This window comes from Planctomycetota bacterium, from assembly GCA_039819165.1.
Lineage (GTDB): Bacteria > Planctomycetota > Phycisphaerae > Phycisphaerales > UBA1924 > JAHCJI01.
Genome location: JBCBSM010000001.1, coordinates 1,152,668 through 1,209,731 on the forward strand (window position 1 = coordinate 1,152,668; position 57,064 = coordinate 1,209,731).

Sequence of the window (57,064 nt, forward strand, 5' to 3'; positions counted from 1 at the left end):
GGCCTAAGCCGCGGCATGACCCAGCGGCTGGGCGTCGCCCGCGTGCTCATCCACGATCCCAAGGTGCTGCTGCTCGACGAGCCCGCCAGCGGCCTGGATCCGCGGGCCCGCATCGAGATGCGAACGCTGCTCGCCGAGCTGGGCCGCATGGGCAAGGCGCTGATGATCAGCTCGCACATCCTCAGCGAGCTGGCCGAGCTGTGCAGCACCATCGGCATCATCGAGAAGGGCGCGCTGCTGTACGCCGGCTCCATCGAGGAGGCCTACCGTCGCGCCGGCGGGGGCGAGCGGATCCGCATCGCGCTCGAGGACGGCCTGCCGCCCGAGGCCGCCGTCGGCGTGCTCCGCGACGACCCCCGCGTCGCCCGCGTGCGCGAGGCCGACGGCGAGCTAGTCGTCGAACTGGCGGCCGACACCTCGGGCCGCCACTTCCTCATCGAGCGGCTGAGCGGCGCCGGCGGCCGCATCGCCGCCATGCGGCCCGAGGAGGTCAAGCTCGAGGATGCCTTCCTACGGCTGACCAAGGGCACCGTGCAGTGAGCGAGCGTGCCGACGCCCCCGATCGGAGCACCCCCGCCGCCGGCGGCTTCGCGCCCGCGCGGTGGGCGTACCTCGCGTGCCGGCTGTTCGTGGGCCCGATCTTCCAGCGCGAGGTGCAGGCGATCGGCCGCCGCCGCGCACCCTACCTGGTCCGCGGCCTGTACGCGCTCGCCCTGCTGGGCCTCACGACGCTGATCTTCCTGGCGACGTGGGACGGCGCAGGCGGCAGCGCCGCCAGCCGGCAGGACCAGCTCGAGGACATCGCCCCCGCGATGCTCGCCGCCGTCGCCATCGGCCAGATGGCGATGCTGGCGTTCATCGCGCCGGTACTCACCGCCGGCGCCATTGCCGACGAAAAACGCACCCGCACCCTCGCCACGCTGCTGACCACCCCGCTGGGCAGCGGCGGGCTGGTCGTCGGAAAGCTCGGCGCCCGCACCGTGCAGCTCGTCATCCTCGTGCTGCTGCCCACCCCCATGCTGCTGGCGCTGCGGGTCTTCGGCGGCATCGAGGCCGAGGCGGTGCTGGCCTCCACCGCGCTGGCGCTGTCCCTGGGCATCCTGGCGGCGTCGGTGTCGCTGCTGTTCTCGATCTGGAACACGCGGACGCCCACCGTCGTCTTCTTCGCCCTGTGCTCCACGGTGCTCATCGTCGCCGGGCCCATCGGCTGGCACATGCTCATCAACCTGACCGGCCTCGACCCGAGGTGGCTGCCCGAGCTTCGCGCCGTCACGCCGCTCACGCAGATGCTGCTTGTGATCCCCGAGCTGGCCCAGGACCTGGGCTACACCAGCGTGGCCCAGCTCCGCGACCGCTGGCTGCTAGGCATCGCGTACAACCTCGCGTGGTCGCTGGCGCTGGTCCTGCTGGCGATCTACATCCTGCGGGGCACGCTCCGCCGCGAGATGGGCGAAGAGGCCGGCTGGTCGATGAGGCGACGGACCCGCGAGCAACCGGACGACGCGAAACGCCGCCAACGCAGTCGGCCCCGGGCCGCCCCGTCCCGCGATCGCGACGCGAGGACCATCGGCGACCGCCCCGTGCTGTGGCGCGAGCTGCGGCAATCGGCGCTGGGCGGCCCCAACCAGACCTTCGCCGCCGGCGCCATCGGCGTGTCGATCCTGCTGATCGTGTACGTCACCGCGGGCATAAGCCACACTGGCATCACGCCCACGGCCCTGATCATCCTGCTGCTGACCGTGACCGCCCAGACGGCGCTCTCGGCCCCCGCCGGCCTCGCCGCCGAGCGGGACGGATCGAACTGGGACGTGCTGCTTGCCACGCCGGTGACGCCAAGCCAGATCGTGCTGGGCAAGGCCCTGGGCGCCATCCGCCGCATGTGGCTGCTGCCCGCCGTCGTCGGCATGCACCTGGTCCTCGTGATGGCGACGGGCTGGTTCCACCCCATCGGCGCGCTGCACGCGCTCTTGGTGGTCGGCGGCGCGATCGTCATGCTCAGCGGCACCGGCGCCATGCTGGGCTTGCTGTGCCGCCGCGGCACGACCGCGTCGGTGCTCAACCTGGGCCTGCCGCTGGTCCTGTGGGTCGCGCTGCCCATCTGCGTAGGCCTGTGCGTGCAGCTCATCGGCATGGACTACGACACGACGCAGGCGCTCGGCGGCGTCATCCAGATCAGCAACCCGTTCTACGTCCTCGCCGAGGCCGCCATGACCGGCGTCGCCGAGAACGACGCCTATCGCTACTTCCTGCGGTACGACCTAGCCTGGTCCGAACGCGACGTCCGGCCGCTGGAGTTCACGGCGTTCGCGCTGGCCAACGCCGCGATCATGGCGAGCCTGGGCGTGGCGGCCACGCTCGTGGCGATCTGGCGGTTCAACCGCTGGGCGGGACGCTCGAGCTAGGGCGAGCCGGGCCGGCGACGCGGCTCACGCCACGACCATGATCTCGTCGAGGCCCTTGCGCTGCAGCTTCGGCACGACGCAGTCGTCCGCCGGATAGCCCACGGGGATCAGCAGGAAGGGCCGCTCGTGGTCGGGCCGCTGCAACACGTCCTTGAGGAAGCCCATCGGGCTGGGCGTGTGCGTCAGCGTCGCGAGCCCCGCATGGTGCAGCGCCGCCAGCAGCATGCCGGTCGCGATGCCGACCGACTCATTGAGGTAGTACACCTGGCCGCCATCATCGGTCTTGGCGAGCTTGAACACCACGATCAGCCACGGCGCGATCTCGAGGAAGGGCTTGCGCTCGTCCGTGCCGAAGGGCCGCAGGTCCTCGAGCCACTCCTCGCTCGCGCGCCGCTGGTAGAACTCCCGCTCCTCGGCCTCGGCAGCGGCACGGATCTTGGCCTTGACCTCGAGATCGCCCACGGCCACGAACCGCCAGGGCTGCTTGTGCGCTCCGCTGGGCGCGGTGCCCGCCGCCCGGATGCACTGCTCGATGACCGCCCGGTCTACCGGCCGATCGCTGAACATCCGCACCGTCCGCCGGCGATCCATCACGTCGGCGAAGCGCCGAGCCGCCTCGAGCGATGGTTCCTCGGGGGTGTAGGGGTCGAGGGGGATGAACGTCTCGGGGTCGGATGCCATGCGTGATTATGACCCGGACGAACCGCCGCCGGCGACAGGATGCCCGGCATCTCCGGCGGTTGCCGCGCCAAACCCGAGGACGAACCCCCGCATCGATCACCGCCCGATCGCTACCCTCCCCGCATGGCGGACATCAAGCCCACCACCATCGCCCAGTACCTTGCCACGCTGCCGCCGGAGCGCAAGAAGCTCATCCAGGCGGTCCGCAAGACGATTAAGGCCAACCTGGATCCCAAGCTCAGGGAGGGCATCCAGTACGGCATGATCGGCTACTTCGTGCCCCACTCGGTGTACCCGCCGGGCTACCACTGCGACCCCAAGCAGCCGCTGCCGTTCGCGGGCATCGGCAACCAGAAGAACCACGTCGGCTTCTACTTCTTCTGCGTGTACCAGAGTGAGGACGTCAAGAACTGGTTCGTCGATGCGTGGAAGAAGACCGGCACCAAGCTGGACATGGGCAAGGCCTGCATCCGCGTCAAGACCCTCGACGACGTGCCGCTGGGGGTCGTGGGCGAACTCGTCAGGCGCGTGACGGCCGATGAGTTCATCGAGACCTACGAAGGCCACTTCGGCGGCACGCACCCCGGCAAGAAGGCGGCGGCGAAGAAGACGGCAGGTCGAACAACCAAGACGACGGCCAAGAAGGCAACCAAGAAGACCAGCAAGTCGGCATCGAAGCGCACATCCAAGAAGACGGCCAAGACGAGCCGGAAGAAGGCGCCCGCCCGCCGGTCTCGCGGCTAGCGGTCCCGCGGGCCTAGCCGCGGAGCCCCAGGCCGCACTCGGGGCAGAGGCCCTCGGCCGTCGACTCGCCCGTGTAGCGGCACCGCGGGCAGCCGACGTCCGGCACCGCGACGATCCATCGGCTCAGGATGCCGGCCGTCGCGGCCAGCGCCGCGCCCACGGCGAGCATCGCCACGCCGTGGCTCATGGAGTGGCCCTCGCCGACGCCGACGTAGATGTTCCACCCGAGGCTCAGCTTGCCCAGCATCAGGCCGAAGGCCAGCCGCGCGAGCACGAGGTACCCCCCCGCGACCAGCAAGAGCACCGCCAGCAGCCGCAGACCCCACAGCACGGCCGCTCGCGTCGTGCGTACCCGCTGGATGTGCCGCGCCTCGTCCAAAACCATGTCCCACCATACCCGCCGGCGGGACCTGCGGCTGCATTACAATCGGCGTCCACGACGGCCACGAGGCGATCGAGGGGAGGCGTGATGCTCGGAGACATCTTCGACGGCGGCGACGGTCCACGGAGCGGCGGCGGCTCGGGAGCGGCGGCAACCAAGATCCGCCGCCTCGAGGACCGCATCGACCAGCTCGTGCTCATCAACATGGCCATGTGGTCCATCCTCAGCGAAAAGGCCAGGGTTGGAGAGGACGAGCTGATCGCCCGCGTCGAGGCCCTCGACCTTGCCGACGGCCAGGCGGACGGCAAGATGCGAGTCGCCATCATGGACTGCCAGGCCTGCGGACGCCGGCTGAACATCCGCCACCAGAAGTGCCTCTACTGCGGCGCCGAGATGCAGGGCAAGAGCGCTTTCGACAAGGTGCTGTAGGTCCTACGCCTATCCCGGAGAGTCCGGCGGCTTCCCCGCCATCGCGGGGCTCGTTGGGACGGCCGCCCCCGCCGAACTACCCTGCTGCATGCCGCGGCGCGTGCTGCACGACGAGTACTTCAAGAAGGCCAAGGCCGACGGCTACGCGGCACGCTCGGCCTACAAGCTCCGCGAGATCCAGGAGAAGCGCCGCCTGCTGCGGCCGGGCGACGCCGTGCTCGACCTGGGCTGCGCCCCGGGCTCCTGGCTGCAGGTCGCCGCCGAGATCGTGGGGCCCCGCGGTCTGGTCGTGGGCGTCGACCTCCAGGCCGTCCGCGCGGGCCTGCCGCCCGGCGTCGAAACCCTCCGCGGCGACGTGACCCGCATGCCAGCCGCCGACATGCTTGCGCCGGTCGTCCGGCATCGGGGCAAGGGCGCCCTCTTCGACGCCGTGCTCAGTGACATGGCCCCGAGCACGAGCGGCGCGGGTGACCACTACAAGTCCGTCCGGCTGTGCGAGGCCGTGCTCGATCGGCTGCGCGAGCTGCTCCGCCCCGGCGGCGCCCTCTGCTACAAGGTGTTCGAGGGGGAGACCTATCCCGACCTCGTCGCGCGCACCGCACGCGCGTTCTCGTACTGCCGGGGCATCAAGCCCAGGGCCACCCGCGAGGTCTCCAGCGAGATGTACGTCGTCGCGCGGGGCTTCGAGCCCGCGGCGCAGCAGGTCGTGCGGCCCCGCGGCGTCGCCACCCCGCCACCCGAGCCGCGCGAGGGCTGGCAGGCGTGACCTTCCTCGCCCCGCTGGCCGGCATCATCGCCGGCGCCATCACGGTGCCGACGCTGGTGGCCTTCTACCTGCTCAAGCTCCGCCGCCGGCCCGTGCGGATCAGCAGCACGCTGTTCTGGGACGCCGCCGTCCGCGACGCCCAGGGCAACATCCCCTGGCGGCTCGTGCGGCCGCACGCGCAGTTCTTCCTGCAGCTGCTCGCGCTGCTGCTGCTGCTGCTCGCGTTTGCCCGGCCCGCGATCCCCGGCACCATCGGCTCGCGGCTGATGATCGTGCTGGACGCCTCGGCATCGATGGGCTCGAGCGACGCCGAGGACGACGGCGAGCCCCGCACCCGATTCGATGCCGCCCGCGACCGCATCCGCGACCGCCTCGGTGAGCTGCTCGCCGGCGGCTCGGCGCGGCAGGTCATGCTCGTGTCGCTCGCGCAGGAGGCCACGCCGCTGACGCCCTGGACGGCCAACCGCGGCGTGCTGCGGGCGGCCCTCGACGCCGCCGAGCCCACCGACCAGCCGGCGTCGATGGACGCCCTCGCCGAGCTGATCGAGGCCGCCACGGGCGGCGACCAGCTGCCGCTCGATGCCGAAGAGACCGAGGCCGGCCCCCGCCGCCTCGACGTCCTGCTGGTCACCGACGGCGACCTGCCCACGACGAGCGATCCGCTGCCGGCGAACATCGTGGTGCAGCGCGAGCGTGTGCCACTGGGCGATGCGTTCGCGGGCGTCGGCAACGCCGCGATCGTCGCCGCCAGCGCCCGGCGGGACTACGACGACCCCGCGAGCCTCCGCGTGTTCGCGCGGGTGCAGGCCGTGGGCGGCGCGATGCGGCCCACGCTCGTGCGTGCGGCCCTGGACGGCGAGGTGGTGGCCGAGCGATCGGTCGATCTCTCGCCGCCCGCCGAGGGCGACGCCCGCGACGCGACCGCGACGGTCAACCTCACCATCGATGCACCCTCCGAGGGCGTGCTGTCGCTGCTGCTGCCCGGCGGCGACCTGCTGCCCGCCGACGACGCCGCCTCGCTCTGGCTCCGCACCGCCGGCCGCCCCCGCGTCGTGCTCGTGATCCCCGACGGCGGCATCATCGATCCGCAGCGGCCCGGGCCCGCGTGGCTCATCGCCGCCGTACTCGAGGAGATGGACCTCGGCGCGCTCCGCGTCGTCCGCGCCTCGACCTGGGCACAGCTCGCCGCCGGTCGCGAAACCCCGCCCTTCGACGTCGTCGTATTCGATCGCGTGGCGCCCGATCGCCCGCCACGGATCCCCTCGATGCACTTCGGTCCCCCGCCACCGGTACCGGGTCTGGCGATCGGGGCGGCCACGCCCGGTGCGCTTCCGCTGACGCGCGTGGTCTCGTGGCGCCGCACGCATCCGCTGATGCGGGACCTCGCCCTCGACCAGCTCGTCGTCGCCGAGCCGCTGATGATCGAGAACGAGCCGGATGGGGACTCAGAGCCGGGACCGAGCGCTGGCGTGACCACGCTCGCGACGGGTGAGCGCGGCCCGCTGATCGTCCTCGTCGAGGATCGCGGCCTCCGCCGCATCTGGGTGGGCTTCGAGCTCGCCCAGTCGTCCTGGCCCCGGCTCGTCAGCTTCCCGCTGTTCCTCGCCGAGGCGGTCGACTTCCTGGCCCTCCGCGGCATGCGTGACGCCGCGGTGGCCTTCCGCACGAGCGAGGCCGCCTCCATCCGCCTCTCGTCACCAAGGGACCGCGTGGAGTTCGCCGGCGGCGGTAGCGGCGACACGCGGCTTGTTCGGCAGTTCCGCTCGCCCGTGTCGACGCCCCGCCTCGGCGCGATACCGCGCGCCGGGGTCTACACGCTCGTCGACCCCGTGCCGGGAGACCAGCGGGCCCTGGCCGTGAATCTGCTCGATCCGCGCGAGAGCGCGCTCGCGGCGGGGGTTGCGTTCGAGAGCGAGGATGCCGCCAGCGGCATCGGTCCGCAGGCGGGCGACGGCGGTGAGCGGGACGTATGGCACTGGTTCGTGCTGGCCGCCCTGGCCATCCTCGCGATCGAGTGGTTCCTCTCGGCCCGGGCACTCTCGAGCTGAGTTCGTGTCGAGCGAGTTCTCGCGCCAGCGGTGCCCCTGTCGCACTAATTCCCGCCGACGGCGACGCCGAGCCCGCCGCCCCAGCCCGACGGATCCAGCCGCACCCGCCCAACCGCATCCACGCCGGGCAGCTGCGGCCGGGGCCAGGACAGCCGGGGCCCGTCGTGCGGCAGCGACTCGATGCCCAGCAGCATGGTGCCGTCGTCCTCGAGCCACGCCGGATCGATCGGCAGCGAGAGCGACCACTGCCCATCGCCCCGCACCACGGCGGCCTGCTGCCGGACCGCACCGAGCGACGCGGTCGTCACGCCCGTGCACCAGACGCTGACGACGCCGCGGGGCGCCCCGGCCGGCCCGAAGGAGATCCGGACGCGGTCGAAGCCGCCGCGCGTTTCGCGGGAGAGCGCGCAGCCCGGGCGATCCACCTGCACGTGCACCACCCAGCCGCTCGCCCCCGCGGGCAGCACGGGCCTCGGATCGCGATGCACCAGCCCGCCGACCCAGCCGGGATCGCCCGCCCTCGGCGCCCGCGCCCGCTGCGCCCGCAGGCTCGGCCACGTCCAATCGAACCAGAACGGGCCGACGGCAAACCCCGGCGGCTCGATCGGCGCCGCGCCGGCACCCGCGGCGAGCCGGCGCACCTCGCCGGCGAAGCGGACCCGCCACACGCCCGCCGCGGCACCCTCGACCGGCGGGGGGGGCAGCGCCACACGGGCCACCTCGCCCGGCCGCACCATGCCGTGCGCCACCCAGTCGCCGCCCGGCGCCCGAAGCGACAGCAGCGCCGGAGCCCCGCCCGTATTGGCCACACGCACGGTGCCCGCAACCGGCCCGCCCGCGTCATCATCGATCCACGCGACCCAGGCCTCCGCCGCCGACAGGTACCGCCGCGCGGCACGCACCACCGACGCGTCGTCCGCGCCGCGGCGCAGGATGTCGTCGAGCAGGTCGTCGATCGCCCCCACGTCCTGGGGCCACGCCGGCAGCGGGCCGCCCTCGGTTGAGACCACGCCGGTGAGCGCCGCGACGAGCCGGCGAGCGACCGCGGGGTCGGCGCGCCGCAGCCGCGCGTGCGCCGACCGCCACCGGGAAGCCCACTGCTCGGCCCACGCCGCGGCGAGCGGATCGGCCAGGGGGAGCGACGCCTCGTCGGCGGTCCACGGATCGAGCCGCGCAATCGCGAGCCGCGCCCGCCACCGCAGCCGCGGATCCAGCAACTCGGGCATCGCGCGCGACGCCAGCAATCGCGCACGGGCCGCATCCGGCCCCGGCCCCCGCACGGGTACAGCGCTCGCTCTCGCGGCGTCTGACGGCAGCAACCAGCGGATCGGCAGCCGCCGGCCCTCGAACCAGACCGCCTGGCCGAGCGCGTCCCCCGGTAGTTCAGCGACCAGCATCGGCACGCCTGCGCCCGGCGTCGAGCCGCCCCACCGGTACGCCGGCCCCAGCCAGCCCGACGACGCATCGTCGCGCGTCGCGGCGATCGTCGCGATGCGGGCGGGGATCTGCCGCCCATCGGCCAGCCGCAGGCTCGCAGTCGATGCGTCTTCGGCGGCCGCCGACGAATCTGGCGTCAGCTCCAGTTCCGCCACCAGCACTTCGCCTGGCTCGACGGCGAGCATCGGCCGCACCGGCCGGGGTCCGACGCCGGGTGAGGCCTGGCACGCCGCCAGCACCAGCGGCAGAATCGCGACCAGCCAGGCTTGCCACGGCCCGCCGAACCCGCGATGCTTGGCCATGGCCAATCCCCTCCCGGTCGCCCGGCTCCGACGCGTCGCGCCGGCCCTGCTCGCCGAGTTCCTGGGCACGTTCGCCCTGTGCTTCTTCGGCTGCGGCTCGGTCGTCGTCGCGTCGATGCCCGAGACCGACGGGTACGCGTACGGCAAGCTGCTGACCATCGCTCTCGCCCACGCCCTGGTCCTCGTGGTCTTCGTGACCGCGATGCTGCCGGTCTCGGGTGCGCAGTTCAACCCGGCGGTCTCGCTCGCGCTCTTCGCGCTCAACAAGCAGAATCTCATAAAGGCCGCCAGCTTCATCGCGACGCAATTGTTCGCCGCCGCCTGCGGCGTGGGCATGCTGGTGTTGCTCATCGGCGAGGAGCCCGTCCGCGCCGCCACCGCCGGCGCCACCATCGGCACGCGGACCGAGGCCGGCGACGTGCTGGCCGTGCTCGGGCTGGAGTTCTTCGCCACCTTCGCCCTCATGTACGCCATCCTCATGGTCATCGTCGATGGACGCGGCAAGGGCTGGCACAATCCCATCGTCGGCGGCCTCGTCGTCGGCGGCATCGTTGCCGTCTGCATCCTCTCCATCGGCCCGCTCACCGGCGCCTCGATGAACCCCGCACGCAGCTTCGGCCCGGCCCTCTACGGGTACTGGGCCATGCACTGGGCCTACTGGGTCGGCCCCATCACCGGATCGCTTGCCGCCGCCCTCGTGTACGGCGTGCTGGGCAGGGTCGATCCCAACCGCTCAATCTAGCCGCCCAATCTACAATCGCGGCATGAACCGACACGCCATCCGACCCGTCGCCCTCGCCGTCCTGGCCTCCGTCGCCACCGCCTGCGCCCAGCAGCCCATCGAGGGCCCGGTGCCGATCACCGGCGAGACCCCAAACGCCACGGGCTACGCCATCGAGGTCGTGCTCGACGGCCTCGACCACCCATGGGCCATCGCCTGGCTGCCCGACGGCCGCCAGATCATCACCGAACGCCCCGGCAACGTGCTGCTCGTGGACGGCTCGGACATCGAGTACGTCGAGGGCGCGCCCCCCGCCGCCCCGCTGGGCCAGGGCGGCCTGATGGACGTCGCGCTGCACCCCAACTTCGCGACCAACAACGTCGTCTACTTCACCTACGCCAGCGGCACGGCCCGGGCCAACCGCACGATCATGGCTCGCGGCACGCTCGCGCTCGACGCCGACGGCGGCCCGCGGATCGACGGCCTCGAGGAGATCTTCCGCGTCGCCCACGACAAGCGCGGCGGCCAGCACTTCGGCAGCCGAATCCTCTGGCTGCCCGATGGCACCATGCTCGTCTCCATCGGCGACGGCGGCAACCCGCCCGTGCGGCTCGGCGACGACTGGATCCGCAACACCGCCCAGTCCCTCGACCACCACTTCGGCAAGACCCTCCGCCTCAACGATGACGGCACGCCGGCCGATGGCAACCCCTTTGCGGTCGGCGACGGCGCCACGGGCATCGCCGCCACCGTCTACACCTACGGCCACCGCAACATCCAGGGCATGGCCCGCAACCCCGAGACCGGCACCATCTGGGCCACCGAGCACGGCGCCCGCGGCGGCGACGAGCTCAACCGCATCACGCCGGGCTCCAACTACGGCTGGCCGCTCGCGACCTACTCCCGCGAGTACCGCGGCCCCCGCATCAGCGACACCACCACCCTCGAGGGCGGCGTCCAGCCCGATGTCGTCTGGACGCCCTGCATCGCTCCCAGCGGCCTGGCGTTCTACACGGGCGACCAATTCGAGGACTGGCAAGGCGACCTCTTCGCCGGCGGGCTCATCCTCGAGCAGATCCGCCGAGTCGACCTCGACGGCGACGACGTCGTCAAGATCGAGACCATCCCCATCGGCAAGCGCGTCCGCGACGTCCGCCAGGGACCCGACGGCTTCCTCTACGTCCTCACCGATGAGCAGCAAGGCCAGCTGCTGCGGCTGGTGCCGTCGGAGGAGTAAGGGTGCGCCTTGCCGGTCCGCGAGCGCGATGGTTCGGCTCTCCGGCCCTGGTGGCTGCGCTGGCAGCCTTGCTCGTCGTCGACTTCCTCACGATCCCGGTCAATGGCAAGTCGCGATCGCACGTCAAGTCGGTCGTCCTCGGTGCAACACACGAGGATGCCGCAACGAGTACTCGCTTTCGAAATGCGCTTGCGGGGCACTTCGAGCGCCGGGATGGCGATCTTGGCTTCTACTGGATGCCGCCCTTTCCCCACAACGCCGTGTTCGCTGACACTGAGTTCTATCAAACGCAAGCTTACGTCGATGGGCCAAGGACGACCGGGCTGTACCATCCGACCAGATACAACTGCGAGCTGTCATTTCGCAATCCGTTCGCGGACGAGAAAGATCCACCGACCAACGAAATGGAGATGGCCTTGCTCGCCGCTTCAAGGAATGCGCCAGAGTGGGCTAATTGGAGCCGCCGCGATCTCGATCTACACCTACTCATAGAGATGCTCGAGTCGGGCGAGTACTCAAGAGAACACGCTCTTCCAGCTGGCTACATACGAAGCCTGCTCGCCGCACTCACACTCACACTCTTGGTGTACTGCACGATTCGAGGCCGTCCCGATCTGTGGGTGGCCCGCTGGCTCGATGCGTTCCGCACGCGACGACTCCCCCCCAACCACTGCCCCACCTGCCACTACGACGCCACCGGCCTTTCCCGCTGCCCGGAATGCGGCTCGGACGTCGCACCTACAACCCCCGTGTGAGAGCCGCCTTCACCCTCATCGAGCTGCTGGTCGTCGTGGCGATCATCGCGCTGCTGCTGGGCATCCTGCTGCCCGTGCTCGCCGGCGCCCGAGAGGCCGGCCGCACCACGCTCTGCCTGAGCAACCTCCGCCAGAGCTACCTCATCTGTGCGCAGTACGCCGACGCCTACGGCGGCCGCGGCCCCGCCATCGGCCAGCCCTACGGCAGCACGCCCAACTGGGCCCTGGTCGTCCAGTTCGAGGCCAACGGCGGGCAGGGGACCAATCCCGGCGAGATCTACAACGAGGAGAGCGTCCTCGTCTGCCCCGCCTGCCAGGCGCAGACCGCCGAACGCATGACCCGCACCTACGCGATGAACGCGACCGGGCACGCGGGCGCCCCCGGCGACCGCGACGACTACGACGCCGGCGTCACCTCGATCAACTTCGACCTCGTCGCCGAACCGTCGACCACGCCACTCATCGTGGACGCCGCGCAGCTCGAGCCCGCCCCCGGGCTGCCGCCGCCGACTCGGACCGCCAGCGTCCTCGACTTCCGCAACCAGGCGCACGTCGAGCAGCGGCTGGGCTTCTGGCACGCCGACGGCCGCGCCTTCCACGCCGTCCGATTCGACGGCTCGGCGCGCCCAGCCACCGAGGTCGATCCCCGCTGGCTCGAGCCGCTGCCCTAGCCGACGTCCACCTCTCGGATCGCTCAGCCGCAGCCCGACTCGAACGCGTTGAAGAACGCCAGGAAGTCGTACAGCGTCAGCGATCCGTCGGTGTCGATGTCCGCCCGTGCGTCGCCGCCGTCGAAGGCCGCCTGGAACTCCAAGAAATCGAACGCGTCCAGCGCACCATCGCCGTTGAAGTCCGCCGCGCAGAGGCCGGCGAGCAGGGCGTCGATCGCCGCCGCCATGTCGGGCAGCGGGCCGATGTGCCCGCCCGCGCCCTGCGGCACGCCGGTCGAGACGAGCAGGTCCCGCATCTCTTCGGGCGAGAGCAGCGCGCCCCGGGCCTTGGCGATGCCCTGGAGCGACGCCGCCGCCGACGCCACGATGGGCGAGGCCGAGCTCGTGCCGCCGAAGAAGCCGGTGTAGCCCTGGTCGGGATCGCCGCCCGGGCGGGCGAAGTCGCCGTAGCCGGTCGTGAACACGTTGCTGCCCCAGCCCTGCACGTTCACGCGGCTGCCGAAGGTGCTGAAGAAGAGCGCGTCGTGCCGGCGGTCCGGGCTGCCGGCGCCGACGATGATCGCCCCACTGTCGCCGCGGTCGCGGTACCCGGCGTACGCGGGCGAATCCAGGTCCTGGGCGCCGTTGCCCGCCGCCGCCACCATGATCACGCCCCGGTCGGCACCCACGCGGGTCACGACCCAGACGGTCGGGTCGAGTTCGGCGGGCGCAAAGTCGCCGCCGGGGCCGACGGTCTGCATCTCGAGCAGCACGACGTCGCCGGCGTCCACCGCGCCGATGGCGCTCGAGATCGCGCCGATCCGGCGGCTGCCGCCCTCGATGGTCCACTCGGGAAAGAACAACGCCTGGGCGTCGGGCACCAGCCCCGTGACGCCGTATCCGTTGTCGCCGCCGGTGATCTGCCCGAGCACCGCGGTGCCGTGCTCCTCCCAGCCCAGCACGAAGATCTCCGGGTCCGGCGTGTGCCCCGGCTCGGGAATCACGCCGCAGAGGTCCTCGTGACCCTCGCGGAACCAGTACTCGCAATCCGCGACGCGCACGCCCTCGCCCCGGCCGCCCGGGTGCGCCCACGCCGACACCATGTCGATCCCCGGATCGGCCTCGTGGTATCCCTGGAAGCCGCGGAAGTCCGGAGTCAGCGGCATGAGATCCGAGCAGCCGTCGCCCGAACCCGGCGAACCGCCGGCCGCGAAGCCAGCACCCGCAACCGGCCCCAACGCTGCCGTCCCCGGCGGCGGCATGCCCAGACGCTCGTAGTACACGTACTCGACGAGCGGAGAGGCCTGCAGCGTCCGGGCCACATCCGCAATGGCCGCGTCGTCGACTTCGACCACCATGATTCCCGCCAGATCGGGCTGGGCTCGGCCGCTGCGATCCGCCGCCTCTGTTTCCAGCCTTGCCAACTCGGCAATGGGTAGATCAATCAGCGGTTCGAAGCGAATGACGGCATCGCCGGCGCCCGCCGCGACACCAAGGGCCGCGCGGAAGCCTCCAAGGTTCGCGCCTGCGAGGCTCGCGAGCGCGCCGCCCCGGGACCGCATAAGTACGCCATCACGGAATTTCACGGTGAGTCGGTGGGGCTCCGCCGGTCGATCTGCGGCGAGCGACACGCGGATCGGCTCGCGCGGCTGGAGCGCCGCCTGTCCGAGAACCTGCCCGGCGGATCCGCCCAGGCCCACGCCCAATGCGAGCGCGCACGCACAACGCCAATCGATCGCCACCATGTTGCCTCCTCGAGCCCCGCGGCCACCAGAACGGCCGCCGCGCACTCTGCCCACGGTGTGTATGCGCCTGCTGGGTCAGACGGTTACGTGGCGGCTACGAGTTCGGCCGTGCCGCTACCATCCGGGCTCACCTCTCGCCGAGCAGGATGCCCCTTGATGCCGACGGATCGACCACGCCGAGCAAGCCACGCCGGCCGCCTCGCCCGCCTGAGCGCGGCCCTGGATTGGCGCAACGCCGTCGGCATCGTCGACATCCTCCGCCAGCCCGCCGACGACGCCCGGGGCCTGGACGAGCAGGGCCGCCTCCGCTCGGGCCGGCTCAAGGGCCTCTCGATGGCCGCCGCCATCTGGGTGCTCAGCTGGCCCATCTTGGTCGAGAGCGCCCTCAACGCCCTGGTCGGCCTGACCGATACGCTGCTGACCAGCGAGATGGACAGCGTCGAGGGCGCCGCCAGCGCGGTGCAGGCCGTCGACGCCATCAGCGCCGCCAGCTTCATCATGTGGTTCATCGGGCTGGCGATCATGGCGCTGGGCACCGGCGCCACCGCCATCATCAGCCGCAGCATCGGCAAGGGCCGCACCGGCGTCGCCAATGCCGCCCTGGGCCAGTGCCTGCTGCTGTGCGTCATCATCGGGGCGCTCGTCGGCGGCATCGTGGCGCTGTCCACCCTCTTCCTGCCCGACCTCATGGGCCTCGAGGGCGAGGGGGCCGAGGCCTTCCGCGCCTACATGTTGATCATCGCCGCCTTCGTGCCCACCGCCGGCATCCTCTTCGGCGGCATCGCCTGCGCACGCGGCGCGGGCGACTCGGTCCGCCCCCTGTGGGCCATGATCGCCCGCAACATCGTCAACATCATCGCGAGCTGGGCCCTCAGCGGCGTCGACATCTCCATCGCCGCGACGGCCACCGACGGCGAGATCATGCGGACGGTGCTGCTCGAGAACCCCTTCGGCTTCGACATGGGCATCGTCGGCATCGCGCTCGGCACCGTGCTGGGCGACTGCGTTGGCGCCGCGATCATCCTGTGGATGGCCTTCAGCGGCACCTGGGGCATCCGCCTCAAGCTCCGCCGCCTCCGCCCCCACTGGCACACCGCGAGGCGGCTGATCCGCCTGGGCCTGCCCAACTACGCCGAGACCATGGGCATGTGGGCCGGCAACTTCATGGTCGTCTTCATGGTGGGCCACATCGCGATCCGTGACGCCGCGGGCGAGGTCCTCAGCAACGCCGGCACGCTCGGTTCGCACATGTGGGCCATCCGCATCGAGGCGCTCAGCTTCCTGCCGGGCTTCTCGATGGGCATCGCCGCCGCCACCCTCGCCGGCCAGTACCTGGGTGCGGGCAGCCCGCGGCACGCGATCCGCGCGGTCATCATCTGCGCCGCGATCGCCTCGACCATCATGGGCCTCATCGGTGTGGCGCTCATCCTCTTCCCCCACGAGATCACCCGGGCCCTCACGCCCGTGCCCGAGCATCTCCGGCAAGTCCCGCCGCTGCTCTACGTCTGCGGCTTCATCCAGGTGCCCTTCGCGCTGGCCATCGTCTTCCGCCAAGCACTCCGCGGCGTCGGCGACGTTCGAGTGGTCATGGGCCTGACCTGGTTCACCACCTACGGCGTCCGGCTGCCGGCGGCCTACCTCGTCTCGGGCGTCCGCATCCCGCTGCCCGACGGCACCGAGCTGCCCAACCCCCTTGGCGAGCTCATGGGCTGGGACCCGAGCCTCACACGCATGTGGATCGCCATGTGCGGCGAGCTGATCATCCGCGGCATCGTCTTCACCGTCCGCTTCGGCCAGGGCACCTGGACCAAGCTCGAGGTCTAGCGGCCGCGACGCCCGGCCCGGACGCACACGACCCGCGTTGCATTAGGAACGCCCCTAATGGACGCGCTGCCGATCAGCCGCCGCGCTTCCATCCTCTGCTCGTCCGCGTGGCCGGACGTTCGCACCGAGTCGATCGCACCCAAGGAGACGATCCATGCTTACCAAGACCTGGACCGCCGCCCTCGCCCTGCCCCTCGTCGCGCTCGCGGGCCTGCCGATGGCAAGCTGCACCACTTCCGGAGAGCTCGACGAGGTCATGACCGCCGACCGGCAGGCCGAGTTGACCCCCGACGAGGTGCTCACCGAGCTCAAGGAGGGCAACGAGCGGTTCCTCCGCGGCGACGGCCACACCTACGACTGGCTGGGCCAGGCCGAGGCCACCTCCACCGGCCAGTTCCCCAAGGCCATCGTGCTGGGCTGCCTCGACAGCCGCGTGCCGCCCGAGGTCGTCTTCGACAAGGGCATCGGCGACATCTTCGTCGGCCGCGTCGCCGGCAACTTCGAGAACCAGGACATGCTCGGCAGCTTCGAGTTCGGCACCAAGGTCGCCGGCGCCAAGCTCATCGTCGTGCTGGGCCACACCGGCTGCGGCGCCGTCAAGGGCACCATCGACCAAGCCGAGCTGGGCAACCTCACCGCGACGCTGGCCAACATCGAGCCCGCCGTCCGCGAGTCGGTCCGCACGGGCGAGCAGCGCAGCTCCGCCAACGCACCCCTCGTCGACCGCGTGATCGAGGCCAACGTCCGCCGCACCGTCGCCGACATCCAGCGCGACAGCGACGTCATCGCCGGCCTGGTCCGCGACGGCGACCTCAAGGTCGTCGGCGCCGTCTACGACATCCGCACCGGCCGCGTCCGATGGCTCGACAGCTAGGGCCGACTGCATCCGAGCCGCGTGCGCAGGCACGCGGGCCCATTCCAAGCTAGCTAGTTCGCCCGGCCTCGCGCACCAGCACGAGTCCGGGCGTTCTGGTGTATCATGTCGCGATGTTCGGCCTCCCGGGACATGCCAAGGGCCCCACTCCTCCATCGACAATCGCGGCCAGCCCTGCGACCTGCCGCGAACGCGGAGCCACCCGGCGGGCCGAATGAATAGCACCGGGCGCATGAGCACGCACCTGATCAAGCTTCGCGGCCGAGATGACCGCGGCCAGCGCATTCCTCTTCATCCGCCGGCCACAGCGCCCGACGTCGAGCCAACGCGGCTCAGCTCGCGGGGGGGAATCGCCATCCTCGGAGGATCGCTGCTGCTCGTGGCAGCGGTCGTGCTGTTACCCGTCATGGTCACCCTTGTCCTGGTCGGCGTGCTCTTCGTGGCGCTCATCATCAAGGCGATGCTCGATCGCTGCACGGGGTACGCGCGAGCCGCGCTCAAGACGCTCGATCGCGCCCAGTGCCCATCGTGCCGCTACGACCTCGGCGGTCTCGCATCCCATCCCGACGGTTGCATCCTCTGCCCCGAATGCGGCGCCGCCTGGAGGGCCGACCACATCGGCCGAGTTGGGGATGCCGCCCGCACCACCCCCGCGTGATGCCCCGCGAACTACCGTGCGGCATGGCCGCGTGTCCTCACCATCTCGCCATGCTCACGACCCTCGCCGGAGGGGCGTGCTGCGCAATCGCGTCCGCACAGGCGGCCGCCGGCAATGGTGACCAGGCCGCCGACGCAGCCCCCGTTGCCCCCGTCGACATCCCGCCCCTCGTCGTGGACGAGCCCGCCCGGCCCTGGCGGGTGCAATCCGCCCTCGGACTCCCCGCCTGGATCGCCATCGAGGGCGACCACCGCACCCGCTACGAATACCTCGAGGGTCGATTCCGCGCAGGCCGCAGCGGCAGCGACCAGGGCTTCTTCTTCCGCACCCGCGTCAAGCTCACCGTTAGCGCCGCCGAGGGCGGCGTGGGCGGCTTCGGCCCCGAGGCCGTCGTCGAATTCGTCGATACCCGCCAGGCCCTGGCCGACGAGGGTTCGGCCATCAGCAGCACCGCCGTCAACCCCGCCGAGATCGTCCAGGCCTTCGGCCGCCTCCGCTTCGGCGACGACGCAAGCCCGTTCGGCATCGAGTCGTTCGTGCAGGCCGGCCGCTTCACGCTCGACCTGGGCAGCGGTCGCCTCATCGCCCGCCACAACTTCCGCAACGCCTTCCAGACCTACACCGGCGTGCTGGCGGGCGTCGACGGTGCGCGGGGCGAACGACTCCGCGCCTTCTGGACGCTGCCAAGCCTCCGACGCCCCGGCAACCTCGACGCGCTGCTCGACAACAGCGTCGCCCTCGACGAAGAGGACATCGACGTGCAGCTCTTCGGCGTGTACGCCCGGCTGCCGGTGCTCGGCGAGCCGCAGGCCCGCGAGCCCGGCCGGCTCATCGCCGCCGCCGCGGCCGAGGCCTTCGCCTACGGCCTGCTCGAGGACGATTCGACCGGCCGGCCCACCCGCAACCGCAACCTCGCGACCCTCGGCGGCCGCATCGTGACCCGGCCCACGCCGGGCTACGCCGACGCCGAACTCGAAGCCGCCGTGCAGTTCGGCTCCTCGCGGCTCTCGACGTCATCCACCGACGACCTCAACCACCTGGCCTTCTACACGCACGCCGAGGTCGGCTACACGCTCGCCACCGCCGGCCCGGATACCGATCGCGGCACCCGCCTCGCCCTCGAGTTCGACTTCGCCACCGGCGACGGCGACCCCGACGATGGCGACAACGGCCGTTTCGACCAGCTCTTCGGCTCCCGCCGCGGCGACTTCGGACCCACCGGCACCTTCGGCCCCTTCGGCGCCAGCAACGTCATAGCCGTCGGCTACCGCGTCGAGACCGACCCCACCGAGCGGCTCTCTATCGACATCGGCCAGCGCTGGTATTGGTTGGCCGACTCGAGCGACGCCTGGCCCTTCGCCGGCCTGCAGGACCCCACCGGCGCTTCGGGCCGCACCCTCGGCACCCTGCCCGAGGTCCGCGTCCGCTACGAACTCGTGCCGGGCAGCGTTCAACTCGAAGCCGGCGCCGCCATCCTCTTCAAGGGCGACTTCGCCCGCAATGCCCCGGCTGCCCCCGACGATGACACGTCGGTGTTCGCCTACGCGTCCACGACCGTGCGCTTCTGAGCGGCGTCGGGCCCACTGCACGCATGAATACCCCTATTCCTACAACATGAGATCGCATCGGCCTCGTTTCTTGCATGTTGCGGGCGACACATGCCCAGAGAATCGGCTTCGGCCGAACCGTATCACGATTCTGGACCGAGTCGACCACGCACAACGACACCGGACCGCCACGCAGGTGTCGCTCTGGAAAGGACGCCGCAGATGCTCAAGCTGCTCGTACTGGGCCTGACCGCGCTCGCCACACAGAACACCGCCACGGATCGACCGCACGCGGATACGCGGGACAACACGATCACGGTCGCGCGCCTGCCGCTCTCGATGTATGCGATCAACGCGGCGTTCGTAGAAGTGATCGCGGAGGAGGTCCGCTTCGAGGTCGAGTACCTCGACGGCATCCACACCGACCTCTTCCCCGCGCTCGCCGAGGGCAAGGCCGACCTGCTCACGTCCATCTGGCTGCCCTACGGCCACAAGACAGGTCGACATATCCATCGGACTAGCGACAGCCCGCCGCGAACGCGTTGCCAAACGCCAGGAAATCGAAGATCGTCAGCTCGCCGTCGCCGTCCAGATCGGCGGCGGCATCGCCCGCATCGAAGGCGGCGGAGAAATCGGCAAAGTCCGCCGCCGACAGCGCGCCATCCCCATCAACGTCGGCCACCGACGCGCACACGAGCACGAACTCGAGCGCCTGCCCGCTCAGCCCCGGGAACGCGATGAACTTGTCCACCAGTTCGCCCGTCGCCGGATCGAACCGCACGATCGTGTCGGCTCCCGTGCTCGAGACGTAGAGCAGGCCATCGGGTCCGAAGCCCATCCCCCGCGGCGCGAGCAGGAAGCGCTCGCCCGTATCCGGATCGATGCCCGGGTCGAACACCGCAAGCAGTTCGCCGGTGTCGGGGTCGTAGGTCCGCACGGAGGTCACGGCATCGGGATCGCCGAACGGCGCCTCGCTGGATAGCACGATCTGCGTCGCGTCCGGACTCAGGATCACGTCCAGCGGGCTGAGATCCGCGTCGATCACGGCACCCGGCGCAGGGTCGGTCGTGTTGTCGACCAGCGTCGTGATCGCGCCCGTGTCACCATCGATCCGCAGCAGCGTGCCGCCGCCCGTGCCGCCGGCGCTCGGCGCGAGGGCCCCGTTGCCGATCACCAGGTCGCCGTCGGGCAGGAACACGAATCCCCGCGGGAACTCGATGTCGGCCGCCACGGGGTCGAACACCGGCCCGATCTGCATGCCGTCGGCCCCGTCGATCTCGATCACCGTGCCGTCGTCCCGCGACCCTATGAAGAAGTTGCCCCCGGGCCCCCACACGCCGCCGCCCGGCCCCTGGCTCGGCGGCAGGGGCGTGCCGCCCGTGCCCGCCGACGTCGTCAGCACGCTGAAGACACCCACGAATCCACCCGACGGCGTGTACTCGAACACCTCGTTCGTGCCCGTGTTCACGAAGATGTTGGCGTCCGCGTCGCCGAACGGACCCCGCATCACCACGTCCCGCGGGTCGAACAGCGTGCTGCTGTCGAAATCGGCGAACACCTCGATGAACGAGCCGTCCACGCCGCTGAAGCGCAGCACCGCGTCGTTGCCGTCGCCGAAGCCCGGACTCGAGGAAATGACGTCGAACGCCGGCACCTGACCGGGCGCCGCCATCGCGACCGTGAGCACCACGCCGCCGGCGACCGTACGCCGCCATCCCCCGACACCCCGCCGCGCTCCGACCAGATCCGATTCCACGCACTCGTTCATCATCGTCGCTCCCGCCCCGCCGGGCACTCCTGGCCGCTGGTGCCACCCACCAACACGGAAAGCGTGCAAATCCCGGTCGCAACAGCAGTGTTCCGATGAACGCGGCAAAAAAAGACCGCGTGCAACACGCGGCCCCGATCGCGATCCGATCCCGGAGCATCGCCCGGGTCAAAGCCCCATGAGTCTAGTATCGGTAGTGCTCGGGCTTGTACGGCCCCTCCACCGGCACACCGATGTACTCGGCCTGCTCCTGGCTGAGCTTGGTCAGCTTGACGCCCAGCTTGTCGAGGTGCAGCCGAGCAACCATCTCGTCGAGGTGCTTGGGCAGCACGTACACCTTATTCTTGTAGTCCTCGTTGTTCTCGTGCAGCTCGATCTGCGCGATCACCTGGTTGGTGAAGCTGGCGCTCATCACGAAACTCGGGTGGCCCGTCGCGCAGCCGAGATTGAGCAGCCGGCCCTCGGCCAGCACCAGGATGCTCTTGTCCATGCTCTTGAAGTAGAACTCGTCGTACTGCGGCTTGATGTTCCGACGCTCGACGTCCGGATCCCGGGCGAGCTTCTCCATCTGGATCTCGTTGTCGAAGTGGCCGATGTTGCCCACCACCGCCTTGTCCTTCATCCGCTTCATGTGCTCGAGCGTGATGATGTCCTTGTTGCCCGTGCTCGTGATGAAGATGTCGGCCGTCTCGACGACATCCTCCATCGTCAGCACCTCGAGGCCCTCCATCGCCGCCTGCAGCGCGCAGATGGGGTCGACCTCGGTCACGATCACCCGGCAGCCCTGGCCCTTGAGGCTCTGCACGCAACCCTTGCCCACGTCGCCGTAGCCGAACACCACGGCCACCTTGCCGCTCAGCATGACGTCCGTGGCGCGGTTCAGCCCGTCGATCAGGCTGTGCCGGCAGCCGTAGACGTTGTCGAACTTGCTCTTGGTCACGCTGTCGTTGACGTTGATCGCGGGGAACGGCAGCGTGCCGCTCTCGGCGAACTGGTACAGCCGATGCACACCCGTCGTCGTCTCCTCGCTGACGCCCTTGATGCCCGGCACCACCTTCTGGAACCAGCCCGGCGTCTCGGCGATCGTGCTGCGGATCGTCTCGAGGATGTGCTTGTACTCCTCGGGCTCGACGCCCTCGTTGAAGTCCGGCACGCTGCCCGCATCCTCGAACTCCTTGCCCTTGAGCAGCAGCAGCGTGGCATCGCCGCCATCATCCACGATCTGGTCCGGGCCGCTGCCGTCGGGCCACGTCAGCATCTGCCTGGTGCACCACCAATATTCGGCCAGCGACTCGCCCTTCCAGGCGAACACCGGGATGCCCTTGGGGCTCTCCGGCGTGCCGCCCGTCTCGGGGCGACCGACCACGACCGCCGCGGCGGCGTTGTCCTGCGTGCTGAAGATGTTGCACGAGCACCACCGCACGTCGGCACCCAGCTCGGCCAGCGTCTCGATCAGCACCGCCGTCTGCACCGTCATGTGCAGGCTGCCGGCGACCTTCAGACCCGCTAGCGGCTTGCTCGTGCCGTACTTCTCCTTCAGCGCCCCGAGCCCGGGCATCTCCTGCTCGGCAAGGCGGATCTCGTTGCGGCCGCTCTCGGCCAGCGCAAGATCGGCCACCTTGTACTGCAGCTGGCCCCGCTCGGTCGTCGCGATATCCGTCGTCAGCGTCGTCATGCTGTCCCTTCCTGAGAACTGAAGTGAAATCGAGCCGCCGGGCTGCTCGCCCACGCGCTCACGATGTCGAATCCTGCGTGTCCTTCTCGTACCCGTCTTCACCGTTCACGCGCGAACCCTCCGACGCAGGCTTCACCGCGATCGCCGCGAACACGTCCGGCCCCTTTGCCTCCGGCGTGCTCGGCAGCGGCCGGTGCGACCGCAGCCACAGTCCGGCGTCCTCGCACCACGCCGCAAGCTGCGATCGCTCGAAGCCCGCCCACGCGTGCCCCATCTCGCGGAGCAGCTCCTCGCGCGTGTGCGCGAGCATGTCCACGAGCACCAGCCGCCCGCCCGGCCTCAGGATCCGCGCAACCTCGGCGAGCACCCGCGTCGGCTCGTCGGCATGATGCAGCACCAGGCTCAGCACGGCCAGGTCCACCGACGCATCGCCGAGCGGCAGAGCCTCGGCCGATCCCAGCTCAAACCGCACGTTGGAGCGAGCACCGACGCGCTCCCGCGCGGCCTCCAGCATCGCCGGCTCGCGATCGATGGCGATGACCTCGCCGCTCACCGGCGCGAGCACCGCCGCGAATGCCCCCGTGCCGCACCCGATGTCGGCCACGACCTGCCCCTCGGGCAGCAGCGCAACCAGCGCCTCGCTGGCGTAGCGATCGCCGAACAGCTCGCGGCTGACGTCGTCCCAGCCCGCGCCGAGCCGCCCGAAGAAGGCGGCCGAGCTGGGCTTCCGCTCCGCGACGACCGCACGCAGGCGGCGGGCGTCTCCCTCGACGTCCGCCGCCCGCTCGGTCGCGGCTCGCACGCGGAGCCACAGCCCGCGGAGTTCCTCGGGCAGGTCATCGGGCACGCAGCGGTACAGCGTGGCGGTGCCCGCCGCCCGCCGCTGTACCCAGCCGTGGTCCGCCAGGCCCTTGAGCCGGCGGCTCACCGTCGACTGCGGCATCTGCAGCACTTGGGCGATCTCGCCTACCGCGAGTTCCTCGGACTCCAGCACGCGGAGCATCCTCAGCCGCACCGAGTCGGCGATCGCCGATAACGCGCCTGCAAGGTCGCGCAGATCGGTGCTGGACTCGGATTGGTGGAGATCGTTGGCGGCTTTCATCCATTCATCCGGATGAAGTGTAGAAGCACGCCGCCGGAAGGCAAATCCGTGCGGGAGATCCGCTAAGGTCGCGGGTCGGGCGGCGCCGCGCCGGGCGCCAGCAGCCCCTCCTCGACCGCCTCGGCCGGAGCCTGGACGAACGTTCGGCCGGGCGTTTCGCCCAGCGAGCGGATCCGCTCGGCGATCTGCTGGTCCGAATAATCGAACCACAGCGCCATGGCGTATCTATCGAGGGCCCGCTCGTCGTCGCCCAGTTCGTGGTAGAACTCCGCCAGGGCGAACTGCGGCTCCCGGGTCTGCCCGCGGTCGATCCGAGCCGCGGACAGCAACGCCCGCTCGGCCTCATCGGGATCGTCCATGAGCTGGGCGTAGCGGCCCAGCCGCAGGTAGTCCTCGATCCGGCCTGGCTGCTGCGTCCGCTGGCGGAGCAGCGTGGTCAGCTTGTCCCACTGCCGAGATGCGAACAACGCCCCAACGTACACCTCGAGCACCTCCTCGTCCTGCGGATCGGACAGGTAGACCCGCTCCAGGAAGGGCTCGGCCTCGGCAGGGCGATCCAGGGCCAGGAGGGCCCGCCCGCGGCCGAGGTCGGCCGCCCGCGGCACGGGGTACACGACCGCGTACTCCTCCCACTCGGCGAGCGAGCGCTCGTACTCGCCCCGCTCGTAGGCGGACTCGGCGGCCTGGCGGATCTCGCCCGCCGAACGCGTGGTCTGGCAGCCCGCCGGCGCCAGCAGCCCGAGGGCAATGAGGAACGGGACGACGACGACGCGGAGGTGGTTGGTGCTGCGCATACGCTGCGATTATCGGCGCTCGACGCCGGCGAAAGCGAGCGACACCGCGTGAACTCGCCCCCGATCCGCCTGCCAACCGTCCTGCTGCGGCACGACCTGCCCGACGGCACCCGCCACTTCGATTGGATGCTCGCCGCCGAGCCCGATCCCGACTCGCCTCTTGTCACCTTCCGGGTCGAGGAACGCATCGATCGCGGCCCGCCCGCGTTCCGGGCCGAGCGGCTCGCAGACCACCGCCGCCGCTACCTGGACTACGAGGGCCCCATCTCGGGCGGCCGCGGCCGGGTCTCCCGAGTGGCCTCGGGCGAGTGCACGATCCGGGGCCTCGGAGACCATGAGATCGATCTCTTGATCTCTCTTGACCGCCTGGAGGGCCCCCTCCGGGGCATCGCGCTCGGCGACGACCGGGCCCTCTGGCGGTTCTCGCGGCCCGCGTCGCACGCCGGCTGAGCAAAACCGCTTCGAGATTCCGAAGGACTCTGGTATTCTGTTGTGGAGCCGTTCGCGCTCCCGCCATGGTCGGCGGGAGCGCAGCCCGGCCGCGTGGGGTTGCCGGGCCGACAGCATGGCGCCGACGAGGACGGCCATCGGTGCCGGGGATGCGTCCCGATGCCCGATTTCCAGCCCAACGTTGCGCCCGAGCCCAGCCCGGGCAACTCCAAGATCCGCACGCTCGGCAAGCTGGGCCCCCAGCCCGAGGACGAGAGCGGCTGGCGGCGGCACGCCCAGCTGACCGGCACCGGCGCCACCCACGTCAAGAGCTTCCATTGCAAGCTCCAGGGCGATTCGCTCGCGCACCTCGACCAATCCATCAACGAGTGGCTCGAGAAGCACGAGGACTGCGAGATCAAGCTCGTCACCACCCAGGTCGGCGAGTGGTCGGACAATCTCGGCAAGGCCCCCCACCTCATCGTGCAGGTCTGGGTGTAGATCTCTCTTGAGCGCTCCGTGGCGGCCTGGCGGCCGCACACTCGCGTCGTTCGGACGGCGCCGGCGTGATGACGGCGCGGCACACCGGCCTGCGAACGCTCACCACCCGGTACCGGGCGGACCGATATCCCCCCGGTGTGCGGCATACTCGCGATCGCGCGGCTCGATGACCGCCCGCTGGACCTGACCGACAACCAGGGCCGGCGGATGCGGGACACCCTCGCCCACCGCGGGCCCGACGGACAGGGGCTCTGGCGGACCGACGGCGTCGCGCTCGCGCAGCGGCGGCTCGAGGTCATCGCCCCGGGCCATGCCGGCCACCAGCCCATGCACTCGGCCGACGGCCGCTGGTCGCTGGTGTACAACGGCGAGGCCTACAACGACGCGGAGCTGCGCGAGTCGCTCGGCCCGGCCGCCCCGAGATCGCCCTGCGATACCGCGACGATCGTGCAGCTGCTGCAGGCCGAGGGTCCCGACGGGCTCTCTCGCATTCGCGGCATGTTCGCGATCGCCGCGTACGACCATGCCGAGCGGCGGCTCGTGCTCGCCCGAGACCCGCTGGGCATCAAGCCGCTGGTGTACGGCTTTGCGGACGGCGGCCGCGAACTGGTGGCCGCCAGTGAGGTCGCTGCCATCTTCGCCCACCCCGGCATCTCCCCGGCGATCGATCCGCTGGGCGTGTCGGCCTACCTCACGACCATCCGAACCGCGACCGCCGGCCGCACGATGTTCGAGGGCGTCCGGATGCTCCAGCCCGGCGAGGTCCTCGAGTTCGACCTCCGCACCGGCGCGTCCCGCGGGTGGCGCCTCGGCACCGAGGCCGATGCGGCGACGCCGACGCGGGAGGCGCTGGTCGACTCCGTCCGCGCACACCTGCGGGCCGACGCCCCGGTGTGCTCGCTGCTCAGCGGCGGTCTTGACAGCGCGATCATCACCGGCATCGCCCGCGGCCACGAGCACGGCATCGCGACGTTCACCGCCGGCGACGACGCGGCCGATGGCGGCAAGAACGACGACGCCGACCCGGCCCACGCCCGCCGCCTCGCCGAGGAGTGGGGCCTGCCGCTCGCCGAGGTCCGCCTCGACGCCGGCGGCTTCGTGCGGGGCATCGAGACCCTGATCGAACGCACGGGCCAGCCGGTGGGCACGCCCAACGAGGCGGCCATCCACGCCCTGGGCTGCGCCATGCGGGCCCGTGGCTACGTCGTCACGCTCAGCGGCGAGGGTGCCGACGAGCTCTTCGGCGGCTACCACGGGCCGCTGTCCGAGGCCGCGGCCCACGTCGACGCGGGCGATCGCGACCCGGGGCTTCACCATCTGCTGTCGGCGGCGTGGATGACGCCCGAGGCCACGCAGCTCGTGCTCGCGCCGCACCTCGCTCAGCGCGTGCAAGGCGACGCCTGGCTCGTCGAGAGCTACCGCGCCGCGTTCGAGGAGGAGGCCGCTCGCCCCGGTCCGGCGGTGGCCTCGCCCCGCGACGCGGCGATGCGGGCCCACATGCGATTCCTCCGCCGCATCAACCTAACGGGCCTGCTGCAGCGGCTGGACTCGACGCTCTCGCAATCGGGCATCGAGGGCCGCGTGCCCTTCGCCGACCGCCGCGTCTGGGCGCACGCCGACGCGTTAGCCACGGAATGCCTCTTCGATCCAACGCGGCCGCCGCACGAGGGCACCAAGATCGCGCTGCGGCGGGCCTTCGCGGGCGACCTTCCCGAGCGGGTGCTCTCGAGGCCCAAGGCCAGCTTCCCGCTGCCGTTCCAGCGCTGGCTGCCCGCGCTCGTCGCGCGCATCGATGGCGACCCGATCGTCCGCGACGTGGTCGCCGGCGAAGCCTGGGAGCTGGTCCGCGGCGATCCCGCGACGCACTGGCGGCTCGCGTGGCCCATGGCCAACGTCGCGCTGTGGGCGCGGCGGTGGTTCGGGTAGTGATCCGCCTTAGGCCGCTCGCCCGTGCACCTGCCGGCACGCCGCGAACAGACCCGAGAGCGCGTGCTCGGCGTGCGGGTTGAGATGCTCGAACGACAGCCCTATCTCCCGCGTCAGCATGCCGGGCCGCGCGATCCAGACCAGCCGCACGGTCACCGGCACGACCTCCTGCAGGCCGTGCAGCTCGATCTCGAACTCGTCGTAGGTTGCCACGGCGGGCCACGGCAGGCCCCGCACGCGGAGCCCGCCCGGGCTGATGTCCACCACTCGGCCAAGCTTCGTCCGAAGTTGTCGGACCTCCAGCCGGCCGATCTCCCGGCGGTCGCCCTCCCGCAACGGCGGGCCATGCGTAGGCATCGGGTCGGACGTGAGCGCATCGGCGGGCATGAGCGGGGACATCGGCCGGCCGCGACGCGCGATCGCACCGGCTCCCGGCGCACTAGGCCAAACCCTTGCCCGCTCGGGCCTGCCGATCCGGTGGTGCCGGGCCTGCCGTCTGGGCCGGCTGCGGCGTGTGCCCGCGCTTGATCGCTCCCCCACGGCGTTCTAGGAACACCGATGCCCGACCCCAGCCTGCTGGAGGCCTTCCCCGCGCCAAGCGACACGCCCTTCGTCGTCGAGCACGTGGCCGAGGAGTTCACCTCGCTGTGCCCCATGACCGGCCACCCCGATTTCGGCGTGGTGCGGGTCCGCTTCCAGCCGCGGACCGCCGCGCAGTCTGGAGTCTGCGTGGAGCTCAAGAGCCTGAAGCTCTACCTGCAGTCGTTCCGCGACGAGGGCATCTTCTACGAGGCGGTCACCAACCGCATCCGCGACGACCTCGCCGCGCTGATGGACCCCGCCTGGATGCGGATCACCACCGAATGGCGCGGCCGCGGGGGCATCCGCTCGGTGATCCGGGCCGACCACGGCGACGTGCCCCCCGGCTGAGCCGCGCGGCGCTCTACACTCGTGCACACGCTTCGAAGGGAGGCCGCATGGCCACGGCGACCACGCGCACGCTGATCCGCGATCTGGCCGAGGGCGAGCACGTCAGCGGCCCGTTCGCGATCATCAACCCGCAGCTGGGCAAGACGCGGACCGACAAGCTCTACCTGCGCTGCCTGCTGGCCGACAAGTCGGGCACGGCACCCGCGCGGATGTGGTCGATCGACGAGCAGGGCTTCAACCGCCTGCCGGTTGAGGGCTTCGTGTGGGTGGAGGGCGACGCCCAGGCCTACCAGGGCGAGATGCAGATCATCATCCAGTCGGTCGACCCCTTCGACCCCAACGAGGAGATGATCCGCGAGCTGCTGCCCGCCTCGAAGCAGGACCCCGAGACGATGTTCGCACAGCTGGCCGACTTGCTCGGCACGCTGTCGCACCCGGCATCGCAGCGGCTGGCGCGTGCGTTCCTGGACGACGAGCCGCTGATGGCGGCCTTCCGCACCGCACCGGCCGCCAAGGTGCTGCACCACGCCTACCTGGGCGGGTTGCTCGAGCACACGCTGCAGCTCTGCACCCTGGCGGACCTGACGCTGCCCCGCTACCCGCACCTCGACCGCGACCTCGTGCTGCTCGGGCTGTTCCTGCACGACATCGCCAAGACCCGCGAGCTGATGTACGACCGCGCCTTCGACTACACCGACCGCGGGCTGCTGGTCGGCCACATCGTCGACGGCGTCATCCTGCTCCGCGAGAAGGCGCTACAGCCCGGCGTCGACCTGCCGCCGCAGGCGCTCATGGTGCTCGAGCACATCATCATCTCGCACCACGGGCAGCCGGAGTTCGGCGCGGTGAAGGTGCCCGCGACGCCCGAGGCGATCTTCGTCTCGATGCTCGACGACCTGGACGCCAAGACCGAGATGGCCATCGTCGCCGCCAAGCGGGACCAGCCGGGCACGGCCGACCTCCGCGGCTCGTTTACCGAGAAGCACTGGGCGCTGAATACCCGGATCTACCGGCCGAATCCTCTCGCCGACGGCTGAACCGGCGACCGGACCGCGGCGAACCAACCCTAGAGTTTCCCGGTGAGAACGTCCCGATGAGCGATGAGGTCGCCATCCAGGTCAACTTCAGCCGGCCCATGCCGGTGTTCCCGCTGGGCGTCGTCGCGCTGATGCCCCAGCAGGTCGCACCCTTCCACATCTTCGAGCCGCGGTACCGCCAGATGCTGGGCGACGCCCTCGACGGCTCGGGCCAGATCGCCATGGCCGTCTACGACACCAGCTCGATCGCGAGTTACACCAGCTCGGACGACGAACTCGATCTGCGGCCCGCGGTGTGCATCGGGCACGTCGTGCAGCACGAGCGGCTGCCCGACGGCCGGTACAACATCCTGCTCCAGGGCATCTGCCGCGCCACGATCCTCTCGGAGGATCCCGCCGACGGCGATCGGCTGTACCGCCAGGCGATGCTCGAGCCGCTGGGCCTGCCCAACCGCGACGACCCCTCGCTCGAGGCCGCCCGCCAGAAGCTCACCGAGGACCTGTCCGAGTGGCCGCTGAGCCAGCTCCGCACCGCGTCGTGGGTCGTCGAGCGGCTGCGCAACAGCAAGATCCCCGACCTCGCCGCCTTCGAGCTGGCGTGCTTCTCGCTGTTCTCCGACCCCGACCTGCGCTACCAGCTCCTCGCCGAGCCCGATCCCGCCCGGCGGATCCGCATCGTCGAGATGGCGCTGGGCGATCTCGAGCGGCTCATCCGCAACGCGGCCTCGCAGCAGCCCGAGCGCTGGCCCAAGGGCGTCAGCTGGAATTAGCTTCGCCAGCGCTCCGCCAGCTCCCGCTCGAATCCAGCAACGACCTCGCGCTTCGCGTCGTCCATGCCCGGCGCGCCTGTACCGAGCACCTCGCGGAGGCTCGTGACGCTCCGGCCGACGAGGCCGCAGGGCACGATGAGCTGGAAGTGCGAGAGATCCGGATCGACGTTGAGCGCCAGGCCGTGCATCGTGACCCACTTGCGGACGCGGACGCCCATGGCGGCGATCTTGGCGCTCGAGCCGTCGCCCCGCCGCACCCACACGCCGGTCACGCCGGGGTCTCGATGGCCCCCGACGCCGAAGGCTGCCAGCGCGTCGATGACCACGCCCTCGAGCAGCCGCATGTACTCGTGCAGCCCCAGGCCGAAGCGCGCCAGATCGAGGATGGGGTAGGCCACGAGCTGCCCCGGGCCGTGGTAGGTCACGTCGCCGCCGCGGTCGGTCTCCACCCGCTCGACGCCCGCCGCCCGCAGCTGGGCGTCGGCCGCGAGCACGTGCGCCGCGGCTTTGGGCCTCCGCGACACGGTGATCACCGGATCGTGCTCGACGAGGAAGAGCGTGCCGAGGCTCTCGGCGGGCTCGCCCCGCCGCTCGATGAGCGCCCGCTGCGTGCGGACCTGGTGCTCGTAGGCGTCGGCGTAGGCCGCGCGGCCGAGATCGACCACGTCGAGGCCCGGCGTCGCGCGATCCGCCTGGGTCGCGGCGTGGGCGGCGTGCGGCATGCGAAACGATAGGGTTGCGGCGGCGTTGTTGGGTTCTATTATGGGCCGACGTGCCCGAGATCCACGCCAGCGCAGTCATCGACCCCGCCGCCGAGATCCACGACGACGCCGTCGTCGGGCCGCACTGCGTCGTGTCGGGCAGGGTGGCGCTGGCCGCGGGCGTGCGGCTGATGGGGGGCTGCTACGTGGAGGGGCCCGCCACCATCGGCGAGCGCACGAGCGTGTACCCGGGCACGGCCATCGGGCTGCCCCCCCAGGACTTCAAGTTCGCCCCCGGCAGCCCAACGGCCGGCGTGGTGATCGGCGAGGGCTGCGTGCTCCGCGAGCACGTGACCATCCACGCCGCGAGCAACACCGAGACCCCCACCACGCTCGGCGACGGCTGCTACCTGATGGTCGGCAGCCACATGGGCCATGACGTGCGGGTGGGCAACCGCGTCATCCTGACCAACCACGCGGTCGTCGGCGGGCACGGGTCCGTGGGGGATGGGGCCGTCCTGAGCGCCCACACCGCTGTGCACCAGCACACGCGGGTGGGACGGCTCGTGATGATCTCGGGCTGCGTGCCGGTCTCGATGGACGTGCCGCCGTTCTGCCTGGTCGACGGCGTCAATACCATAGCGGCCGTCAACGTCGTCGGGCTCCGCCGCTCCGGCGCACCACCCGAGTCCATCGCGGCGGTCCGCAACGCCTTCCGCGTGGTGCTTCGCCGCAGCCTGCCACGGGACGAGGCGGCGGCGAAGCTTCGGGAACTCGGGGCCGACGAGCCGATGGTGCTCGAGATGGCCGAGTTCGTCGAGACCACCAAGCGGGGCATCTGCCACGGCCGCGACCGCAGTACGCGGAGGCGTTGATCGGCATGGCGTGGGCGATCCCGAGCGACGCGCCCGGCGCACCCTCCTACCCACGGCTGCGGGTGCTCGCCAGCGGCAGCGGCGGGAACTGCTCGGTGCTGCACGCGGGCGCTGGCGGGCCCGTGCTGATCGACGCGGGCCTGAGCCCCCGCCGCACGGGGCGGCTGCTCGCGGACGCCGGCGTCGAGCCCGCGGACCTGCGCGCCATCGTGCTGACGCACCTGGACAACGACCACTTCTACGCCAGCTGGGCACGGGCGCTGCCCCCCGCCGCCACGCTGTGGGTGCACGCGGGGCACGCCGCGTCCCACCGGCTCGATCCGCTGCGGGGCGACCCGCGGCTCCGCACGTTCGATGGAGCCGCGTTCACCCCGGCCCCGGGCCTCGAGATCGCCAGCCGACTCGCGCGGCACGACGACGAGGGCGTCGCCACGCTCCGCGTCTCGTTCCCCGGCCATCCGGACCGGCCGGGCGATCTCGGCTTCCTGACCGACCTGGGAGAGGTCACGCCCGACCTGGTCAACTTCCACGCGGGCGTCGACGTGCTGGCGATCGAGAGCAACTACTGCCCCGGCATGCAGGCCGCCTCCGACCGGCCCGACTTCCTGAAGCACCGCATCACCGGCGGGCGGGGGCACCTGAGCAACCAGCAGTGCCTCGAGGCGACCGAGGCCATCGCCCCCACGAGCCACGCGGTATTCCTGCACCTGTCCCGCGAGTGCAACGACCCGGACACCGTCGCCGCGCTGCACGAAGGGGCCGAGTATGCGCGGACCATCGCCTCGCAGGATCGGCCGTCGCGGTGGGTTGGCTGCGCGGCCGTCCGCGAGCCTCATGCCCGATTGCACACTCGGCCCCGCGTCGCGACCGTCCCGGCGCAGCCGCTGCTGTTCGGCGACGTGCCGTGACGCCATCGGCGCGGAACACCAGCCGCTCGGGCTACCGCGACGCCCAGGGCCGCGCGCTCGGGGCACGGCAGCGGACGGATCGCGAGGGCGCGGTGCACCGGCTCGGCCGCTGGCTGGGCTCGCTCATCGACGGCCGCCGCACGATCGAGGTAAAGGGCGTGCGCTACACCGAGCTCGACGCGGTACCGCTGCGGAGGCGGGCGGCGCGGCAGCTTTCGAAGCGATACCAGGTCGAGTTCGCCGAGGGCACCCGGATGGTCATCGAGGCCAGCCCGGCGCGCATCTTTGCCGACCTGCAGCAGCCCATCGACCTGCCCGAGTTCGAGGCCTGCGAGCCGCTGCTGCGGCCGGGCGATCGCGTGCTCTGCCTGCACGCCGGCACGGGGCACGGACCGGCGTGGCTGGCGGACCGCGTGGGTCCCACGGGCGCGGTGGTCGCGCTCGAGGCGGACCCCACCAGCATCCGCTACGCCCGCCATCGCTACCCCTCGGCCAACACCGCACTGGAGGCCGACGGCCTGGGCGCGCTCGGCGGCGAACTCGACGGTGCGTTCGACGTCGTGCTGCACCGGCGGGTGCCGGCGTCCGTGCGGCAGGCCCGGGAGGATGTGGCCGAGTGCTGGCGGCTGGTCGCGCCCGGCGGCGGGCTGGTGCTGCTGTCGGCCGATCGCGCCATCGACGCCCGCGACGCGCGCCGGGCGCAGGTCGCGCTAGCGGAGGCCATCGAGCACGCCGCGGACGATGACATCGACGAGATCGAGCGGCTCCGCCTCGCCGACCGGGCGGGGCTGCGGGTGCGGCGGACCATCGACGACCTGGCCGATGAGAGCGACGGGGGCCGCGACCCAAGCCCGCCGGGCGACGCGGATTCCGCCGGCGGGGGCGGACGCGGTGGCGCGCCCGCCTAGCCTCCTGCGATGGAATCTCCGAGGATCGAGCCCGATCGACCGGTGCACCTGGTCTCTAGCGCCACCGCCCGCCGCACGACGCAGGCCGACGCCCGCACAATGGCGATCGACCTCGCCCGCATGCTGCACGACGACAAGTGCGAGGCCGTGACGGTGCTGGACGTCGGCGGCACCAGCCCGGTCACCGACTTCGTGGTCATCGCCAGCGGCACCTCCGATCGCCAGATGAATGCCGTGCTCGACCACGCCATCGAGTTCGGCGACGAACGGGGGCTGCCGGCAACCCGCGAGCAGCGCGACGAGCGCTCGACCTGGCTTCTGGCCGACTTCGTCGACGTGGTGCTGCACCTCTTCGAACCCAACACCCGCGCCCACTACGACATCGAGGGGCTGTTCGCCGGTGCCGAGGAAGTAACCTGGGCCCGCCCCGACCAGGTCGATCGCAATCGGGCCGGGCTGAGGCCCGACGAGCGGTAGCCCATGCCGCCCCGCCGCGTCGAGGTCGCCACGCCGCAGGCCCGCTACGACGTGCTGATCGGCCACGGTCTTCTGGACGAGTTGGGCACGCTCGCGCACGAGCGCCTCGGGCCGCTGCGGGCCGCGTGCGTCTTCGAGGATCTCGGCGTACCGGCCGGGCTCCGCGATGCGGCGGCGGAGTCGCTCGGTGGCGCGGCGGTCGGCCGCTACGACTTCGCGCTCGATGAGCGATCCAAGTCGATCGAGACCTGGTCGGCGATGCTCGCGGCGCTGGCCGAGCGCCGCATCGAGCGCGCCGGCGACGCCGTCTTTGCCATCGGCGGCGGCATCCTGGGCGATGTCGCGGGCTTCGCGGCCGCCGCCTACCGCCGCGGCGTGCCGATCGTCCAGTGCCCCACCACGCTGCTGGCGATGGTCGACGCCTCGGTGGGCGGCAAGACGGGCGTCAACCTGCGGCACGCAACCGACGGCGGCGAGACGCTGCTCAAGAACTTCGTAGGCGCCTTCCACCAGCCCGCGCTCGTCGTTGCCGACGTCGATGCGCTGCGATCGCTCGGCGACCGCGACCTCGCCTGCGGCCTGGCCGAGTGCATCAAGCACACGCTGATCGCCCCGGCAACGGACGGCCCGGCCTCGCTCGGGTGGCTGCTGGATCACGCCGACGAGATCCGCGGCCGCTCGCCCGCGGTGCTCGCCGACCTGGTGTCCGCCCACGTGTCGATCAAGGCCCGCGTCGTCGCCGGCGACGAGCGGGAGCGGGCCACGGGCAACGAGCCGGGCCGCCGGGCGCTCAACTTAGGTCATACGTTCGCCCACGCCATCGAAGCCCTGGACGCGGTCCGCGTCGACGGCGACGGCGGCCGGGACCACCCCCGCCACGGCGAGGCCGTGGGCCTGGGCCTGATCGCCGCCACCCGACTGGCAGAGATCCTGGACGCCGCACCTCCGCAGCGCCGCGAGGAAGTCGAACACGCACTACGGTCGGTGGGCCTGCCGACGAGGCTCGCGGAGGCACCGTCGGCGGACGCCCTCATCGACGCCATGCACCAAGATAAGAAGGCGGCCGGGGGCGTTCTTAGGCTGGTGGTGCCCACGGCTGGCGGCGTGCGGATCGCCGACGCACCGCCAGCCGACGCCCTCGAGCGGGCCTGGGCTGCGGTTATCCCGTAGGTGTTGCAACAGCGAATCGTTGCCCATCTTCGCATATTGGAGAGATTTTCGGGTCCTGCCCGATATCGCCTTCGGAGCGAGGAGAAGGAGCGTGCGCCGGCGTTGTTACGCCGGTGGGTTTCCGAGCCGCTGGCCGCAGCGGGCAGGAGCCGGGGCATGCGCACGATCGCCATCGTCAACCAGAAGGGTGGTTGCGGCAAGACCACCACCGCCATCAGCTTGGCGGGCGCCCTGGCGGCCCGGGGCCGCCGCGTGCTGCTGGTCGACATGGATCCCCAGTCGCACTGCGCCACGGGCCTGGCGATCCCCGAGGCTCGCATCGAGCAGGACGTCGGCGACGCGATGCTCGCCGACGACCCCGTCCGCCTCGACCGCAACCGCCTGATCTGGCGAGTTAGCCGCAACCTCGACCTGCTGCCCAGCCGGATGCGGCTGGCCGGCCTCGAGGCCAGCCGCGGCGGGCTCGCCGCCCTACCCGACAAGGACAAGCGGCTGGCACGGGTGCTGGCGGCTCTTTCGGGCTACGACGACACCATCATCGACTGCTCGCCGTCCATCGGCTTGCTGACCTACAACGCGCTGTGCGCCGCGGGCGAGGTGCTGATCCCCGTCGAGACCAGCTATTTCGCCCAGCAGGGCGCCGCCAAGCAGGTAGCCACGCTGCACGCCATCGCCCGCCGCATGGACCGCAAGCCGGCCCACTGGATCCTGCCGACCATGTTCGACGGCGACGCGGCGCTGCCCCGCGAGCTTCTCAGCCAGCTCCGCTCGAGCTTCGGCGCTGAGGTCTGCCCCGTCGTCATCCGTCGGGACGACAAGGTCCGCGAGGCGGCGACCTTCGGCCGGCCAGTGGGCGAATACGCACCCGAGGCCCCCAGCGCACGGGACTACGCCGACCTGGCCGAATGGGTCCTAGGCGATCGGCAGGCCCCGCCCCTAGCCGAGCCCGAGGCTCCGGAGATCCAGGTCGCACGCGTGCCTGCACCTCATCGATCGCCCGGATCGCACGTGCCGGTGCCCGAACCAGTGGCGGCCGGAGTTCCTGCGCCGCTCGCGGCCCCACCGCCGCAGGCCGGGGTTGCGCAGGTCACCCAGCCCGCCGCCGGCACGTCGGCCGCCGAGGTCGCCCGGCGTGCCGTGCAGTGGATGGAGAGGACCGACCAAGCCAGCGAGCGGACCACCGAGCACAACGGCGAGCCAATCCAGCGGCGCGAGCCCTTGGCCGATGTCGCTGCCAACTCGGCCGGCGACCCCACCACCGAACTCGAGCGTCTGCTTCTCGAACGCGTGGGCCAGGAGAGCTTCGGCGTGCACGCGAGCGACGGGGCCGCCTGGGTGGTGCAGCCGCTGACTCTGGGCCGCTCGATCAGCGTGGCGGGCGAGTTCAACCGCTGGTCGCCCGTGGCCCATCCGCTTCGGGCCATCGAGCGGCTGGGCGTCCACGCCGCCCGCATCGCCCTCCCACCCGGGCGGCACGCGTACCGGCTCATCGTCGATGGCCTGTGGACCGCCGACCCGTTCAACCCCAACGCCGTAACCAACCCGTTCGGCGAGCCCAACAGCATCATCGAGATCGCCGGCCCAGACGGGACCGGCCGCACGCATCCCACGTCGGCCGCGTAACGCCGACCGCCCGGAGGATCCGGGTCGCACGCGACGGAGCGCAACCCATGCCCACCGACCTGCGGACCACCGACCAGCGCCCGCGGATCCGTCCCAGCATCCGGCCACCCGCGGCGGCGGACGCGCACGATGACGTCTCGGACGAGCTCGCGAGCCTGTTCCTCGGCGAGCACGACGCCGCGACGCATGATCACCACGAAGACGACGGGGCGCCCGACGATGCCGACGCCGCGATCGAGCTGCTGGTCCTGGGCAACCTGCCGGTATTCGCCGGCGCATGGGCCAGCCAGTACGCCCGCGAGCGCTCGGTCGCATCCAATCGACCAATAGCATTGCTCTCGCTCGACGACGACGAGGGGCGGCTCGATCTCTTCGGCCTGGACGCCGACGCCTCGAACGAGCCGCTGCGGTCGCACGCAGCGCTGCCCGACGCCCTCCGCGATGCGCGGCGCCGCGGCGCCAGCCTCGTCGTCCGCCTGCCCGCGTCGGAGGCCTCCTGGCTCGCCGCCGAGCGGGCCTCGGCGTCCGTGACCGTGCTCACCGGCGCCGACGATCCGGCCATCGTCGGCGCCTACCGCACCCTCAAGGCCATCTCGCAGGATCTCGAATCCGGGGATGGGCCGGCGATGCGGACGGTCATCGCGGGGTCCGAGGACGCCGACGCCGGCCGCGCGGGCGAGAAGCTCCGCGCCGCGGCGATGCGCTTCCTAGGCCTGGAGGTCGAGGTCGGCGCTCCGCTGCAACGCATCGACGCCGGACGCTCCGCCGAACTCTACTGCGGGCCCAAGCCCGAGTGGGCCGACGTGCTCGACGTCATCGAGGCCTTCCGCGAGATCCCCGAGATCACCCGGCCGCCAGTTCCCCCGGCCAACACAGAGGCAGCCGACCATGACACGCCCGAGCCAGCGGCTGTCGTGGCGGAGGAATGTGAGTCGATGAACGGTCGCGCTCGTCCGATCCGGACGGGCGATGCGGCGTCGCTCGCGGCCGCGCTGGACCTTGAGGCCATCGACATCGACTGTCCTTACGCCCGATCGGTGGTGCTCGCCGTCGACGCCCGGGGCACGATCCACGCCGTCGGCCGGGCGGACGATGCCGAGGACGCGGCGTCGGCGATCCGCGACCTCGTCATCGCGTCCAGCTGGCTGCGGGACCACACCGAGCTGGTCGCGTGCGCCATCGGCCGGCCGCTGCAGCCCAAGCCGTGCGAGCGGCACGTCGTGCTCCGCGATGCCCGCGGAGCGCTCGCGCTCGCACAGGGCGAGCTGCGAGTCCACGCGGCCATATTCCGCGACGCCACGTGCGTCGGCGTGTGCGCACTGAACTAGATCGAGCCCGCCACGATCGGCTCAGGCGGTCTTCTTCGACTCGACGCGGAGGTCGTCGAGCGACGGCGCGCCCTGCAGGTCGTCGATGTCGATGACGTACTTGGCGCCCTCGTGCTCGTGCTCCGGCAGCTCGTAGAGCAGGTTGAGCATGATGTCTTCCATCACGCCGCGAAGAGCGCGAGCGCCCGTCTCCCGCTTGAGGGCCCGCCGCGCGATCTCCTCGAGGGCAGTGTCGGTAAACTCGAGCTTCGCGCCCTCGAGATCGAAGAAGTGCTGGTACTGCCGCACCAGCGCGTTCTTGGGCTGGGTGAGCACCGTCATCATCGCCTCGAGGTTGAGCGGCGACAGCGGCGAGAGGATCGGCAGCCGGCCGACCAGTTCGGGGATCATGCCGTAGTCGATGACGTCCTCGGTGGTCACCTGCGCCAGCAGTTCGCCGCTGCGCTCGCCGACGGCGCTCGCATCGCGGGCGTTGTTGAAGCCGATGCGGCTGCGGCCCACGCGGCGGCGGATGATGTCCTCCAGCCCCATGAACGAGCCGCCGCAGATGAACAGGATGTTCCGGGTATCGACCTGGATGTACTGCTGCTCTGGGTGCTTGCGGCCGCCCTGCGGCGGCACGTTGGCAACGGTGCCCTCGAGCATCTTGAGCAGGCTCTGCTGCACGCCCTCGCCCGACACGTCCCGCGTGATCGACACGTTCTGGCTAGTCTTGCCGATCTTGTCGATCTCGTCGATGTAGATGATGCCCCGCTGGGCGGCATCCAGATCGAAATCGGCGGCCTGCAGCAGCTTCAGCAGCAGGTTCTCGACGTCCTCGCCGACATAGCCCGCCTCGGTGAGCGTGGTTGCGTCGCCGATGGCGAAGGGCACCTTGAGCATCCGCGCCAGCGTGCGGGCCAGCAGCGTCTTGCCGCTGCCCGTCGGGCCGATCAGCAGGATGTTGCTCTTGTCCAGCTCCACCGAGGTGTCGTCGCTCTCGACGTGCAGCAGCCGCTTGTAGTGCGTGTGCACCGCCACGGCGAGCGTCCGCTTGCCCTGATCCTGCCCGATGACGTACTGGTCGAGGAAGTCGGTGATCTCGCGGGGCGTGGGCACCTCGCCCAGGGCCGTACCCACCGCGCTGACCTTCCGCTTCTCCTGGCGGAAGATGTTGACGCACAGGTCGACGCACCGCTCGCAGATGTAGACCTGGTTGGGCCCCTCGACCATGGGCCCGACCTCGCGGCTGGACTTGCCGCAGAACGAGCAGGTGGTTACGCGGCGGCCGCGGAAGCCATCGCCCCCGCCGCCCTCGCCTTGGGTCTTGGGCGTGGGGACGTCGGTGTCGTCTCTCGTGTTCTTCGCCATGGTCTTCCCGCTCCGCCCCGCGCACGACCCGCGCGTCGGGACTGTATCGACGCATTCTCCCGCCGGCTGGACCCAAAACCGGCCCTGCCGAGCCACGAGCTGTACCCAAACTTCTCCAGTACATGGACCGCGCCGGTGTACGCTGGACGCGAGCCGGCGGCATGCTTCGCACGCCTAGTCGGGCCTCGCTGCCTCGCCGCGCACCTTGGCGATCATCGCCCTGCGGACCTGTTCGTATTCCTCGGCGGAGAGTTCGCCCCGGTCGACCATCGCCCGCATCTCCTCCATGGAGCCTAGCGGTGCGGCGTCCTCGGACTCGCGGCCCAGCAGCTTGCGCCGTGCCAGGGGCAGCACGACGGCCAGCACCAGAACCGCCAGGATGAGGATGCCCACCCACGCCAGCACGTCGACCGTGCTCGATCCCGTCCCACCGCCCGCCTGCGCGAGCGGCACGCCGCCGAGCCTGCCCATCGACCACGCCATGGGTATCACCATCGGGATCACCCGCCCGACGCGATATGGGACCGTATCGGCTGGATGAGCCGGGGCATGACGGCCGTATCCAGGATCCGCTCCCCGTTGCTCGCCAGGTCCGCCAGCTCGAGCTTGGGGGTGGCTATGTCCTCGACGGGCCCGTGCCGCCGCACCGTAAGGTACACGCTGATCGGCTCGCGGTCGCCCATGCGGTCCGGGTTGGACGGCCGCGTCTTGCACTCGAAGTAGGCCTCGGACCGCCGCGGCAGCCCGTTGCCCGTGAGCTTGACGCCGATCACCGGCTGCGTGTCGATGGGCGACCAGCCGGCCTCCTCGATGAGGTCCCCCAGGGGCGAACCGCGTAGGACGGCATCAAAGACGATCTGGTCGTGGTCGCCCTGGGCATCGATGTCGAAGCCGAACAGCAGCTCGTAGTAGTCGATGTCGAGGTTCGACAGGCCGAGGTAGGCCGGCGCGAACTCGAGCACGTCGCGGTGCAGGGCGTACGCATCGGCGAAGCTCGCGGGATTGACCACGCCCGCGCGGACGCAATCGCCCCGCACGGCGGCCCAGAGCTGCTGGGCGGTCCGGGGGCCGGCCTCGATCGAGAGCTCGTCGTGCGAGTAGCGAAAGTTCTCGAGCGCCGGGAAGCGCTTCTGGAGGACGCCGAAGAAGCCCATCGCTTCCTGGCGGCCGGTCTCGAGCTCGACCTTGAAGGCGAGCTTGAGGTTGACGTACATGTCCGAGCAGAGCGCCCGATAGCTGTCGATTGCCACGTGCCGCCGCCTCTTGCCGGCGTGCGCCGGCCGCACTCGCCCCCCGCCGCACCCGGGGAGGCGGCGGAGGCTTGGGTCATCGGATGATCTCGAAACTCCGCTCGCCCTCGCGGTGTTCCGCGGCCTCGCGTTGCGAGGCCGAGATACTGCCACGCATGGCACGCTCGACGCCGGCGAGGAAATCCTCGACTGAGGCGTCGTCGCCCTGGGCCTCCATCGCAACGGTGCCGTCGGGCTCGTTGCGCACCCAGCCGGTGATGGGCCGGCCTTCCGCCAGCTGCCGCACGGTGGCGCGGAAGCCGACGCCCTGCACCCGTCCGGAGTATCGAACCGAGACCCGCTGCGCCATCGCGGAGAGAGTATCCAGCGCGGCGGCAGTCGGGCCACCCATCCCGCTGCATTTCCCGCGGGCATACCGTCGAACGCCGCGTTGCCGGTGCGCACGCCGAATCGAAAACGGAGGACCCCCACGGATGGGCGATCGGGCGGACATCGAGCGGGTGCTGTCGGCCACCGACATCGTCCGCGTCGTGCGCGAGCGCGTGGATCTCAAGGAGAAGGGCCGCGAGTGGGTCGGGCTGTGCCCCTTCCACGACGATCGCTCGCCGTCTATGTACGTCTCGCCAGCCAAGCAGATCTTCAAGTGCTTCGCGTGCGGTGAGGGCGGCGACGTGCTGGCCTTCGTGCAGAAGTACGACGGCGTCGACTTCCCCCAGGCGCTGCGGCACCTGGCCGAGGTCGCCGGCATCGAACTGAGCAACCGCCCTCGGGAGGCCTCCGAGAGCACCCGCACCGAGCGGGCCGCGGTCCTGGAGGCCAACGCCTTCGCCCAGCGGTACTTCCGGGAGACCCTCGCCGACCCGGCGCGGGGCCGAACGGCCAGGGCGATGATCGAGCGACGGGGCATCTCGCCCGAGATGCAGGAGGCCTTCGGGCTCGGCGCCGCCGTCGACGCCTGGGACGGACTGGCGAACGCGGTCGCGCGGGCCCGCGCCCCCATGGAGGCCTTTGTGCAGGCCGAGCTGCTGCACCCCCGCAAGACCGGGCAGGGGCACTACGACGTCTTCCGCGATCGGCTGATGTTCCCCATCGCCGACCAGGGCGGGCGGGTGATCGCCTTCGGCGGCCGCACGCTGGGCGACGATCCCGAAACCGCGAAGTACTACAACAGCCCCGCGACGAGCGTGTTCGCCAAGTCGAAGGTGCTGTACGGCCTGCGGCAGGCGACACCGGCGATCCGCCGCGAGGGCTTCTGCATCGTCACCGAGGGCTACACCGACACGATCGCCTGCCACCAGGCGGGCTTCGCGAACACCGTCGCCACGCTCGGTACCGCCTTCACCGCCGACCACGCCCGGCTGCTCCGACGGCTGTGCTCCCGGGTCCTCCTGCTATTCGACGGCGACGCGGCGGGGCTGAACGCGGCGGACAAGGCCGTTGGGGTGCTGTTCGCCGAACCACTGGACGTGCAGATCGCCGTGCTGGGCGGCGACGCGGGCGCCAAGGACCCCGATGAGCTGCTCCGACGGCAGGACGGGGCCGAGCGCTTCCGCGGCCTGCTGGGTGCCGCCCGCGACGTGCTGGCGTTCCGCTTCGATCGGCTCCGCGGACGGCTGGAGGGCCGCGGCCGGGCGGCGACTCTGGAGGCCATCGAGGAGGACGTGCGGTGGCTGGCCGAGCACGGCATCGCTGACCTGGAGCCCGCGCGGCAGGACCACCTCTTCGCGCAGCTCGCCAGCGTCAGCGGCCTGGACCAGCACCGCCTAAGGACCCTCGCCGCGGGCACGAGGCGGCGCGCGCCGGCCGAGCGGACCGACGCGCCCGCGGCGGAGCGCCCCCCGCTGCGGCCCGCCGATCGCCTGCTGGGCCTGCTGCTGGGCGAACCCACGCTGTGGGCGGGCCTGGCCGAGGACGACATCGTGCTGCTCCGCGATGCCGTGCAGGGCGGGGCGAGCGAGCCGGTGGCCCGCGTGCTCGACGAGCTGATCTCGGAGGGCGAGGAACCGACCCTGCCCATCTTGCGCACCTTGCTCGACGAAGCGTCCCTGCAGTGGGCCGCGTCGCTCATCGCCGAGGCGGAGCACGCCTCCGCGGGCGATACTCACGAGAAATCCGTCTCACGAACCGAACGCATCCGCGGCCTGCTGCGGCAGATCGGCCGGGAGGTCGGCACGCAGCAGGCGGACCCGCTGGACCGGGTCCGGGCGGCCCGAGAGCACATCGCACGATTCCAGGCCGATCCGGCCAGGATCGCCCGTCCGTAATCCGAGCGGCGGGTAAAGTACTGCGGCGCAGCCGTTGGCGGGGCAGCATCGCCACCGCTCGCGGCCGCACCGAGCGCACCACGCGAGCGAGGACCGTGGTCGGGATGATCCCACTGCCCCAAGCCGTCACGCACTTGCTCGACGTGGCCTCGCGGCGGCGATGGCTGAGCTATGAGGAAATCAGCGAGACGCTGCCGGATGAGTGCATCACGGCGGACGGCCTGCACCAACTGCTCGCCGAGGCCGACGAGCGCGGCATCGAGCTCATCGACGAGCCGACGTACCGGGCCCGCAAGCGACAGCTCGCAACAGATTGCGATGCAGACGACACGGAGGCAACGCCGCGGGCCATGAGCGTCGCCGGCGCCGGCCGGGTCAACGACCAGCTCGCCACGCAGCTCAACGCCGACGACGCGTTCGCCATCGAACACCCCGACACCGAGGATGACGCGGCCGGACCGGTCGTGCCGAGCGATCGCGGCGTGGACGATCCCATCCGCAGCTACCTGGCGCAGATGGGCTCGATCCCGCTGCTCGACCGCGACGAGGAATTGCGGCTCGCCAAGAAGATCGAGACCACGCGGATCATCTTCCGCCGGCGCTGCCTGCAGAGCGACTACGTGGCCTCGCTGGCGGTCGACATGCTCCGCCAGGTGCTGTCCAAGGACCTGCCCTTCGATCGCACGCTCCGCGTGTCGACGGCGACGCCCGAGACCAAGGAGCACCTCTCGCGGCTGCTGCCCGAGCTGCTGCCTTCCATCGAGGCCATGCTCGAGCGCAACCGCGCGCAGTGGACCGAGGCCGAGCGGCTGCGCCGCGAGGGACGCGCGAGCGACGGCAGGCTGACGCCCGAGGCGGTCGCCGAACTCGCGGGTATCGAGCGGTCGCTGCGGGCGCGGCGGCGTCGGATCGCGGCGCTCATCGAGGAGCTAGAGCTGCGGACCAGCCGCCTCGTGCCCGGGCTGCGGAAGCTGCGGGCCATCTCCGCGCGGATGCGCAACCTCGAGGCGCAGCTCGCGCGGCCCGGCGCGGACGCCGATGCCCCGCCGGGCGAACGCAACGGCGATGTCCACGACGAGGACGATCGCCTGGTGATGCTCGACGAGCTAGAGGGGCTGCGGTCGCTGGTGCTCGAGACGCCCGACGCCCTGGCGCAGCGGGTCAGCGACCTCAACTGCGTGTTCTGGGAGTACGAGCAGGCCAAGCGGGACCTCTCGGGCGGCAACCTGCGGCTGGTCGTCTCGATCGCCAAGAAGTACCGCAACCGCGGGCTGAGCTTCCTGGACGTCATCCAGGAGGGCAACACGGGGTTGCTGCGGGCCGTCGACAAGTACGAGTACAAGCGGGGCTACAAGTTCAGCACCTACGCGACGTGGTGGATCCGCCAGGCCATCACCCGCGCGCTGGCGGACCACGCGCGGACCATCCGCCTGCCGGTGCACATGATCGAGCTGATGCACCGCATCCACTCGGTGCAGCGGCAGTTCCTGCAGCAGCACGGTCACGAGCCGACGGACGAGCAGGTGGCCGACATCGCCGGGTGCAAGCCCAAGGACGTCCGCCGCGTGATGGACGTGGCCCGCGGGCCGGCATCGCTCGATCGCGGCATGGGTGAGGATGAGGACAACGCGATGGCGGACCTGCTCGAGGACGCCCGCAACAGCGCACCCGACAACGGCGTCGCCCAGGAGATGCTCCGCGAGAAGCTCGAGCAGGTGCTACGAACCCTCAGCTACCGCGAGCGGGAGATCATCAAGCTCCGCTACGGCATCGGCGACGGCTACACCTACACGCTCGAGGAGGTCGGCCGCATCTTCAAGGTCACCCGCGAGCGGGTGCGACAGGTCGAGGCCAAGGCGCTCCGCAAGCTCCAGCATCCGATCCGGACGCGGCGGCTTGAAGGTTTCGTCGACGGCTAGCGAACAAGCAACTCGTCGTAGATCGAGCGGACCTCGCCGACGTGCCCCGGGTAGCTCTGCAGGTGCGGCGAGAGGCGGTGGATCCGCTCGGGGCTGGGGATCGCTACGTCGCCGCGCACGATCGAGGCGATGCAGCCCGCGAGCGCCCCGGCGTCGCCCGACGGAAACAGCAGGCCGTTGGTCGCCTCGCCATCCCGCTCGATCCACTCGGGCGGCCCGCCGAGCCGCGAGGTGATCACCATCTTGCCGGCGTGCAGGTGCTCGAGCAGCACCAGCGGCGAGTTCTCCATCCAGATGTGCGGGAGCACGCCGACGTCGTACTCCCCCACCGACGCGACCCGCTGCAGCAGATCGAATCCGCCGGCGAACTGGACCTGCGGGTAGCGGCTGAGCCGCTTTCGGAAGGGCCAGTCCCAGCCCGATGCGCGGATGAGGAACTGGCAGCGGCGGCGGACCTCGGCCGGGAGCGCCCCGATCGCATCCACGAGCACCCGCAGGCCCTTGTTGGGCCGCGTCGTGCCGAAGAAGCCCAGGCGGAGCGGCCGGTGGTCGTTGGGAGTCCAGGGCGAGCAGCGGTAGCCCGGCGCCGCCATCGCGGCGCGGTGCATGCGATCGAAGTGCGGCTGGCCCAGCCGGACGACGCGGAGCCGGGCCTCGTCGAGGCCCATCGAGACGTGGACCGTGCCGAGGAAGGCGCTCGGCGGCGTCACGAGGCTCGCGGCGTTGAGGGCCGCGATGCCGTCCTCGCGTCGGCGGCCGTACTCGTTGAGCACGCGCAGGTGGACGTCGGCGTTGGCGAGCACCCGCTCGTTGGTGTCGCCGGGCAGCACGGGTGGCGGCGGTCCGATCGCGCCGTCGCGGAGTTCGAGTCCGTAGCCGCCCTCGGCGTGGGCGTCGTTCGGGTCGTAGCCCAGCATCCGCTGCTCGTCGATGGGGGCGTCTTCCTCCCCCTTGCGGTCGGCGACTGCCCGCGCCATGCCGCCCAGCGCGCTGCGGGCGCTGCCGGCCAGGCGTTCGCCGGTGACCCGTTCGATCGACTGGCCGACGCGGCGCTTGAGCCGCCTCACCGCCGGGTTGGGCGCATCGAGGCATTCGGCGCACCGCCGGCCGCCCTCGAAGTCCAGGCAGACCTCGCGCTCGCGGTGCAGCAGATCGACCTGCGGGCACGCGAACCAGTAGTTGTGCGTGGTGACGACGACGCGGATGCCGGCGGCCTCGATCGCGGGGATGAGGTCGAGGCTGAGGCCCTCGAGCGAGTGGGCGTGCACGATGCGCGCCCCGATGCGGCTGAGCCAGCGGAGCACGAGCCGCGTCGTGGCGGGGCAGGATCGCTCCCTGGACACGTTGCGGAGGTTGAGGGCCGACGGCGCCAGGTTGGGACTGTTGACCAACTCCCAGCACTCGATGCCGCGCCACGGCTCGGTCCTGCGGATGCGCGGGCCGGGCCGCAGGTCGTAGCGGAGCCCCGAGCCAAGATAGTGCACCACGACGCCCGTCTCGGCCAGGCCGGCGGCCAGCTCCGAGGCGCTGAGGTTGTAGCCCGAGCCCTCCTCGGCCTGCATGCGGAGCCGCGCCCAACCGAGGAACGCGACCGTCGGCTGGTGGGGCGAGGCGGCATCGGACATGGCGGCGACTCTACGCCACGGCGCCCGGGGCGGCCTCAGCCGAAGGGCGGCGGCGGGACCTGCCGGGGCGAGCGGGCGACGAACCAGAGCGACGCCGCGAGCGTGCCCAGCCAGCGGAGCCACAAGCCGGCGCGGGCGGCGAGGGTGTCCCGTTCGGCCTGGACGACCGAGACATCGCGGCCGTCGGCGTGCAGCGTCCAGGGGCAGCGGAGCAGCGGCACGTCGTTGGTCTGGTTGAAGACGACGCAGGCCGCCGGCGGGGATCGCAGAAGCCGCCACTGGCGACGCAGCCGCGAGCGCGTCGTGGCGGCGTATATGAGCCGCTCGGGCCGCGCCTCGGCACGCACCGCCGTGCCAGCGGCGGGATCCTCCGCATCGTTGCGGACCATGAAGATCCACCGGGGCTGGTCGGCGGGGCGGTCCTCGGCGATCAGCCGCTCCGTCGCGTGGGTGACCAATCGCTCGGCGAGGCGGACCTGCTCGCCCGTCATGCACAGCGCGAGGACGGTCGCATTGGACCGCAACGCGGACGCGCGATCGAGGGCGGCCAGCACCGGCTCGCGGTCGGGCTCCAGGCCGTCGAGCTTGCCGCCGCGATTGGTGGCAATGTCGGCGGCGGTGCGTCGGATGATCTCGGCGTGGAAGAGCCGCCGGCGGAACGAGGCCGCCAACGCGTCACACAGGATCGAGCCCATCCATCGCAACATCGACCGGCGCTGCGCGGCACCCGACAGGCCCTTGGCCATGGTCCACACGGCGTTGCGCTGCGAGTAGTACAGCCGCGTCGGCGTCAGCTTGTGGAACCATGGCGTGTGGTACACAACGGCGTCGAGATTGCATACCACGCGGTGGCCCGCGCGGCCGATGCGCAGGCACCAGTCGGCGTCGTCGCAGTAGATGAAGTAGCGGCTGTCCCAGTAGCCGACGGCGCTCGCGGCGCTCCAGCGGACCAGCATGCTGCACGCCGAGACGACGTCGACCTCCCGGACGCCCGCGAAGCGTCGGGTGCCGCGGGTGCCGCCGACCTCGCGGACCCACTCGTCGTGCGCGGTCGCGAGGCGATGCTCCGGCGGCGGCGTGTCGCTCATCAGGCCGCGCCGCTGGTCGTAGTAGATGGTCGTCTCGAAGGTGCTCTCACGATCGTGGATGTCGACCGCGCGCGAGCCCACGAGCACGGCCGCGGAGTCGGCGGCCGCAGTCCGGAGCAGGGAGGCGAGCGCACCATCGTCGGCCTCGGCGTCGTCGTCGAGCAGCCACACGTACTCGATGCCGGCCGGCTGCGGGGCGCCGTGCCCGTTGCGGGCTGCGGCGGCCGCGCGGAGCGCGGTCTCGAGGATCCGCTCGACCGCCAAGAACCCCGTGTTGAATCCGCCGGTGCCGCCGAGGTTCCGGTGGTTGCGCACGATGGTGGCCGACCCGAATCCAGCCGTGTTGGCAGCATCATGCTCCGTGGCGACGAAGGCCGGCGCGTCGGCGCGCGGCGTGTCGTTCGAGACGATCCGCTCGGGCCGCAGCCACGCTTCCAGCGCATCGCTCGTGCCGTCCGTCGACGCGTTGTCGACCACGACCAGGTGGAGGGCCGCGAGATCGACGCCCCGCTGGCGACGCACCGACTCGATGGAGCGGCGGACCTCGTCGGCCCGATTCCACGTGACGATCACGACCGCGATGTGCGGCGACGCGCCGGCGTGGCCGGACGACGAGGGCAACGCCCCGCGGGCGCGTTCGGGAGCCTGGGTGGTGTGGGCGGGTGGCGTCAAGGGTGGCTCGTGGCTGGGGACGCGGCCGGGCGGGCGTCGGGTCACGGTACGTCGCCGCGATAGATCGGCTCCAATTCCGAGGCGTGTTCGGCCATCGTCTTGGGCGGGCGGACGCCCCGGCGGAGCCGCTCGGTCAGCCCGGGCTCGCGGACGCAGCGGACGATGCTCCCGGCGAGATCGAAGCGATCGTTGGCGCGGAAGAGCAGGCCGTTGACACCATCCTCTATGAAATCGGGGATGCCGCCGGCGCGGGCGCCCAGCAGCGGCAGCCCGCAGGCCTGCATCTCCATCACGGTCTGCGGGCCGTTGTCCCACCAGACGCTGGGCACGACGCCGACGTCCTGGCCGCCGCACATCCACGCGATGTCCTGGGGCTCGTAGCCGTGGACGACGCGGAGGCCGGCGAGCCTGGGCTCGAGCCGGCGGAAGCGGTATTCGATCGACTCACCGCCGCCCGCGAAGACCGAGAGCTCGATGCTGCACAGCACCTCGGGCGTGAGCATCTCCAGGGCGTCGGCCAGCATCGACACGCCCTTGTACCAGTGGTTGACGCCGATGAACAGCAGACGCAGCGGGCGGGTGTCGCTCGCCGGGCGAGGCGGAGGATCGAAGAGCAGTTCGCGGTTGGCCGCAACCAGCTCGTGTGCGATGGTGCCAATGTGGATCGTGCGGATGCGGGCCGCGTCCACGCCATGGGCGACGTACTTGTCGCGGACGAATGAGGAGACGGCGTGCACGAGGTCGCAGCGATTGAGGGCGTCGACCATCGCCCGGCGGCGCTCGGAGTAGGGCGTGGGCTCGCCGTTGGTCAGCGGCTCGGCATCGGCGACGTTGTCGAAGGTCCGCCAGGTCTCGTGCTCGGGCTGGCACCAAGCGCGAGCGGCCGCCCACTGGCGGACGACGAGGGTCATGCCGCGCGCCTCGTCCGCGGCTTCGATGGCCCCGGGCTCGGCGTCCGCGGCGACTCCCGGAGGGGGCGGCGGACTGGACGGAGGATCGGGTCGGAATCGGCGGAGCAGGCCGAGCCGCGGGCGGCGCGTCGGCGTCCTTGGCGCAGGAGCCGCCGGAGGCGGGGCATCGAAGGGGAGCGGCTCGCCGGGGTAGGCCGCCGCCCGGCGGGCCCGTTCGGCGGCGGGGTCGGGGCACTCGATGCAACCCTCGCAGGATCGGCCGCCGTCGTAGTCGGTGCACAGCCGGCGGTGGCGGTGCATGAAGTAGACCTGGGGGCACAGCGTGTGGTAGTTGTGCAGGCTGTAGATGAGCCGGCAGCCCGCCTGGCGAGCCACATCGAGGCAGTCCAGCGAGAAGCCCTCCAGCGACTGCACGTGGACGGCGGCGGGCTGCTCGACGCGGAGCACATCCGCAAAGGCCTCCGCCAGCGAGGGGGACGCGATCTCCGCCTCGGGCTCGCGAAATTGCAGCAGCGAGGGGGCCAGCACGGGGCTGTTGACGATCTCGTAGGCGCGGATGCCCATCCAGTCGGGGTGGCGGCGGGCGGCACAGCGGCCGGACGCGCCGTTGGCATCGGGCACGTAGGTCGTGCCGCTGCTGATGGTCGAGACCGCGTGGCCCCGCGAGGCGAGCTCAAGGGCCAGCGCCTGGGCGTACCCCGAGATGCCGCCACGCCGGGCGCCATCCCAGATCTTGGCCCAGTTGAGCATCAGGATCCGCACGATCGAGGCTATCGCGGCGTCTAGGGGCCCGGCGGCGCGGGGTGCGTGTCGGGCAAAAGAAAGCGGCCCGGATTGCTCCGGGCCGCCTCACGTCTCAGAGCGGTCGAGATGGGCCCCTTGCCGACCGTCGCCGATCGGCTTGGCGGTTCCGCGTGAACGGTCCCGCACGAGATTGTGCTGACGATTTCTCGCTGCAGATCGCTCTGCGTGGCCCTGCGATTGGTCCGCTTCGCATGGCCGCGAGTCTAAGGACATCCCTTAGAAAGGAGGTGATCCAGCCGCAGGTTCTCCTACGGCTACCTTGTTACGACTTAGTCCCAGTCACCGAACTCGCCGTGGGCACCACTGAAACGTGGCGACTTCGGGCGCTCCCGGCTTCCATGACTTGACGGGCGGTGTGTACAAGGCTCAGGAACGTATTCACCGGAGCGTAGCTGATCTCCGATTACTAGCGATTCCGACTTCATGCAGGCGAGTTGCAGCCTGCAATCCGAACTGGGGCGTGCTTTTTGCGATTTGCTCACCGTCACCGGCTTGCATCGCTCTGTACACGCCATTGTAGCACGTTTGCATCCCTGGGCATAAAGGCCATGAGGACTTGACGTCATCCCCACCTTCCTCCGGTTTGACACCGGCAGTCTCGCTAGAGTCCTCGCCATGACGCGTTAGTAACTAGCGATAGGGGTTGCGCTCGTTAAGGGACTTAACCCGACACTTCACAGCACGAGCTGACGACAGCCATGCAGCACCTGTGCATGCTCCACCCTTGCGGGTTAGCCCTGCTTTCACAGGGTTAATTCATGCATGTCAAACCCAGGTAAGGTTCTTCGCGTTGCCTCGAATTAAGCAACATGCTCCACCGCTTGTGTGAGCCCCCGTCAATTCCTTTGAGTTTTAGCCTTGCGACCGTACTCCCCAGGCGGCACACTTAACGCTTTCGCTTCGACCGGAAAAGGGTCAGACCTCCTCCGATCTAGTGTGCATCGTTTACGGCGTGGACTACCAGGGTATCTAATCCTGTTTGCTCCCCACGCTTTCGTGCATGAGCGTCAGGACAGGCCCAGGGTGCCGCCTTCGCCTTCGGCATTCCTGTCGATATCTACACATTTCACCGCTCCACCGACAGTTCTGCACCCCCCTACCTGCCTCAAGACCGACGGTTCACCCCGCAGTTCCCCGGTTGAGCCGGGGCATTTCACGGGATGCCTGAAGGTCCGCCTGCGCACGCTTTAAGCCCAGTGATTCCGATTAACGCTTGGGCCACTCGTCTTACCGCGGCTGCTGGCACGAGTTTAGCCGGCCCTTCCTTTGGACCTGATCGTTGGTTCTAGGTCCTGACAGTGGTTTACGACGCAGAGCGCCTTCATCCCACACGCGGCATTGCTCCGTCACGCTTTCGCGCATTGCGGAAGATTCGTCGCTGCAGCCTCCCGTAGGAGTCCGGGCAGTGTCTCAGTCCCGATGCGGCGGGCCATGCTCTCACACCCGCTACCCGTCTTCGGCTTGGTGGGCCGTTACCCCACCAACAACCTGATAGGACGATCGCCGCTCCCAGCTTCCTCCGTAGAGCACATGGGGTATTACCGCCGGTTTCCCGACGCTATCCCCCGCACTGGGGTACGTTCGATCGCGTTACTCGCCCTTTCGCCGGTGTCCCCCGAAGGTTCTCCCAGACTTGCATGCTTTAGCCATGCCGCCAGCGTTCAATCTGAGCCAGGATCAAACTCTTCAATTGAACCGGCCGCCCCGCTTTACGCGACGCAGCCGACAACCAAAGGCCGATCCGACAAAACCACCGCGGATCCTCTCGCGAGGCCGCAATGGCGGTCGTTTCCGGATGCCGAGGCATCCGGCCGCCGTCGGCTAGACGGCGGATCGTTGGCGTACTCAAAAGTGCCCGCCCTGGAATGGGGCGAGCGATTCACAAGAGTGCCAACCGGTAGAGCCTGTGAAAACTCCACCAGCGTTGGACCGGGCGATGCCGGTTCCTGCCAGGAACCACCGGGTGAACACCGGCTGCATCGCCTCACACTCTCGAGGGCAATTCTCGACCGCTCGGATTTCAGAGAGCTTCGAGCCCGACCGGCATCCGCTGGCCTTCGTCGAAAACGCCTCCAGCGTTGTCTGGAGGCGGTGGAGATATTACCGCCCCATCGACGGGGGTCAAGCATCCGGCGGCGGTGGGCTCCAGTTTTTTTGGCTAGCCCCGCCAGGCTGCCCGTCCTCGCGCACGCCCTGCCGCATGCCCTCCGCCACTGGCGGGCGTCGCTCGGGCCCGTCCGCCCGGGCGATGACGGCCGCCAGCATGGCCGGCGCCTCGCCCCGCGGGAACGCCGCCGACAGGGCCCGCACGGCCTCGCTCATGGTGGCGCCGGTCGTCAGCACATCGTCAACGACGACGAGCACGCGCAGGCCCGCGAGATCCGACGGCGGCACCGCGAGCGACATCGTGCCCCGCATGTTGCGGTGCCGCGCGACCACCGACAGCCCCGCCTGCGCCGGCACGTGCCTCCGCAGCAGGCCCCGCTGCAGCGGCAGCCCCGCGGCCCGCGCGACCGCGCGCGACAGGATGGCCGAGTGATCGATGCCCCGCGCCATCCGCCTGAGCAGCGTGCTGGGCACCGGGACGATGGCGGCTCGTTCAACGACGTCCGCTTCGCGCTCGCCGGCGTGCGCCGCGACGAGCGCGAGCCGCTCGCGGATGGCGGCGCCCAGGGCACGCCCAAGCCGCTCGCCCATCGTGGGCCAGCGATCGAACTTGAACTCGTGGATGGCGTCGCGGAGCGGACCGCCGTAGGCGCCCAGGCGCACGACGCCGCCGTAGCGCTGGCGCGCACTCCGGCAAGTAGCGCAGCGCTCGCCGTCGAATTCGTGCGGGCCAACGGTCAGGCCGCACCGCGGGCAGTAGTCGTCGGGCGCGTCTGCCGCGAAGCCGCTGGCGTCGAGCCGCTCCTCGGGAGACGGGCCCGCAGCCAAGAAGGCGCGCTCGGCGGATCGCAGGCCATCGCGGATGAGGGTCGCCATGCGGGTCACGGCTAGCCGCTGCCGGCGGGGCCCGGTGCATCCGGATCGCCGGCCTGGTCGGGCTCCGACGCGGGCGGATCGGATGCAGGCGGCTCGTCGCCCGGGCGGATCAGCCCCCGCCGCGGCATCGGTGGGCCGGCGGCGAAGGCGGCGCCGAGCCTCGCCCGCAGCAGCGCTGCGCGGGCCTCGCGGCGCTGCTCCTGGGTGAGCTCCTGCGCGACGGCCAATTGCAGGTGCGATGGCTGGCACGCGATGATCAGCCGGTTGACCAACGCCATGGACACCTGCGGCACGATGCCCACCGCGATGCCCAGCCGCAGCCGACTGAGCAGTTGCATCGCCTCGTCGGCGGCCAGGAGCCTGGCGTGCAGCAGCACGCCGACGGCCCGCCAGGCCTGATCCTCCAGCCCCCGGCGGCCTCCCTTGACGAGCCGCTGGCGGGCGGTGCGCTCGTAGGCGATGACCGAGGGCACGATCTCGGCCTCCAGTTCCTTGAGCAGAACGGCCTCGCTCTTGCCAATCGTGGTCTGGTTGCTGAGCTGGTAGAAATCGCCGCTGGCCTCGCTGCCCTCGCCGTGGGCGCCGCGGACGGTGAGGCCCAGGTCGTCGGCGGCCCGCTTGACCTTCTCGATCTCGCGGGTCATCCGCAGCGCCGGCAGGTGCAGCATGACGCTCAGGCGAGCGCCGGTGCCGATGTTGGTCGGGCACGCAGTCAGGTAGCCGAAGCGCGGGTCGAAGGCGTAGTCGACGCGGGCCTCGATGCGGTCGTCGAGGGCGTCGATCTCCTCAAGGGCGGCCGCCAGGTCGAGCCCGCTGCGCATGACCTGCAGGCGGAGGTGGTCCTCCTCGTTGATCATCACGCTCAGACGCCGCTCGGGCAGCCCGATCGCAACGGCGCGGCCGTGCATGCTCTCGCCGGGCTTGCCCATCGCGTGCTGGCGGCTGATGAGGTGCTCCTCGACGAGGGCGCCGCGGTGCATCGAGCTAGTGGACGAGAGGTCGACCCACTCGACCTGTGGCGCAAAGCCCGCGGACAGCACGACGGGCTTGAGCCGCCCCACCATCGCCGTCCGCTCGGCGGGCGAGGCGCGGTTCGGGAATCGGAAGCCCGCGATGTTGCGCGCGAGGCGCGCGCGGCTCGAGAGCACGACATCGCCGGCCTCGCCCGAGCCCGCGAGCCAGCCGTCGGCGCCATCGCTTGCGCCGGCGTCGGGCCCGCGGCCCGCGCCGGTTCCTCGCCGGGGCTTCATGCGGGCGGCCCTCCGGAATCGACTTCGCGGGGGTCGTCCTCGTCGCTCGTGCCACCATCGAGGCGGCGGAGTTCGTCCCGCAGGGCGGCGGCCCGCTCGTACTGCTCCATCGCGAGCGCCTCATCGAGCTGGCGGCGGAGCTGCGCGGCCCGCTCGGCCCGCTCGGCGGCGCCGCCCAGCACCCGCTCCACCGCGCCCGCGTCCCCCCCCTGGGCGATCGCCAGCAGCCGCCTGGGCGTCTTGCCGATGTGGTGCGTCCCGCCCTGGTGGGCCCGCTCGATGAGCGGGCTCAGCTTGTCGGCGAAGGTGCCGTAGCACGACGAGCAGCCCAAGAGGCCGTGCTGCCGGAAGGCCGCGTAGCTCAGCTCGCACTCGGGGCACCGCAGCCCCTGGGCGGGCTTCTGGACCGAGACGGTCGCCATGGGGCTGGGCCCGGCGGCGGTCGACGAGGTCGTGACGAGCCCCAACTCGTTGGCGTGCCGCTCGCAGAGGTGCTGCTTGATGATCTGGCCGTTGGCGACGGTGGTCTCGTGGACCGTGGCTTCCTCGTCGCAGTGGTCGCACTTCATAGAAGGGAAGGGTAGGGCGTGGCGAGGGGGACTAGGCATCGGGCATCGGGCATCGGGCATCGGGCATCGGGCATCGGGCATCGGGCATCGGGCATCGGGCAATGGGCAATGGGCAATGGGCAATGGGCAATGGGGCGGATTGTCCGAGCCGCGGGCGTGAGCACGCGGGCTCACGCCGGCACCGCGACTGGGCTTGCCCGCCGTGCGCACCAAAAAGGCCGCGTCTCGCGGCCCCATTGCCCATTGCCTAGTCCCCACTGCCCCGGCCGCAGGCCGCTAGCCGCCGGCCTGTTCCTTCTGCTGGCGGGTGTAGCCGTACTTCCGCTTGAGGGGCTTGACCACCAGGCCGCTCTTGATCGCCCGGGTGCTGGCGAGGATCTTCTGCGGGCGGCCGTCGATCACGGCGTTGACCTTCTGGAGGTTGGGCCGGAAGGTGCGGCGGGTGATGCCGGTGGTCTTCAGGCCGAAGCCGCCCTTGGAGATCTTGGCGCCGCCATAGGTCTTCTGCTTGCCGAAGCGGGTCTTCTTGCCGGTGAAATGGCACTCGTAGGGCATGGCGGGGCTCCTGCTGGGCAGCCATGCTAGGCGGCATCATCCGCCGGCAACGCTCCGAGGCTGCCTGTGCCGGGGCCGTCACGAGACTGGGTTGCAGGTATTATCGGATCTCAAGTCTTTTCTGGTCCTTAAGAGGGAGATGAAGATGCAGCATGGACTCACTCGGATGATTGCGGCGGCCGCGGGCCTCTCGATGGCGGGCACCGCTCTGGCCCAGTTCGGCGGCTTCGGCGAGTTGTTGGCCCAGCGCGTCTCGATCCGCGAGATCGTCCGCGACCTGGAGGGCGGCGACGTCGACGGCGATGGGCTGCCCGACATCGTGTTCATCGACAACACGGCCCGCGTGTCGTTCTTCTCGGGCTTCAGCGATGGCGTGTTCGATGGACCGCGCAGGGAAATCGTTGAGCCCGATGCCGCGGGCCGCGCCATCGAACTGGCCGACTACGACCGCGACGGCGACCTCGACCTGCTCCGCGTAGCCGACGTCAACACCGGCGATTTCCGTGCGTACCGCAACGACGGCTCGGGCAACTTCGAGTTCGACTTCGCCGTCACCGGATTCGGTAGCGTGCCCGCCTTCTCGTCGCTGTCCTTCGGGGATTTCGAGGGCGACGGCGACGAGGACCTGTACGCACTCATCAGCGACGGCATCGTCGTCTTCGAGAATACCGGCTCGACCTTCTCGCGCACGCCCATCGTCCAGCAACTGCCAGCCTTTACGGGCCTGCGGCTCGCCACGGGCGACATCGACGGCGATGGCCGCGACGACGCGGTGGCAACCAGTTCGTCCAACGACAGCGTGTACGTTCTCCGCAGCGAGGGCACGAGATTCACCGAGACCGATCGTTTCAGCCCGGGCCTCTCGCTCATCGACATCAAGCTCGTCGATATCGATCTCGATGGCGCCCTGGACATCATCACGACCAATACCGGCGGCGATCCCGATCGCGTCAGCGTGTATCGCAACGACGGCTCGGGCGACTTCGACTTCGACTATGCCTTGTCGCTCGAGAATCCCTTCGAGGTCGAGGTCGCCGACATTGATTCCGATGGCGACCAGGACGTGATCGTCGCTCGCGAGGCCGGATTCGATCCGCAGCGCATCGTGGTCTACCTCAACGACGGCAGCGGCGCCTTCGATCTCCAGGCGGAGGAATGGGACGTCTGCGATGGCGACATCGACTTCTTTGAGCTCATCGACGTCGATGGCTCGGGCGGCCCCGACCTAGTCAGCGCCGTCGGCTTCTTCAGCCAGTGCTTCACCGTCCGGTTCAACCAAACGCCCTTCTCGGCCCCGGGCGGCTTTGCCCTCGTCAGCCCGCCGGACGGCGCCGCCGGCCTCGCCCCGCCCGCCCAGGTGTCGGCCTGGGGCGGCGAGGTCCGCCCGCAATTCCAGTGGGAGCGGGCCACGGGATTCGACGTCCGCTACGACGTGCTCGTGGCGCTGTCGCCCGACCTGGGCGACCCGGTATTCGAGGCCGTGGGCATCGACGGCCGCTTCGCCGACGCGGGCGGCGCGGCGCTGCAGCCCGGCACGACCTACTTCTGGGGAGTGACCGCCCGCAACGCCGCGGGTGAGACCCTCGCCGGCCCGTTCACGTTCACCACGGCCGCGAGCGGCAGCGACTGCCCGGCGGACTTCGACGGCGACGGCGAGCTGACGCTCTTCGACTTCCTGGCGTTCAGCAACGCCTTCGACGC

Annotated in this window: 50 protein-coding genes, 1 rRNA gene and 1 pseudogene (2 of these 52 cut by a window edge); 30 read left to right on the plus strand and 22 right to left on the minus strand. The window is 70.8% G+C overall.

Features of this window, described 5'->3' with window-relative positions; genetic code table 11:
- Window positions 1–540, plus strand: the 3' portion of a protein-coding gene (locus AAFX79_05050) for an ABC transporter ATP-binding protein (protein ID MEO1007911.1). 393 nt of this gene lie to the left of the window's left edge; only the last 540 of its 933 coding nucleotides appear in the window; the start codon falls outside the window, past its left edge; it ends in the stop codon at window positions 538–540.
- Window positions 537–2,402: an ABC transporter permease gene (locus AAFX79_05055; protein ID MEO1007912.1), complete on the plus strand. Its 1,866-nt coding sequence runs from the start codon at window positions 537–539 to the stop codon at window positions 2,400–2,402. The genes AAFX79_05050 and AAFX79_05055 overlap by 4 nt, the downstream gene beginning before the upstream one ends.
- Window positions 2,403–2,426: 24 nt before the next feature.
- Here AAFX79_05055 and AAFX79_05060 read toward each other — a convergent pair whose 3' ends face one another.
- On the minus strand, window positions 2,427–3,083 hold the full coding sequence (locus AAFX79_05060) for a nitroreductase family protein (protein MEO1007913.1): 657 nt from the start codon (window positions 3,081–3,083) through the stop codon (window positions 2,427–2,429).
- Between the two features lie 123 nt (window positions 3,084–3,206).
- Here AAFX79_05060 and AAFX79_05065 point away from each other — a divergent pair, with 123 nt between their 5' ends.
- Window positions 3,207–3,827, plus strand: a complete 621-nt coding sequence (locus AAFX79_05065) for a DUF1801 domain-containing protein (protein MEO1007914.1) — start codon at window positions 3,207–3,209, stop codon at window positions 3,825–3,827.
- 13 nt (window positions 3,828–3,840) lie between these two features.
- Here AAFX79_05065 and AAFX79_05070 read toward each other — a convergent pair whose 3' ends face one another.
- Window positions 3,841–4,212: a hypothetical protein gene (locus AAFX79_05070; GenBank protein ID MEO1007915.1), complete on the minus strand. Its 372-nt coding sequence runs from the start codon at window positions 4,210–4,212 to the stop codon at window positions 3,841–3,843.
- Window positions 4,213–4,296: 84 nt separating this feature from the next.
- Here AAFX79_05070 and AAFX79_05075 point away from each other — a divergent pair, with 84 nt between their 5' ends.
- The 3 genes from AAFX79_05075 to AAFX79_05085 all read left to right on the plus strand — a co-directional run bounded on the left by AAFX79_05075 (window position 4,297) and on the right by AAFX79_05085 (window position 7,452).
- Window positions 4,297–4,638 (plus strand): hypothetical protein, encoded by a 342-nt coding sequence (locus AAFX79_05075; GenBank protein ID MEO1007916.1) that lies wholly within the window; start codon window positions 4,297–4,299, stop codon window positions 4,636–4,638.
- An 88-nt stretch (window positions 4,639–4,726) separates the two neighbouring features.
- Window positions 4,727–5,404, plus strand: coding sequence for an RlmE family RNA methyltransferase (locus AAFX79_05080; GenBank protein ID MEO1007917.1), 678 nt, complete (start codon window positions 4,727–4,729; stop codon window positions 5,402–5,404).
- Complete coding sequence (locus tag AAFX79_05085) at window positions 5,401–7,452, plus strand: VWA domain-containing protein (protein ID MEO1007918.1); 2,052 nt, start codon at window positions 5,401–5,403, stop codon at window positions 7,450–7,452. Before AAFX79_05080 ends, AAFX79_05085 begins: the two co-directional genes overlap by 4 nt.
- A 44-nt stretch (window positions 7,453–7,496) precedes the next feature.
- Here the strand turns inward: AAFX79_05085 and AAFX79_05090 are convergent, their stop codons facing one another.
- Complete coding sequence (locus tag AAFX79_05090) at window positions 7,497–9,191, minus strand: hypothetical protein (GenBank protein ID MEO1007919.1); 1,695 nt, start codon at window positions 9,189–9,191, stop codon at window positions 7,497–7,499.
- On the opposite strand from AAFX79_05090, the gene AAFX79_05095 reads away from it, so the two are divergent.
- From AAFX79_05095 to AAFX79_05110, 4 genes are read left to right on the plus strand one after another with little or no spacing between them, the layout of a single operon-like run.
- Window positions 9,190–9,933, plus strand: a complete 744-nt coding sequence (locus AAFX79_05095) for an aquaporin (protein ID MEO1007920.1) — start codon at window positions 9,190–9,192, stop codon at window positions 9,931–9,933. The two genes, AAFX79_05090 and AAFX79_05095, sit on opposite strands and share 2 nt — an antisense overlap.
- Window positions 9,934–9,955: 22 nt before the next feature.
- Window positions 9,956–11,149, plus strand: coding sequence for a PQQ-dependent sugar dehydrogenase (locus AAFX79_05100; protein ID MEO1007921.1), 1,194 nt, complete (start codon window positions 9,956–9,958; stop codon window positions 11,147–11,149).
- Between the two features lie 50 nt (window positions 11,150–11,199).
- Entirely contained in the window at window positions 11,200–11,904 is a 705-nt protein-coding gene (locus AAFX79_05105; protein MEO1007922.1) for a hypothetical protein, read from the plus strand.
- The gene (locus AAFX79_05110) at window positions 11,901–12,575 is read left to right on the plus strand and encodes a prepilin-type N-terminal cleavage/methylation domain-containing protein (GenBank protein MEO1007923.1); all 675 of its coding nucleotides are present in this window, start codon (window positions 11,901–11,903) and stop codon (window positions 12,573–12,575) included. The genes AAFX79_05105 and AAFX79_05110 overlap by 4 nt, the downstream gene beginning before the upstream one ends.
- 23 nt (window positions 12,576–12,598) lie before the next feature.
- Here the strand turns inward: AAFX79_05110 and AAFX79_05115 are convergent, their stop codons facing one another.
- The gene (locus tag AAFX79_05115; GenBank protein ID MEO1007924.1) at window positions 12,599–13,978 is read right to left on the minus strand and encodes a S8 family serine peptidase; all 1,380 of its coding nucleotides are present in this window, start codon (window positions 13,976–13,978) and stop codon (window positions 12,599–12,601) included.
- A gap of 477 nt (window positions 13,979–14,455) precedes the next feature.
- Between AAFX79_05115 and AAFX79_05120 the strand changes: the two genes are divergently transcribed.
- The 4 genes and pseudogenes from AAFX79_05120 (at window position 14,456) to AAFX79_05135 (ending at window position 19,223) form a co-directional block, all read left to right on the plus strand.
- Entirely contained in the window at window positions 14,456–16,123 is a 1,668-nt protein-coding gene (locus tag AAFX79_05120) for an MATE family efflux transporter (protein MEO1007925.1), read from the plus strand.
- Between the two features lie 148 nt (window positions 16,124–16,271).
- Window positions 16,272–16,997: pseudogene (locus AAFX79_05125) on the plus strand (carbonic anhydrase family protein).
- Between the two features lie 232 nt (window positions 16,998–17,229).
- On the plus strand, window positions 17,230–17,655 hold the full coding sequence (locus tag AAFX79_05130) for a hypothetical protein (protein MEO1007926.1): 426 nt from the start codon (window positions 17,230–17,232) through the stop codon (window positions 17,653–17,655).
- 50 nt (window positions 17,656–17,705) lie between these two features.
- Complete coding sequence (locus AAFX79_05135; protein MEO1007927.1) at window positions 17,706–19,223, plus strand: alginate export family protein; 1,518 nt, start codon at window positions 17,706–17,708, stop codon at window positions 19,221–19,223.
- A 496-nt stretch (window positions 19,224–19,719) separates the two neighbouring features.
- Here AAFX79_05135 and AAFX79_05140 read toward each other — a convergent pair whose 3' ends face one another.
- From AAFX79_05140 to AAFX79_05155, 4 genes are all read right to left on the minus strand, one after another.
- The gene (locus tag AAFX79_05140; protein ID MEO1007928.1) at window positions 19,720–20,973 is read right to left on the minus strand and encodes a GC-type dockerin domain-anchored protein; all 1,254 of its coding nucleotides are present in this window, start codon (window positions 20,971–20,973) and stop codon (window positions 19,720–19,722) included.
- 181 nt (window positions 20,974–21,154) lie between these two features.
- The gene (gene ahcY, locus AAFX79_05145) at window positions 21,155–22,645 is read right to left on the minus strand and encodes an adenosylhomocysteinase (protein ID MEO1007929.1); all 1,491 of its coding nucleotides are present in this window, start codon (window positions 22,643–22,645) and stop codon (window positions 21,155–21,157) included.
- Between the two features lie 58 nt (window positions 22,646–22,703).
- A complete protein-coding gene (locus tag AAFX79_05150; protein MEO1007930.1) occupies window positions 22,704–23,747 on the minus strand; it encodes a metalloregulator ArsR/SmtB family transcription factor in 1,044 nt (347 codons plus the stop codon).
- A gap of 62 nt (window positions 23,748–23,809) precedes the next feature.
- Complete coding sequence (locus AAFX79_05155; protein MEO1007931.1) at window positions 23,810–24,541, minus strand: hypothetical protein; 732 nt, start codon at window positions 24,539–24,541, stop codon at window positions 23,810–23,812.
- 48 nt (window positions 24,542–24,589) lie between these two features.
- On the opposite strand from AAFX79_05155, the gene AAFX79_05160 reads away from it, so the two are divergent.
- From AAFX79_05160 to asnB, 3 genes are all read left to right on the plus strand, one after another.
- On the plus strand, window positions 24,590–24,991 hold the full coding sequence (locus AAFX79_05160) for a hypothetical protein (protein MEO1007932.1): 402 nt from the start codon (window positions 24,590–24,592) through the stop codon (window positions 24,989–24,991).
- A 159-nt stretch (window positions 24,992–25,150) separates the two neighbouring features.
- Window positions 25,151–25,471 (plus strand): hypothetical protein, encoded by a 321-nt coding sequence (locus tag AAFX79_05165; GenBank protein ID MEO1007933.1) that lies wholly within the window; start codon window positions 25,151–25,153, stop codon window positions 25,469–25,471.
- A 135-nt stretch (window positions 25,472–25,606) separates the two neighbouring features.
- Complete coding sequence (asnB, locus tag AAFX79_05170) at window positions 25,607–27,397, plus strand: asparagine synthase (glutamine-hydrolyzing) (GenBank protein MEO1007934.1); 1,791 nt, start codon at window positions 25,607–25,609, stop codon at window positions 27,395–27,397.
- A gap of 9 nt (window positions 27,398–27,406) precedes the next feature.
- Here the strand turns inward: asnB and AAFX79_05175 are convergent, their stop codons facing one another.
- Entirely contained in the window at window positions 27,407–27,784 is a 378-nt protein-coding gene (locus tag AAFX79_05175; GenBank protein ID MEO1007935.1) for a PilZ domain-containing protein, read from the minus strand.
- Window positions 27,785–27,955: 171 nt separating this feature from the next.
- Here AAFX79_05175 and queF point away from each other — a divergent pair, with 171 nt between their 5' ends.
- The 3 genes from queF to AAFX79_05190 are packed head-to-tail and all read left to right on the plus strand — an operon-like array spanning window position 27,956 to window position 30,134.
- Entirely contained in the window at window positions 27,956–28,327 is a 372-nt protein-coding gene (queF, locus tag AAFX79_05180) for a preQ(1) synthase (GenBank protein ID MEO1007936.1), read from the plus strand.
- A 47-nt stretch (window positions 28,328–28,374) separates the two neighbouring features.
- Window positions 28,375–29,364 (plus strand): HD domain-containing protein, encoded by a 990-nt coding sequence (locus tag AAFX79_05185; protein MEO1007937.1) that lies wholly within the window; start codon window positions 28,375–28,377, stop codon window positions 29,362–29,364.
- 56 nt (window positions 29,365–29,420) lie between these two features.
- Window positions 29,421–30,134 carry an LON peptidase substrate-binding domain-containing protein gene (locus tag AAFX79_05190; protein MEO1007938.1) on the plus strand — a complete coding sequence of 238 codons (714 nt, stop codon included), beginning with the start codon at window positions 29,421–29,423 and terminating at the stop codon, window positions 30,132–30,134.
- Here the strand turns inward: AAFX79_05190 and lipB are convergent.
- A complete protein-coding gene (gene lipB / locus AAFX79_05195) occupies window positions 30,131–30,856 on the minus strand; it encodes a lipoyl(octanoyl) transferase LipB (protein ID MEO1007939.1) in 726 nt (241 codons plus the stop codon). The genes AAFX79_05190 and lipB overlap by 4 nt on opposite strands.
- A gap of 50 nt (window positions 30,857–30,906) precedes the next feature.
- Between lipB and lpxA the strand changes: the two genes are divergently transcribed.
- From lpxA to AAFX79_05230, 7 genes are all read left to right on the plus strand, one after another.
- Window positions 30,907–31,710, plus strand: a complete 804-nt coding sequence (gene lpxA, locus AAFX79_05200; protein MEO1007940.1) for an acyl-ACP--UDP-N-acetylglucosamine O-acyltransferase — start codon at window positions 30,907–30,909, stop codon at window positions 31,708–31,710.
- 5 nt (window positions 31,711–31,715) lie between these two features.
- Entirely contained in the window at window positions 31,716–32,618 is a 903-nt protein-coding gene (locus tag AAFX79_05205) for an MBL fold metallo-hydrolase (protein MEO1007941.1), read from the plus strand.
- Entirely contained in the window at window positions 32,615–33,526 is a 912-nt protein-coding gene (locus tag AAFX79_05210; GenBank protein ID MEO1007942.1) for a methyltransferase domain-containing protein, read from the plus strand. The genes AAFX79_05205 and AAFX79_05210 overlap by 4 nt, the downstream gene beginning before the upstream one ends.
- A 9-nt stretch (window positions 33,527–33,535) precedes the next feature.
- Window positions 33,536–34,003 (plus strand): ribosome silencing factor, encoded by a 468-nt coding sequence (gene rsfS / locus AAFX79_05215; protein MEO1007943.1) that lies wholly within the window; start codon window positions 33,536–33,538, stop codon window positions 34,001–34,003.
- Window positions 34,004–34,006: 3 nt separating this feature from the next.
- Window positions 34,007–35,173: a 3-dehydroquinate synthase family protein gene (locus AAFX79_05220; protein ID MEO1007944.1), complete on the plus strand. Its 1,167-nt coding sequence runs from the start codon at window positions 34,007–34,009 to the stop codon at window positions 35,171–35,173.
- Between the two features lie 156 nt (window positions 35,174–35,329).
- Window positions 35,330–36,796, plus strand: a complete 1,467-nt coding sequence (locus AAFX79_05225; GenBank protein ID MEO1007945.1) for an AAA family ATPase — start codon at window positions 35,330–35,332, stop codon at window positions 36,794–36,796.
- 47 nt (window positions 36,797–36,843) lie between these two features.
- Window positions 36,844–38,124, plus strand: coding sequence for a hypothetical protein (locus AAFX79_05230; protein ID MEO1007946.1), 1,281 nt, complete (start codon window positions 36,844–36,846; stop codon window positions 38,122–38,124).
- A 21-nt stretch (window positions 38,125–38,145) separates the two neighbouring features.
- Here the strand turns inward: AAFX79_05230 and clpX are convergent, their stop codons facing one another.
- From clpX to AAFX79_05250, 4 genes are all read right to left on the minus strand, one after another.
- Window positions 38,146–39,474, minus strand: a complete 1,329-nt coding sequence (clpX, locus tag AAFX79_05235; protein MEO1007947.1) for an ATP-dependent Clp protease ATP-binding subunit ClpX — start codon at window positions 39,472–39,474, stop codon at window positions 38,146–38,148.
- 174 nt (window positions 39,475–39,648) lie between these two features.
- A complete protein-coding gene (locus AAFX79_05240) occupies window positions 39,649–39,957 on the minus strand; it encodes a hypothetical protein (GenBank protein MEO1007948.1) in 309 nt (102 codons plus the stop codon).
- Between the two features lie 17 nt (window positions 39,958–39,974).
- The gene (locus AAFX79_05245; protein MEO1007949.1) at window positions 39,975–40,724 is read right to left on the minus strand and encodes a hypothetical protein; all 750 of its coding nucleotides are present in this window, start codon (window positions 40,722–40,724) and stop codon (window positions 39,975–39,977) included.
- A gap of 76 nt (window positions 40,725–40,800) precedes the next feature.
- Entirely contained in the window at window positions 40,801–41,073 is a 273-nt protein-coding gene (locus AAFX79_05250; GenBank protein ID MEO1007950.1) for an acylphosphatase, read from the minus strand.
- A 124-nt stretch (window positions 41,074–41,197) separates the two neighbouring features.
- Between AAFX79_05250 and dnaG the strand changes: the two genes are divergently transcribed.
- Both dnaG and AAFX79_05260 read left to right on the plus strand, forming a co-directional pair.
- Window positions 41,198–42,988: a DNA primase gene (gene dnaG, locus AAFX79_05255; protein MEO1007951.1), complete on the plus strand. Its 1,791-nt coding sequence runs from the start codon at window positions 41,198–41,200 to the stop codon at window positions 42,986–42,988.
- Window positions 42,989–43,092: 104 nt separating this feature from the next.
- On the plus strand, window positions 43,093–44,907 hold the full coding sequence (locus AAFX79_05260) for a sigma-70 family RNA polymerase sigma factor (protein ID MEO1007952.1): 1,815 nt from the start codon (window positions 43,093–43,095) through the stop codon (window positions 44,905–44,907).
- On the opposite strand, the gene AAFX79_05265 is transcribed toward AAFX79_05260, so the two are convergent.
- The 8 genes from AAFX79_05265 to rpmB form a co-directional block, all read right to left on the minus strand.
- Window positions 44,904–46,532: a glycosyltransferase gene (locus AAFX79_05265; protein ID MEO1007953.1), complete on the minus strand. Its 1,629-nt coding sequence runs from the start codon at window positions 46,530–46,532 to the stop codon at window positions 44,904–44,906. The two genes, AAFX79_05260 and AAFX79_05265, sit on opposite strands and share 4 nt — an antisense overlap.
- Window positions 46,533–46,567: 35 nt before the next feature.
- Complete coding sequence (locus AAFX79_05270; GenBank protein MEO1007954.1) at window positions 46,568–48,292, minus strand: glycosyltransferase; 1,725 nt, start codon at window positions 48,290–48,292, stop codon at window positions 46,568–46,570.
- A gap of 41 nt (window positions 48,293–48,333) precedes the next feature.
- Entirely contained in the window at window positions 48,334–49,965 is a 1,632-nt protein-coding gene (locus tag AAFX79_05275; GenBank protein ID MEO1007955.1) for a glycosyltransferase, read from the minus strand.
- 262 nt (window positions 49,966–50,227) lie between these two features.
- Window positions 50,228–51,700, minus strand: a 16S ribosomal RNA gene (locus AAFX79_05280).
- A 428-nt stretch (window positions 51,701–52,128) separates the two neighbouring features.
- Window positions 52,129–52,989, minus strand: a complete 861-nt coding sequence (locus AAFX79_05285) for a hypothetical protein (protein ID MEO1007956.1) — start codon at window positions 52,987–52,989, stop codon at window positions 52,129–52,131.
- 11 nt (window positions 52,990–53,000) lie between these two features.
- Window positions 53,001–54,239 (minus strand): protein arginine kinase, encoded by a 1,239-nt coding sequence (locus AAFX79_05290; GenBank protein ID MEO1007957.1) that lies wholly within the window; start codon window positions 54,237–54,239, stop codon window positions 53,001–53,003.
- Entirely contained in the window at window positions 54,236–54,808 is a 573-nt protein-coding gene (locus tag AAFX79_05295) for a UvrB/UvrC motif-containing protein (GenBank protein ID MEO1007958.1), read from the minus strand. Before AAFX79_05295 ends, AAFX79_05290 begins: the two co-directional genes overlap by 4 nt.
- A gap of 276 nt (window positions 54,809–55,084) precedes the next feature.
- Window positions 55,085–55,363: a 50S ribosomal protein L28 gene (gene rpmB, locus AAFX79_05300; protein ID MEO1007959.1), complete on the minus strand. Its 279-nt coding sequence runs from the start codon at window positions 55,361–55,363 to the stop codon at window positions 55,085–55,087.
- 145 nt (window positions 55,364–55,508) lie between these two features.
- Between rpmB and AAFX79_05305 the strand changes: the two genes are divergently transcribed.
- Window positions 55,509–57,064, plus strand: partial view of a VCBS repeat-containing protein gene (locus AAFX79_05305; protein MEO1007960.1) — the 5' portion only. It continues 13 nt past the right edge of the window; the window shows 1,556 of its 1,569 coding nt (coding positions 1–1,556); it begins with the start codon at window positions 55,509–55,511; its stop codon lies beyond the right edge, outside the window.

Excerpts from the sequence above, each read along its gene's own strand:
- AAFX79_05060 (MEO1007913.1), bottom strand. The coding sequence starts at position 3,083 with ATGGCATCCGACCCCGAGACGTTCATCCCCCTCGACCCCTACACCCCC.
- AAFX79_05065 (MEO1007914.1), top strand. The coding sequence starts at position 3,207 with ATGGCGGACATCAAGCCCACCACCATCGCCCAGTACCTTGCCACGCTG.
- AAFX79_05070 (MEO1007915.1), bottom strand. The coding sequence starts at position 4,212 with ATGGTTTTGGACGAGGCGCGGCACATCCAGCGGGTACGCACGACGCGA.
- AAFX79_05075 (MEO1007916.1), top strand. The coding sequence starts at position 4,297 with ATGCTCGGAGACATCTTCGACGGCGGCGACGGTCCACGGAGCGGCGGC.
- AAFX79_05080 (MEO1007917.1), top strand. The coding sequence starts at position 4,727 with ATGCCGCGGCGCGTGCTGCACGACGAGTACTTCAAGAAGGCCAAGGCC.
- AAFX79_05095 (MEO1007920.1), top strand. The coding sequence starts at position 9,190 with ATGGCCAATCCCCTCCCGGTCGCCCGGCTCCGACGCGTCGCGCCGGCC.
- AAFX79_05090 (MEO1007919.1), bottom strand. The coding sequence starts at position 9,191 with ATGGCCAAGCATCGCGGGTTCGGCGGGCCGTGGCAAGCCTGGCTGGTC.
- AAFX79_05100 (MEO1007921.1), top strand. The coding sequence starts at position 9,956 with ATGAACCGACACGCCATCCGACCCGTCGCCCTCGCCGTCCTGGCCTCC.
- AAFX79_05120 (MEO1007925.1), top strand. The coding sequence starts at position 14,456 with ATGCCGACGGATCGACCACGCCGAGCAAGCCACGCCGGCCGCCTCGCC.
- AAFX79_05130 (MEO1007926.1), top strand. The coding sequence starts at position 17,230 with ATGAGCACGCACCTGATCAAGCTTCGCGGCCGAGATGACCGCGGCCAG.
- AAFX79_05135 (MEO1007927.1), top strand. The coding sequence starts at position 17,706 with ATGCTCACGACCCTCGCCGGAGGGGCGTGCTGCGCAATCGCGTCCGCA.
- AAFX79_05140 (MEO1007928.1), bottom strand. The coding sequence starts at position 20,973 with ATGATGAACGAGTGCGTGGAATCGGATCTGGTCGGAGCGCGGCGGGGT.
- ahcY (MEO1007929.1), bottom strand. The coding sequence starts at position 22,645 with ATGACGACGCTGACGACGGATATCGCGACGACCGAGCGGGGCCAGCTG.
- AAFX79_05150 (MEO1007930.1), bottom strand. The coding sequence starts at position 23,747 with ATGAAAGCCGCCAACGATCTCCACCAATCCGAGTCCAGCACCGATCTG.
- AAFX79_05155 (MEO1007931.1), bottom strand. The coding sequence starts at position 24,541 with ATGCGCAGCACCAACCACCTCCGCGTCGTCGTCGTCCCGTTCCTCATT.
- AAFX79_05165 (MEO1007933.1), top strand. The coding sequence starts at position 25,151 with ATGCCCGATTTCCAGCCCAACGTTGCGCCCGAGCCCAGCCCGGGCAAC.
- AAFX79_05175 (MEO1007935.1), bottom strand. The coding sequence starts at position 27,784 with ATGCCCGCCGATGCGCTCACGTCCGACCCGATGCCTACGCATGGCCCG.
- queF (MEO1007936.1), top strand. The coding sequence starts at position 27,956 with ATGCCCGACCCCAGCCTGCTGGAGGCCTTCCCCGCGCCAAGCGACACG.
- AAFX79_05185 (MEO1007937.1), top strand. The coding sequence starts at position 28,375 with ATGGCCACGGCGACCACGCGCACGCTGATCCGCGATCTGGCCGAGGGC.
- AAFX79_05190 (MEO1007938.1), top strand. The coding sequence starts at position 29,421 with ATGAGCGATGAGGTCGCCATCCAGGTCAACTTCAGCCGGCCCATGCCG.
- lipB (MEO1007939.1), bottom strand. The coding sequence starts at position 30,856 with ATGCCGCACGCCGCCCACGCCGCGACCCAGGCGGATCGCGCGACGCCG.
- AAFX79_05205 (MEO1007941.1), top strand. The coding sequence starts at position 31,716 with ATGGCGTGGGCGATCCCGAGCGACGCGCCCGGCGCACCCTCCTACCCA.
- rsfS (MEO1007943.1), top strand. The coding sequence starts at position 33,536 with ATGGAATCTCCGAGGATCGAGCCCGATCGACCGGTGCACCTGGTCTCT.
- AAFX79_05220 (MEO1007944.1), top strand. The coding sequence starts at position 34,007 with ATGCCGCCCCGCCGCGTCGAGGTCGCCACGCCGCAGGCCCGCTACGAC.
- AAFX79_05225 (MEO1007945.1), top strand. The coding sequence starts at position 35,330 with ATGCGCACGATCGCCATCGTCAACCAGAAGGGTGGTTGCGGCAAGACC.
- AAFX79_05230 (MEO1007946.1), top strand. The coding sequence starts at position 36,844 with ATGCCCACCGACCTGCGGACCACCGACCAGCGCCCGCGGATCCGTCCC.
- clpX (MEO1007947.1), bottom strand. The coding sequence starts at position 39,474 with ATGGCGAAGAACACGAGAGACGACACCGACGTCCCCACGCCCAAGACC.
- AAFX79_05240 (MEO1007948.1), bottom strand. The coding sequence starts at position 39,957 with ATGGCGTGGTCGATGGGCAGGCTCGGCGGCGTGCCGCTCGCGCAGGCG.
- AAFX79_05250 (MEO1007950.1), bottom strand. The coding sequence starts at position 41,073 with ATGGCGCAGCGGGTCTCGGTTCGATACTCCGGACGGGTGCAGGGCGTC.
- dnaG (MEO1007951.1), top strand. The coding sequence starts at position 41,198 with ATGGGCGATCGGGCGGACATCGAGCGGGTGCTGTCGGCCACCGACATC.
- AAFX79_05260 (MEO1007952.1), top strand. The coding sequence starts at position 43,093 with ATGATCCCACTGCCCCAAGCCGTCACGCACTTGCTCGACGTGGCCTCG.
- AAFX79_05265 (MEO1007953.1), bottom strand. The coding sequence starts at position 46,532 with ATGTCCGATGCCGCCTCGCCCCACCAGCCGACGGTCGCGTTCCTCGGT.
- AAFX79_05285 (MEO1007956.1), bottom strand. The coding sequence starts at position 52,989 with ATGGCGACCCTCATCCGCGATGGCCTGCGATCCGCCGAGCGCGCCTTC.
- AAFX79_05290 (MEO1007957.1), bottom strand. The coding sequence starts at position 54,239 with ATGAAGCCCCGGCGAGGAACCGGCGCGGGCCGCGGGCCCGACGCCGGC.
- AAFX79_05295 (MEO1007958.1), bottom strand. The coding sequence starts at position 54,808 with ATGAAGTGCGACCACTGCGACGAGGAAGCCACGGTCCACGAGACCACC.
- rpmB (MEO1007959.1), bottom strand. The coding sequence starts at position 55,363 with ATGCCCTACGAGTGCCATTTCACCGGCAAGAAGACCCGCTTCGGCAAG.